Below are 57,671 nucleotides of genomic sequence, written 5' to 3'. Positions count from 1 at the left end.
ATAAGCCCGTAGGACGAATTAATTGTTCCACATACACACCATCACTTTTTTCAAGTTCATAATCGGCCGGAGTGGCACTCACATAAATGACCTGGTTTTGCAATGCTTCAAACTCTTCAAACTTAAGAGGTCTATTATCCATGGCTGCGGGCAATCGGAAACCATAATCCACCAAGTTTTCCTTGCGACTTCGATCGCCACCATACATGGCATGTACTTGAGAGATGGTGACGTGACTTTCATCAACCACCATTAAATAATCATCAGGAAAATAATCCAATAAACAGAACGGTCGTGTGCCCGGTAACCGGCCATCCAAATAGCGCGAATAATTTTCAATACCAGAGCAATAGCCCAATTCTCTAATCATTTCAAGATCAAACTCTGTACGTTCTTTTAATCGTTTTGCCTCTAAATGCTTACCGATATCCTGAAAATAATCATGTTGTTTGACTAAATCATCCTGAATTTCCTTTATGGCGCCTTGAAGGACTTCAGGAGAAGTCACAAACATATTTGCCGGAAAAATATTGATCCGATCATACGTTTCAATAACTTTATTGGTTTGGATATTGAAGGCTTCAATTTCTTCAATTTCATCGCCAAAAAAGTGAACGCGTACACCATAATCGGCGTAACCAGGAAAAATATCTACCGTATCACCTTTAATTCTGAAATTTCCATGATTGAATTCAGATTCCGTTCTCGAATAGAGGCTTTGCACTAATTTATGAAGCAGCTTAGTTCGAGAAATCACTTCATCTCTTTTAATGGTGATGACATTTTTTTGGAATTCAACAGGGTTTCCTATACCATACAAACAAGAAACAGAGGCAACAACGATAACATCCCGTCTGCCAGAAAGTAGGGAAGATGTTGTGCTTAAACGCATCTTCTCAATTTCTTCATTTATGGACAAATCCTTCTCTATATAAACCCCAGACACGGGGATGTAAGCTTCGGGTTGGTAATAATCATAATAAGAGACAAAATATTCGACCGCATTGTCTGGAAAGAATTGCTTGAATTCAGAATACAATTGTGCTGCCAAGGTTTTATTATGTGCTAACACTAAAGTTGGGCGTTGTACTTCTTCAATAACATTGGCCACCGTAAAGGTTTTACCAGACCCTGTTACCCCTAATAATGTTTGATATTTATCATTATTCTCAATGCCACGTGAAAGTTGTTTGATGGCTTGAGGTTGATCTCCAGTGGGCTTAAATTCTGATTTGATTTTGAACTTCATTTTGCAAATTTAACCAAAGTTTTTTGAAGATAAACCCCAATTTTAAAATACCTATAGTCAGTGTTTTAAGTTGGTGTAGAACGATCTTTTGGATTAATAAATAATGCATTAAGGTTAATTGAAAATTTGATTTCAGACTAAATTTATGCCACCTTACTTTTGGATTTTAACTAAACTATTAATAAAGACATACCGTAACAACTCTTAATTTAATAGAACATATGAAAACGTTAAAACAATTTACATTAGTCGCCTGTATGATATTTACGTGTGGCGTCTTCGCACAAAATGAAAAAGACCAAAAAATCATGTCTGATGCTGAAAATGCCAAGATGGAACTCATTGAAGCAGACGAAACCTTATCCGATTATTTTGATAGTGCAGCGGGATATGTCATATTTCCGAATGTGGGAGAAGGCGGTTTTATTATAAGCGGTGCTTCCGGAAACGGTGTTGTTTATGAAAATGGCATAGCTATAGGCATGGCAGATCTTAAAAAAGTGGACATCGGTTTTCAGGCGGGTGGACAAGCTATTATAGAAGTGATCTTTTTCGAATCAGAAGCTGATTTGGCAGAATTTAAAGAAGGTCATTTTGAGTTTTCTGCAGAAGCATCAGCTGTGGCTGTTAAATCTGGCGTTGCAGTAACTGCTGGATACAATGATGGTGTCGTAGCATTTGCATTACCAAAAGCAGGACTTATGGCTGATGCCTCTGTAGGAGGACAGAAATTTAGCTTTAAATCCTTTTAAATACTCTTCTGTGATCTCAAAGAGATTATTTCCCATAAGAGGAAACGTCCATAATGTGATGCATTATGGACGTTTTTTATGATTTTGATAACATGGTCGGAGATTTAGCGTTTTAAAGCAAAATGACCCTTAAGTTGAAAGGCTGTATTATCCTTCTTAATGTCAGCAACAAACCAATAATCAGTAGACGGCATTTTTTGACCGTTAAAGGTGCCATCCCAGCCTTGAGATGTCGATGTTAGTTGTGCTAATTGCTTTCCGTAACGGTCAAATATATAAACAATGGTACCTGGTAATGTTTCTACGCCTGTAATATGCCAAGTATCAAAATAGCCGTCATCATTTGGGGTCATAAACTTTGGAGTGTCCAACACCAATATTGGTTTACTAACTTCAGCGCAGCCATTCAAATCTATGACCGTTATAACATTAGCGCCAATTGGTACGTGTTCAAAAACATTGGAATCTTGTGGTTTAAGGTTGTTTAATTGGTACATGTAATTACCGATACCACTGATGGTAACGGTGATATTATTAGGGTCAGAAAAATCTACATGGTCAGTAAATTCGATGGTCGCAGGTTCTGATTCAATCACGTTAAAAGTATGGGTAGTTAAACAACCAGAGGCAGTTGTTACTATAACTGAGTAAATTCCTATCTTATCAATTTTAATTTCTCTCGATTTTTGATTGCTAGACCAAAGGTAACTATCGTTAGAATTTACCATATCTGGTCCAATCATAATTGGTCCTGTATTTAAACACAATGCTGTTGTATAGCTCTGGTATTGTGGTACATTCACTTTTAATTCAATAGGAAGGGTTAAATAACAATTTGTAATGGTATTTGAAATTTTAATATATACAGTTTTTGCACCTGAGGCATATGCTGTAGGCGTTTTAATAAGTCTTAATGCATTCGCATCTTCATAATAGTTAATCATAAGATTATCCTGTCTGACATTTAGAATGTCAACTTCCGCGTCTTTTAAATTGAACACAACAAGCCCATCATCGTCTGTATCACATTTAATCAGTGGTTTGGAAGGATTGGCTTCAGGAGCCTTAATAACCCCAATATTAAAACTGGTGATTGGTTTACAAAGATTACCATTATCAATACGGGCGTAGATGAGTTGTGGATTTTGGGTGTTCCTGAAATGTCCATCAATAGGATTAATTCCTTTTTCAGCATTATCTTGACTAAGGTAAAATGTGACGTTCAAATTCTCAGGAATCCCTTTTTTTATTTCATCCCTTCTTTCATCAAGGTTGAAAACCTCAGCGCCATCGTTTGCAAGGTCGTCACATACAAACCAATCTGAAGGTGCATTATACTTAGGATTAGAGCCGACTTCAATAGTAAAGGATCCCGTGGCATAGCAGTTTACGTCTGTATGGTTTTCTACTCTTAAGTATATCTTTTGTGGATTAACAGTATTTGAAAAAATTTTATTTTTATCAATGGCGTTTATTCTATTTTCTGCATCTGATGAATTTAGGTAATAAGATGTTCGCTTTCCAGATTGCCCCTTCAAAATTTCAGCATCTTTTGTTTTAAATAAGAAGTTTCCAATGCCATCGCTGTCTTCTTCACAATATTTATAAATACTGATGCTAGGAATAATAGGTAAGGTGTTAACAATGATATTTATGGGTTCTACAGCATGACACCCTGTAGCAGTATTTTCAACGCGAGTGTATACAATTTGAGTTTTCGCATTATAATTTTTGGTATTTGAAATAGCTTCTGTCTTGCTATGCGCATTTTCTGATGTTGTGTAGAATGAAACAGACCTGTTATATAAGTCCGGAACAATTTCGCTTATCTTATCGTCCAGATTGACTCTTGAAAAACCATCTTGATCATTATCACAAATTACAATATCTGATGCCTTATTGGTAACTGGAGCTGGTAATACGGTAACCTCAAAACTATTCACACCAGAACACCCAGTGATCGTTGAAGTGGCTCTTGCATAATATACTTGCGGATTGGAAATATTGGTATGTAAATTAGGTAGGACATTAGTGTTGCTTTTTGCATCTTTTTCTGTCAAGAAATAACGTACCGTATAGCCCTCTTGCCCGTTATAAATATCATAGTCAAAAGATGATAAGTCGATAGAGGTTAGTCCATCTTGGTCAGTATCACAATAGGTGACTGATCCTATAGAATCAAATTCTACAATAGGACTTAAAACTAAATCAATTGTAGCCTCTTCCTGACATACAGTATTGTCTAAGGTGATATATAAAGTATAGGGAAACATTGGTGGCGTATAGGACAGATTTTTATTAAGTGGATTGCCAGCAATTTGATCCTCTCTGGTCTCATAAAACTTTACAGTAATATCAGGAAGCTCATTGGCAATTACCTCCTCTATATTGTATAAATCAAAAATTGGCGTTTCACCTTTTATGGTACAAACAGAAAACTTTTTAATGTTTGTCCCCGTTAATAATACATTACTATGTAGTTCAATTGGTGTAATTGAAAAACATCCTGCAGCATTGGTAACCTTTATATAGATGTACTGCATGTTAGGTAATGTGTTGCTATAATTACCTGGGTTTTGGACGGGATTTGCACCCAATACCGCCTCTTCATATGATTCGTAAAAACTGGTGGTCATGCCAACGGCACCATCAAGAACAGCGTTGATACTACTATTTAAGTCAAAAGTAGCCATTCCGTCATGATCCATATCGCAAGCATCAATATAATGACGGCCAGTGTTAATAACAGGATTGGCTAATACTTTTAAAGTGACATCAGTGGTGATCACACAGCCAGTAACAACATTGGTTACACGAGCAAAAAAATGTTCCGTTGCTGAGGTGTTGCTATATGGAGATTCCATAGCCTTATCACCAGAATCCGCGTCGGATTTGAGTTGGTGATAACTAACTATTAAATCTGTATTACCATTTGTTATGGTCGCATCGTGCTGTTTCAAATCAATTTCCGTGAGTCCGTCAGGGGTTTCATCATCACAAATAAGAAATTCTGATGTAGGTGCGATATTAGGTAATGTGTTCACAACAAGATGAAATGACGAATACGCTAAACAGCCATTTACAGTATCTTCAATTCTAACAAATACCTTCTGAGGACTAGTTGTATTATAAATGGGAGATGTAATGGCGTTTGCATAGGAAAGGGCATCTTCATTAGAATAATGGTAAGAAATTTTATAAGTCGATTTAGGTACTGCTTTTATAATCTCATCATTCTTTAAACTCAAATCAAATAGTTCAATACCATCACCTGACGCATCATCACAAACTTCAAAATCAGTAATTGGTTGGGCAGTTTGAGTGGAGCTTAATTGAATGGTGATACTATCTTCTATAGTACAAAAGGAATCTGCTAACGGAATTTCTATTTTAACGGTATAGGTGCCTGACTGGTCAACCACTAGAGTCGGTTGGGTTTGAGCTGCAATGACAGCAGTATCGAAATACCAAGAATACTTAGCTTCCGGATTTTGAATATTTCCATTTAAGGTTAGACTACTGGCACATGTAGTGATGTCCTCACCTAAATCTACTGTGGCATTAAAACTATTGCCTTCGATAAATACTGCGGAGTCATAATTATGATCTGTTTGATCAGCAATGACCATTTTTATAAGGTATTTTACGTTTGGTAAAATTGCAGCCGTAGCAGTCATGACCTTGGTTCTACCATTATAATTGGTAGCTCCTAAACTATAACCTTCAAAATATTCAGGATTGGAAGCTCCACAATAACCAACTATAGCATTATGTATGGTGTTGGTGTTTACAGGGGTATTGGTTCCAGGAATTAATGCAATATTGGTAAAGGGATCTGTGGTGCCGGCGCGTTTAATTAGAAAGGCGAAACCATCAGAATAGTTACACGGGAATTCTTGTTGATATTCTTCAGATGCTAAAATATAGTTGAATTGAATCTGGTTTGATGTTGATGCGAATTCAAATTCTATAGCTGTTGCGTTTAGAGTGTTGGTAATTCCTAATGCGGTTTCAAGATCTGCATCTGCTCCCCATTTCTTATTGCCATCGTTTAAATCATCTGAGATCACTGTGTTTCCGCCTGCTTCAGCTTTACCTGTAGTTAGAACAATACCATTCTCAAAAGGAAAGTTGGAATCGCCCCGTTCGAAATATCCAAAACTAGAGAACCCGTTTTTTGTGCCATTTATGGGCGATACAATGTTAGAAGTCTCTACACAACCTTGAATTAAATGGTTTTCTATTAGCGTTTTAGGGGTGATGGTGCCGTCTACTAGTATTTGTTGGCTGAATGCGGTGTTACACAAAAAACAAGCAAGAGCAAGGAGGGAAATTTGGAACGATTTCATTCGATTAGGTCAAGTTTAGCCAGAAGAAACTCATGTGAGGGGCAATGAGTATTCTGTTATATTTTAATTTGGGTGGAAAAGTACTTAATTATTGGATGAAATGCAAAATAATACGACAAAATGCATAAAACTTTAGTATTTTAGCCGATAGGGCTTAAGAATTGTCAGAAAAATCGCTTTTAAGTCCTTATTGTTAAGGTAGGCATCGAAGTGCTGACGCCTAATAGCTAAGTGAAATCAAGGAGTTTAACGTTTAAGCGTAAAATGGCCTTTTAGTGTTCTGCCATCTTGTATAGTTATAGAAAACCAATAATCATCAGAAGATAATGCTTCCCCAATATAAGTACCGTCCCAACCCTTGCTTAGCGGATTTAATTGTTTGAGCAACTTGCCCATTCTATTGAAAATATAAATAGTCGTCTTGGGTTGAAACCGGTCATTAACGCCGTCTACTTGCCAGTAATCATTAATACCGTCGTTATTCGGCGTAAAATATTTAGGAAACCCGATAACTGAAATTTGTTGTTCAGAAATTCCACACCCGTTGGTATCTCTAACATATACCTTGTGGAAGCCTGATGCAACATTCTCAAAGGTGGCCTCGTCCTGATATGGTCCATTGATCGAATTAAGTGCATATTCATAAGTGCCTTCGCCTGTAACTAGAACTGTTACCATATTGTTTTGGGATGCATCACTGATGTTAATGTCAGTTATAGTGGCACTATTTGATGGTGATACGTTGATGGTTCTGTCTTTATAACACCCATTGTCATTTGTTATTCTAACCGAATAACTCCCGGGAGCATTTACCAGAATTTCGGAGGTGGTTTCTCCGGTTGACCAATCGTAAGTATATGTTGAAGACGTCGGATCAATAACGTCACTGTACAAAGTGATGGGTTCCGGAAACGTATTCAGACAGTAAATAGCCTCAGCTACTAATTGGACATTGGGCATCTCAAATACGGTAAGTACTACCTCGCTGATTCCATAACAGGCATTACTGTTTTCTACCCTAGCGTAAATAGTTTGAGAATAAGGGATAGCATTTTTAAAAGAATTTGGCAGTGGATCAACTTCTAAAAGCGCATCATTATACGTCTGATAATAAAACAATTCTAATCCTGTAGGTAAACCTCTTAAAACTTGAGCATCAGCATCAGAAAGGGTAAACGTATAATGACCGTCCTCTTCTCCGTCGTCGTCACAATGGTTGAGTACAGCATCATAGGCTGAGGTGGTACTGACCTCCAAACGCAATTGTGCAAGGCTGTAACAACCCGTTACATCGTTCGTTATTTTAGCGTAAAGCAACTGCGGATTTTCAGTGTTTTTAAAAGCGTTACCATCTATTGTACTGCCTAAGCCAGAATTGGCTTCAGTGTTAGTAAAATAATAAGATACACTGCGTTCTGGTGTATTCCCCGTAAGATCTTGTTCAACTTGGGATAAGTTAAAAATCGTGCGTCCATCTTTCACTCCGTCTTCGTCACACTGCAAAATACTCGTATTAAATGCTAATGGCAATGCATTGACTATAAGATCTAAGGTCGTGATGTTTCTGCAATTTTTATTTGCGGCATCTTCAATCCTGACATAAAGTTGCTGTTGGTAAGGAACGCTGTTATAATAAGAGTTTGGATTTACGCCGGTGTCTGAACTAGTATTGGCGGAAGCCAAAGATTCATGATAGGTTATAGAAAGCGAAGAAGGGTCTTGACCTTTTAATATTTCAGGATTTTTGGAATTTAGCTTAAAAGTGGTGCGCCCATTGGTACTGTTGCCATCTAAAGCTGTATCACATTCTTGAAGTGGGCTCGGGGCTTGAAAATTAGGTCCCAAATTGGCAGTTAAGGTAAAATCTGCCAATTCAAAACACCCAGTGATGGTATTTGTGATGCGCGCAATAATTTTTTGTGGATTTGAACTGTTGGTGTAAGGACTTGTCAGTGCATTTTGGTTGATGTTAGCATCGCTTTCTGACACATGGTAAGTCACGGATACATTGTTCTGCGCCCCTTTAATCTTAGGCGTGTTTGCTTCCAAATTAAAACTGGTAAACCCATCGCCGTAAGGCAAATCGGTGTCACATTTTTCTAAATTGAGAGGCGTTACTATTGGGTTGGATGCATTGACGGGTGGCGAAGAAAACTCTGCTGTACCGGTCCACTCCAAAGTAAATCCACTATTCCCAATAGGTCTGTCAATAACAATATAATAGGTATCTCCCGCTGATACGGTCAACCATTTTACAAAACTATCGCCATCTGGGCCAGGACCTTCTGCAGTGTCAAATGAAGTTGCTCGCATCCCAGTATGGTTATTGACAAGTCCCGCAGAGGATGGGTTTGTCGTAGAGCATCTAATGGCCTGACCAATATTGTTACACGCTACATTTGGTCCAAACACAAAAAAATCATAGTCTTCTTGTATCGAACTGCTATTTGGCTTTAGTGTAAACCCTAAAGTACCATCAGTAACAAGGCTTACTTGCAACCAAATACTGTTGTTTTCTCGACTGCTGCAAGTGTTTGAATTATTGAGCTCTTGCGTGCCTATGCCGCTAACATTTAAGTTAACGGTCGAATTCCCGCATACAATCACAGCATCGATACAATCCGTTGGGTATTGCGCTTGGACACTAAGGCTAATGGCTAAAGCACAGAAAATGAGAACGAGCTTAAAAAAATGTTTCAAAAGAAATGTTTAGGATGGTAGTATGCTCAAATATATTACAAATCCCTATTCTTTAATAGTCTATACGATAAAAAGATAAAGAGTGCCGTCCAACCAATTACGATGACGAATTCATACCAATAAACACCATAATCATAAGCCATATCAATATTATCAGGATACTTGGTCATCACGACACGTTGAAACGGTTGGTTGATGAGGTTGTACATAGATTCCAACGGTAAGAAGTTCTTAATTTTCCAAGCGGTCTCTAATGTGAATGCTTTTGTGGCGGCTCCAAAAATAATCCATTCAAATATGTAGAGTATAAACAAAAATGCCAAGGCAAAGGCTGAGCGTTTAACAAGCATCCCAAAGAATAAGCACAGACTAAAAAAACCAACTAGTTTTACAAAATAGGCTAACAGAAATTCTGTTTCCCTAAAAATAATAGAAGCTTCTGTGTAGCTAGAATAGTAGAGCCCAATAAAAAATGTAGCCAGCCCTATTAAAACGGTCGCAAATAATGAAAATAAGACGATGGTGTAAAACTTGGAGAGGATAAACTCCTTCTTACTCAAACCATCAATAAGATTTTGCTTAATGGTTTTGTTGGAATATTCATTACCGATCATACTGACGACCACAATTGCAAAAAAGAGTTTAAAATAGGAAGCAAAAAAGGTGGTGATATGCCAGATGATTGGGAAATTGAAAATACCTAGTTCCCCCAATTCTAAAGTAAAAAACCCGAAAAAGTTAATTTTTATGGAAGAGAGAATCAAAACTGTAAATGGCAAAATAAATGAGATAAAGATTAAAACTTTACTTGCCCTATTTAATAATAATTTTTGAAGCTCTAAATTAATGAGTCGATACATAGTGTTGAAGTTGATTGATTAATTGTTGTCAGTTAATTTCAGGAATTGTTCTTCTAAACTTTCCTTGCGTTTAACCAGATGCGATAGGGTTATGCCCTTTTCAAACATCAATGTGTTAAAAATAGAAGCATCCATGGGTTGATTAAGAAAGGCGGTAATGAGGTCGCCCTCTACTTTAACACTTAAAAAATCAGGGTTACTTTGTAGAAATGAAATTAAAGTGTCCTGCTGAGCTGATTTTAACTCAAAAAAGCCATGGCTGGAAATCATTTCATCAACACGTCCTGAATATAATTTTTCACCCTTGCGAAGCACTACCACATGCGTGCAGACTTTTTCAACTTCGTCCAAAAGATGCGAGGCTAACAAAATAGTTGTACCCTCACTAGCAATCTGTTTGATTAAAGATCTAATTTGATGAATCCCTTGTGGGTCAAGTCCGTTGGTAGGTTCATCCAAAATTAAGATTTCGGGATCATTCAGTAGGGCAGAAGCAATAGCAAGACGCTGTTTCATTCCCAAAGAATAGTTGCTGAATTTACTGTTTTTCCTATCTAACAGCCCAACTAGGCCCAGCTTTTCATCAATCTTAGCATAATCTACCCCTTTAATTTTACAAACCAACTTCAGGTTGTCGTAAGCCGTCATATACGGATAGAAATTAGGGTTTTCTATAATGGCTCCTACTTTTTTGAGGGCGTCATGCGTCGTTGTCTGTCCTTCAAACCAGCTAAAATCACCTGAAGTTTTGTTCACCACGTTAAGGACAATGCCTAGTGTGGTCGACTTGCCGCTGCCGTTTGGTCCTAAAATGCCATACACATTGCCCTTGTTAATGGTAAATGATAAGTCTTTGACGGCAGTGAGATAGCCAAATTTTTTGGTGAGGTTGTTGATGCTGAGGATGTTTTCCAAAATATTTTTTGATTGATTAGTTACTCGTATGACGAGTGATGGTTAAATTTGTTACATCTGTAAATATAAAAACTTACATTTGAGATAACTTAATTGCTATGGAAGATCTTAAAATTTCGTTACGTAAACCGTCGTATCCCATTACGGAGAAATTGCATAATTATCTTTCTGAATACAACAGGAATATAAGATTGCCAATTTTTTATGATGACTTGTTGCGTTTTCAAGGTGCTGTGGCTTTATATGATAAAGATGATAATGACACGCTTTGGGTAAGGGTGTATTTTAACGAGTTTGAGCGACAAGAAATTGATTTAAGTTTAAAGAAGGTGTACACCATATTGCACTCTGATGGAAATGAACGTACCATCCCATTTTTAAATGTTGATGCGATTGATTATTGCACCTTTGGGAATTCGAAACCTTTCCGGATCAAAGTCAGAAACATTCTGAATGACAATTACACCTATTTCTATGTTAAGAAAGCAGATGCTTCACGAATATATGGATTGGAATTGGAGCATATGCTTTCTCCATATAATCTAAACTTTTTGGTGTATCAAGATACATTGATTGAAGAGCATATTGCCGGTGTGCCAGGAGATGAATTTATAAAAAATATGTTGCCTAAGTGTACCCCTTCTGAAAGATCACAAATTGCTAAAGAGTTTGTAAAATTCAACGAGCGTTGTATGATTAGGCTGTTGGGAGATATGCGATCGTATAACTATGTGATTGTGCCGACCCACGACTTTGACCATGTGGTGTACAAAATCAGGGCGATTGATTTTGACCAACAAAGTTATGAAGGTAAGTTTAATGTTTACCGGCCACAATTTTTTAAAGAGAATTTGGAAATGGTTAAATTGGTTCAGGAGAAATTTCAGCAAGAGTCAATTGACCAATATAAATTGGAAGAACGATCTATTGTAGCCAAACGTTTAATTAGTTATCATGAACGTATTAGGGAGCTTCTAGATTGTATGATTGATGATACATTATCTACACCTGAACACATTACGCTTTTAAAAATGAAAATCTTCGATTATACGCAAGACTTAAAATTTAAACGCAGCAAAAATATGGGGGAAATTGTTAAAAATGCGCTCGACTTTGTACAGCGCAATTATGAAAATGTGAACACGAAAATATTGTGAGTGTTTTAATAAAAGAGAAAAAAGAAAAAAGAAAAGAGAGATGAGATGATAGAAAATCGGATACTATTTTAATTCCAGTTTTCATCAAAATCTAAGTCCTCATAATCATCCACATCCAAATCATCGTCAAACTCATTATAATCATCAAATTCATTGTCAGCTTCAAACGTTTTTTGAGGTGCTTCTGTAGGAATTTGTCCGTGCACGAACATTAAATTTGGATAATCAGTGCCTTCTGCTTCATCAACTATTTCAGCTAATTCCACGAAAAAAGTCCACATGCTGAAAAAATCATACACATAAATTAGTTTGGTCTGCATTTCATGCACAACATCATTAAGAGTGGTTTCTCCCATCAGTCTCACTTCATCGTAACCTTCACTCGTGTCGAACATTGAAATTTCTTCACCTTGATTCCATTCGTCGTCACTTAAATAAAATGAAGCCATTTCAATACCATCAAACCCAAAAGCTTGAGTGATACTGTTATGCAGGTCTTCTAGCGTATCTGTTTCGCGGATTTCGATATCTCTAAAAACATCATCTTCGGTGTCGTTGTCTAGAATAATTCTGAATCTGTAAACCATGTGTAAAATTTAATTGGCAAAGTTAAAGCTTTTTCTATTATCTACTAAAGCGATGTAAGGTAAATGTCATTGCTGAGAGCAAGAAAAACGCCCCTATTTGATGTGCTACGCCAAGCCATAGTGGCACGCCGTAAATGATGGTGAGTACACCAAGTAAGAATTGGACACCAACCAAAACTAGTAAACTATTTACACCTTGGGTCTGCAACTTGGTTAACTCCATTTGTTTGGCACGATACCAGATTATAGCGACAAAAACAACCACCACATAAGCAAAAGTCCGGTGTACAAATTGAATACCACTTGGGTTTTCTATCAGGTTGAGATAGAAAGGCTCAATGGCATAAGCTGATTCGTGGATGAATTTACCTTCATTCATAAATGGCCAATGGTTGTGTAGCAACCCAGCTTTTAGACCAGCGACAAATCCACCGTAAATGATTTGCAGGATGAGGACCACATAACCCACGCCAATTAAGTTTCTAAAACTCTTGTCGATTGGTTTTTTATTCGGGTAAATCAAGTCTAATGCCACCCACAAAGTTGCCGCGAAAGTTAAAAATGCCGTTGTTAAATGTGCGGCTAGCCGATAATGACTGACGTCTGGCATGTCTACCAAACCACTTTTAACCATATACCAACCAAGAAAACCTTGGAATCCACCAAGAAAAAGTAAGACTAATGACTTCTTTATTGTTTTTGCGGTGAGTTGTTTCGTGGCAATAAAATAAATGAACGGTAGAATAAATACCAATCCAATCAAACGCCCGATGACCCGATGCAACCATTCCCAAAAATAAATGGCCTTAAAATCAGACAAGGTAAAGTGCGAATGTAGTTTTTGAAATTCGGGATACTGTTGGTAAACGGCGAAAGCTTCCTGCCATTCGGCATCATTTAAAGGAGGAATGGTGCCTGTGATAAGTTTATATTCTGACATGGATAAGCCAGAATCTGTAAGTCTAGTTATGCCACCCACGACCACCATTACAAAAAGTAATGCACAACCTGTAAGAAGCCAATATATGACCTTCTTGTTGTCCTTTTGTTTTGCCATTATTACATGCATTTGAAATTGAAATTGAAGTTGAACTTGAACTTCAATTTATATTAATTTATTACTCCCACATCTAAAACCTCACACCTCACACCTCACACCTCAAGCCTCACACCTCAAGCCTCACACCTCATTCTTCTTCAATCCTAAACGTTTACCTTCCACAAGCATTAAGGCATAAGCCGCTTCATGCTCGTTTGGAATTTTGCCTTCTAAAATGGCCTCTTTGATGGCCTCTTTAATTATTCCAATTTCTCGAGAGGGTTTAAGTCCAAAAGCTTCCATAATTTCTTCTCCTGATACTGGGGGTTGGAAATTACGAATATGATCGCGCTCTTCAACTTCTACAATTTTATCTCTTACAAGTTTAAAATTGTTGTGGTATTTTTTAAACTTCTTAGGATTTTTTGTGGTGATATCGGCTTCACACAACACCATTAAATCATCTACATGATCTCCTGCATCAAACACTAAACGTCTCACGGCCGAATCCGTTACATCTTGTGCCAAGGCGATAGGCCTAGAGCTCATAAAGACCATTTTTTGGACAAACTTCATCTTGTCATTTAAAGGTAATTTCAACCGCTTAAATAAGCGATACGTCATTTTTGAACCGGCCAATTCGTGTCCGTGGAAGGTCCAACCTACTTTTTTGCTAAATTTTTTGGTAGGCGCCTTTCCAATATCATGTAAAAGTGCAGCCCAACGTAGCCAAAGATCATCAGTGTTTTTAGCAATATTATCTACCACTTCTAAGGTGTGATAAAAATTATCTTTATGGCGTTGTCCTTCTTTCTCGTCAATGCCCTTTAATGCAGTCAATTCAGGAAGAATATACTCCAGTAACCCCGTCTCTTCTAACAATAAAAACCCTATAGAAGGGACATCACTTTCAAGAATTTTATTAAGTTCAACAACAATGCGCTCTTTGGTAATGATCTTGATCCGATCTTTATTTTTAGAAATTGCTTCCAATGATGCACTTTCAATTGTAAATTTGAGTTGACTTGCAAAACGAATGGCACGCATCATTCGGAGTGGGTCATCACTATAGGTGATATCAGGATCTAGTGGCGTGCGGATAATTTTTGCCTCCAAATCTTTTAAACCGTCAAAAGGATCTAGTAAGGTTCCAAAATTAGCTTCACCTAAACCCAATGCCATAGCATTGATCGTAAAATCACGTCTGTTCTGATCATCCTCTAATGTTCCGTTTTCAACTATGGGGTTTCTGCTTTCTTCGGTGTAGGATTCTTTACGGGCACCTACAAATTCAATCTCTATGTCTTCATATTTTAACATAGCAGTGCCATAGGTTTTGAAGACTTGAACCTTAGGGCGGTTAGGAATGTTTTTGGCGACTTGTTTGGCTAGGGCAATTCCGCTGCCAACAGCTACAATGTCAATGTCTTTATGTTGCCCGCGTTCTAAAATATAATCGCGCACAAAGCCTCCAATAACATAGGCATCAATGCCTAGTTCAGCTGCCGATTGAGAGATGATTTTAAAAATAGGATGCGTTAATGCTAAGTGTAAGTTCATTATTATTTTGCCACGAATTCACTAATGATTTTATTTATAATCTGTGGATTAAACAAAGTGATAGCGTGAATATTTTATTTATGTGATGGTCTCATACAATTTACAAGACAATTCTATTTTATGATCTTATAAGTATTTATGACAATTTGCCAAAATGGCTCATTGACAATTCGTAACTTTTAATTATGCATAGCGTTGCGATGTGTGAGCATCGTTCAAATATGAAATAGATTTAAATTCTAAAACAGTCTTATCAAAAAAACGAAATCAGCGTAAAATCTTCGTTAGCGAATAATTTTCACTTTCCCATTAGCGCTTAACTTAATAATTGAAGAGGGTTTTGTACAAATTTTTTCGCGATGCAAATTTACGACATAGTCCACACCTTTTAAAATTTGGGGCGCTATATCTTTAAATGATTTTGGGGTTGGCTGACTGCTAATATTTGCAGAGGTTGAAACGATGGGTTTGCCAAAGCGTCTGATTAGCTGAAAGCAAAAATCATCGTTAGGTATTCTAATGGCTATGGAGTGGTCTTCAGCTATCAAATTAGGAGCTAAATTTTGAGCGTCGTCATAAATGATGGTGATAGGGTCGTCTGAAACGTCAAAAAGATCATAAGCTACTTTTGGAATTTCCTTGACATAACGTCCCAACATTCTGTCGTCAGCCACTAAACAAATGAGTGCTTTATTGTCTTGGCGTTCTTTTAAATGGAACACTTTTTTTACAGCCTCCGGATTGGTGGCATCGCAACCTATTCCCCATACGGTGTCCGTAGGATAGAGTAGGAGACCGCCATCTCTTAAAATCTGAACGGCATTTGATATTTCTTTATGCATAGCTTTAAAATTGAAATTGATATTGAAATTGAAGTTGAAAGTGAAAACGAAACTATTCAACTTAAACTTCTTATATATTTTATTAGTTTGAACTGCCCGGAACCTAATCCTAATATTCACATCGCAGAAGTCAATTTCTGTTTTTCCTCAATAACCATAGTTTTACATAGCGCATAAAGACAACGTAACTTTGCATGTAGCCAATGGTCAAGCCCACAACGCCATCTCTAAAACCGCTTTGGAGAAGGTAATGTTTTATAAACCCCCAAAATGGTTTTAGTACAAAATGATAAGGCGTTAGACTTCCAGTTTTTTTATCATAATCTCTAGCTTGCCAAGTTGCATACCTATTCATTTTGGCAATATAGTTATCCAGTGTGGTATAACTGTGATGAATGAGTTTATGTTGCAATACTCCGACGGCACCGTGTGCAATAATTTCAGCATGCACTTGTTTGTCTTCATAGCGACAAAAATCCTTCTTAAAAAGTCTGATGACCTTGTCATTACGCCAACCACTATAGTTAACTTGTTCACCCATAAACATGTTTGTTCTTCCTATCCAGTATGCCACAAAATGTGGATCTGGTTGTTGTAGAATCTTAAGGATCTCATTTTTTAATTCAGGGGTGACTCGTTCATCAGCATCTATCAATAATATCCACTCATATTGCGCTTGTGGAATGGCCCAATTTTTTTGTGAGGCCGAATATTGATAGTCTCTTCTAATCACCTTTGTGGCTAACTGCTGTGCCTTTTCATAAGTGCCATCAGTGCTATAGCTATCCACAACTAGTATCTCATCTGCAAAATCAACAGAGGCAATTACCGCTTCAATATTATGAATCTCATTACCTGCGGGAATAATAGCAGTGAGTTTAATCATGGCAAAATTCAAGTTTATATGGCATTATTGGAATACAAAAATAGCGTTTTTGTAAGGTACAGTCAACCTTAAACATCTGATAAGTATTTAGCAATATCACTTTGAATTTTAGTGCTATCAAAAGTGTTGGTTGCAAAGTTAAAACCCTTTAACCCCATTTCCTTTCTCAATTCAGGATTGTGGTATAGCACTTCAATTTTGTCAGCGAATAATTGAACATCGTTAAGGGGTGTGAGAAATCCCGTTTCATTGGCGACGACTACTTCAGGTATACTGGCAACATCAAAAGCCACAATTGGTTTTTTAGATAATGCTGCTTCGGCAAGCACATAACCAAAACCTTCCCACAGAGAAGGAAGTAAAAAAACATCGCAACTCAACATGAGATTTTGGGGTGAATTGATAAATCCGGGAAAGATGATGACATCTGAGACTTTAAGCGTTTGTGCTAGTTCTTCAAGTTCAGTCTTTAAACTGCCATCGCCTCCAATAATAAGCTTGAAATTAAGCCGTCTTAGCTTTAGTTCTTGAGCAACCTTTATCAAAAATTTTTGATTTTTTTCAAACTCCATGCGTCCTAGAGTTGCGAGGACCAGTTCGTCTTGTTGTTTCAAATAAAGCGGGTTGCCTTCAGTTTTGGTAAACGTCTTTATATCTATACCATTATAAATGACCTTAATCTTTTCTTCAGGAAATAGGTTCGGATTCTTCTCAAGCACAGTGTCTTTAGTAGCTATTGAATTTGCTAAAATATCGGTAACTACAGATTTAAAGTAGTAGCGATTCATAACTGAATTCTTGATGGGAATGGCGCTACCCCGTCTGTAAATAATGCGTCTGACGCCTGCTAATTTAGCCGCCATCCCTGCTACTTTTAAGTCTCTAGACAAATTCATGATAATGACGTCCACTTGGTGTTTCATCAGAATCCGTTTTACTTTTAAAATACTGAACGGATTCAAAAAACTCAAATTTGTAATCTTTATGAGTTCATACCTTATGCTTGTGTTTTGCAAGCGCTTATGAAGTTCACTGTCTTTATTACAAATAAATAGCACGTCATGACCCTGCTTTTGCATATACAAACTCGTTTCTAAGTGCCACTTTTCGCCACCACCCCATTGATCAGTGCTATTGAAATAGCAAATCGTTTTCATGAGCATACGCTTTTATAAGTTTCGAAAAGTTTCCGGGCAATTACGTCGTCATTAAATTGTTGTGCGTACGCAAATCCTTGTGTGGCCATATGCTCTTGTAATTCTTTATTTTCAGAAATGGTATGGATGGCGTCTTCAATAGATTTAAAATCTTCTGGATTGATGTACATAGAATCAGGTCCACCGGCCTCACTAAAACAACTTTCTTGAGAAGTGATGACAGGGGTTTTAGAAAATAATGCTTCAATTATAGGGATACCAAAACCCTCAAAAATACTTGGATAGACAAAAATTGTGGCCATTTGGTAGATTTGTGCTAATTCCACTGTGTTGACATTCTTTAAAAAATGAACCCGATGGTCCATACCGTTTGCATTAATGTATTTTTTAACCTCTTGGGCATAAGTACTCTTGTCATTTCCAACGACAACCAATTCCATAGTTGAGTTTTCAATGGCTTTAACTAAATTGAGCAAGTTTTTACGTTTTTCAATTGTACCTACGTTCAAGATAAATTGTTTTGGCAGCCTGAATTTCTTAGTAGTCTGTTTAAATTCTTCTTGAGTGTATCTAGCTTTATAAGCAGCATTACAACCTTGGTAAATCACCTTAATGCGTTTAGGATCTATATGTAAGAATTTTACAATGTCCTTTTTAGTTTGTTCTGAGATGGCAATGATGAGATCAGAATGGTCCGCAGCATACTGAAATTTATTAAAGTATATTTTTCTATCAATAGGTTTGTAAAGTTCAGGAAAATGGACAAAAATTAAATCGTGTATGGTAACGATGGCCTTAATGTTGGTGTATTGAATTCCTCTCGGGATTTCGCCAGTTAACCCATGGTAGAGCTGTATTTGATCTTTTTCTAACTGCTGTAAAATGCCTTTTTGTCTCCAGAATGAGGACAGAAATCGCCAAAAAACAGAGTTTGGCAATATTTCTCTAGAATTAGTATCTAGTCTAAATGGAATTTTTCCAGGTTTCGGATTGTAGAGGAGGTATTGATGGTCAGGATAATATTGAGATACCATGCGGATCAAATCCCGGCTGTAGTTACCTAGTCCGGAGTTGTTGTGAAATGCACGCTTAGCATCAAAACCTATCTTCATTTAGCTATTTATAAAGTTGATATATTTTTTTTGTTGATGGTTATATGACCATTTTACATCTTGATATAATGTATTCATGTCAAAACTTTTATTCGCAATGGAGGTTAAAGTAGTTTCAAAATTGTGCTCATTATAACAAATGCCATTTTTTCTTAAATCAGGAATTTCCTTATAAAATTCATGGAATAATAGTGGTTTCTTAAACCCGAATGCCAAATTAAAAGCCCCTGTAATTTTTGAATCTATATAATCTTTATCGTGTTTTTGAAGCAACGGCATGATAAAATCAGACTGTTGAATATAATTGTAAAACACATTATTTGGTACGAACTGATCAAAAATAATAAAAGCATCTGACAACTGATGATTTTCTAGTTGTTGTTTAAGTTGTAAACCATCGTGATTGTTGATGTTTCCAAGTATAATAAACTTGAGATGTGTAGGGAGTTTAAATTTTGAGAGTTGCCCTAACAGAAATTGGTAGTCCTTCCGATCATAAAATACACGTCCGGGTATACAAATCCAGATCTCGTTTTCTTTTTTGTTTAAGGGCAATCTTTCTACAGATGGAAAGAAAATTGGATAAAAACTTTCTAATCTTACACCCGTGTCCTTAACTTGAATGTTGTTCTTTAGGGAATCACTCAGCGCGAAATATTTTTTAATTTTGGCACTGATGATTTTTTGAGTGAAACTTTTATTCAATTTTCTAACATGATGAATAATACCAATACATTCCGTTTGATAAGCATTTAGGAGAAAAACGATATTTCTTAAGCTTTTGGATGATGACGCCGTGTTAAAAATGACCTTGTCAAAATTTTTCAGATATTTGGTCAATTTTATCTGTAGCGGAATTCGCTTTAGTTTTGAAAGCGCATCAAAATTGTAATAATACACATGTGTTACAAGTTCTCGATAACCTTCTATATTAATTTTGGGGTGGATGATTAAGAAAACATCATAACCGGCATCTACAAGAAATTTTACTTGAGAATACAGACACTCCTCATGAGACTCGGATAATTCCACTAAAGCAATCTTCATGTTGCAAATATCTTCTAAATATTCATTACAAAATAACTAAAAAAGAATTTATAAATTTTTTTCCATTCCTTTGTCGACCAGAATACGCCGTAATACCCAAACTCATATAATGAAAACCTTAAAATATTATTATCATCAGCTTTTTAAAACGGATACGGTCTTAGAGGACGCCCCGATTAAAACTAAGACAATTCAAGATTCCTTTGATTATTTGGAGCAGCGTATGCATCAAAAAGAAAGGTTGTTTTTTGTGAGATTTGGTGATGGTGAATTTATAACCTTATTAAAAAAAGACCATAGGAATTATATCTATAATGAAGCATTGGCCAAAGAAATTGAAGGTTCTTTTCGAATTAAGGATGACAATTACCTTATTTCCTGTCCTATAAATTATCCTTATGATGAGTTTCATGCCAAGGGTATATACAAGCAGTTTTCATGGCAAAGTGAAATGATAGAAGTCATGGATACTATGGATATTAAGACAAACGTGCTTTATGAAAATCCGTGTATCTTTCAATGTATGGCGGTCTTTAAACCCCAATCTCTACGTCGGTTTCTGAATGACCATGTGCGCTCTAAATCGAAAATGTTTATAGGTTCTACATCTAAAGAGGTAGCTGAAAAATTGTATGGCCCAATTGATTATTACGTTAAAATTCCAGTAAAAAATGCCTATGAAACTATAGAGGAATGGTGGCCAGAGATAGAAAAAAATGCAGATAAAGTGGAGTTGATTATTCCTTCGGCAGGTAGTACGTCCAATGCCATAGCATTGCGTTTATGGCACATGGATATTGATGCAAAACTGATTGATTTTGGATCTATAGTAGATGCAGTAGATAGAAAGGTTTCCAGAACTTGGATTCGTTTAAAAGGGCATACCGCTTTAAAAATATTAAATGACTCTCCAGCGTTTACACTAAAGGAAAAACTCAACAACTTTGGAAAAGATGTCAAGTTTTTCTTTAGAAATCAGTTTATATAGTATACCGTACTTAGTACATAGAATTATGAGGTTTATAAAGAAACTTAGAATCTGGGTTAATTATAAAAATTTGAATTTCTCAATTAAGCAAGTCCTCATCTTTATAAACATAGTAAAGTATTCTAGAAACTATTATAATTTAAACCGCCACGTTGTATTCGCGTAACGCATCATTTAATGAGGTCTTTTTATTAGTGCTCTCCTTACGTTTTCCAATGATTAAGGCACAGGGTACATTATAAGTGCCCGCAGGAAATTCTTTAGCATAACTTCCAGGGATTACTACAGAACGTGCTGGGACGACACCTTTCATTTCAACAGGTTCATCGCCCGTCACATCTATAATTTTTGTGGAGGCTGTCAAACAGACATTCGCGCCTAAAACAGCTTCTTTTTCAACTCTAACTCCTTCAACAACAATACACCTGCTGCCTATAAAAGCATTGTCTTCAATGATCACTGGTGCAGCCTGTAAAGGTTCTAAAACCCCTCCAATACCAACACCTCCAGACAAATGCACATTTTTACCAATCTGAGCACAACTTCCCACTGTTGCCCATGTATCAACCATGGTTCCTTCATCTACATAGGCGCCGATATTCACATAACTTGGCATTAAAATCGTCCCTTTACTGATATAAGCACCATGACGCGCCACAGCATGAGGCACCACACGAATTCCTTTTTCGGCGTAACCACGTTTTAAAGGAATTTTATCGTGATATTCAAAAATACCAACTTCAAAAGTTTCCATTTTCTGAATTGGGAAATAGAGCACTACAGCTTTCTTGACCCATTCGTTTACTTGCCAACCATCAATTGTGGGCTCAGCCACTCTTAAGGTGCCGTTATCTAATAATTCAATAACGCTTCTTATGCTGTCTACTGTAACTTTATCAGAAAGTAAGTCCCGATTTTCCCAGGCATTCTCAATATTTTGTTGGAGTTGTTTCATGTCTTAATTTAGTTTTCACAAAGATAAACCTATAAATCATTTTATGAAAGCGCTCTAAACATCTCTGAGATGTTGCTTATATATTTGGGATGATGATCTCAAATTTTCAGAAATGTATTAGTATAATTGAGTGAGGTCTTATTAAAACTATTAATTTAGAAGCAAACCTTTTATTCCGTAATTTAATAACAGTAACTTTGTGGAATAACATCTAAAACAGGGTAGGTTTCTCCTGCAACAACACAATTATGGCAAGGATTTTAGCAATAGATTACGGCACGAAGCGCACGGGCATTGCGGTTACTGATGAACTTCAAATTATAGCTTCAGGCTTGACTACGGTGGCCACAAAAGAGTTGTTACCGTTTTTAAAGGATTATATTGCAAAAGAAAATGTAGAACTGTTCTTAGTAGGAGAGCCGAAACAAATGAATAATGAAGTGTCTGAAAGCGAAGAATCCATTCAGTCATTTTTAGCTAAACTTGAAAAAGCTATTCCAGCAATGCCAGTTAAACGTGTTGATGAGCGGTTTACTTCAAAAATGGCATTCCAAACCATGATTGATAGCGGACTCAAAAAAGGACAGCGCAAAAACAAAGCCTTGGTAGACGAAATAAGCGCTACCATTATCCTTCAAAGTTATTTGTACAATCAATAGATACGGATTAACAAATTTTACAGAGGTTATTAAAATCTTAATAAGTATTGTATTTTTGCACTCTAAATTTAAAGATCGATGATTTTACCTATTATAGCCTATGGCGATCCTGTTCTCAGAAAGGAAGGCGAAACTATTTCAGCCGAATACCCAAATTTAAAGGTACTCATTGCCAATATGTATGAAACCATGTATGAGGCTTATGGTGTAGGTTTAGCTGCGCCACAGATAGGTTTGGCTATTCGATTATTTGTAGTTGATACCACGCCTTTTGCTGAGGATGAGGATTTAAATGCCGAAGAGAAATCTCAGTTAAAAGGCTTTAAGCGCACTTTTATAAACGCAGAAATTCTTGAAGAGACTGGTGATGAATGGGCTTTTAATGAAGGTTGTTTGAGTATTCCTGAAGTTAGGGAAGATGTGTTTAGAAAGCCTAAGATTAAAATTCAATATCAAGATGAAGATTTTAACACGCAGGTAGAGGAATTTGAAGGTCTAATAGCAAGAGTAATTCAACATGAGTACGATCATATTGATGGCATCTTATTTACTGATAAGTTATCAACCTTAAAGAAGCGTTTGATCAAAAGTAGATTGGCTAATATTTCAAAAGGAAACATCAGCGTCGATTATAAGATGCGCTTTCCTGCGATGAAAAAGAAACGTTAATTTTTTACAATCCTAAAGGCAAAGGTATATATTTGTCTCCGTCAAAATAAAAAGCATATAAAGAATATGAGTTTAGATAAGATTTTATCCATTTCTGGAAAACCTGGGTTATATAAAATTGTAACCCAAACACGTAGTGGTTTTGTCGCAGAATCGTTACTTGATAAGAAGCGTATTACTGTAAATATACATAGCAACGTTAGTGTTTTAAGTGAAATTGCTATGTACACACTCACTGAAGAGGTGCCTTTACGTGAAGTATTTAAAAAGGTTCGTGAAAAGGAAGATGGTAAGCCAACATCTATTAGCCATAAAGATTCTAAAGACAAACTTGAAGAATATTTCTTTGATGTTTTGCCTGATTATGATGAAGATCGTGTGTACCCAAGTGATATTAAGAAAGTTATCCAGTGGTATAATATTTTACAAACTAATGATTTGTTGTCTGCACTAGATCAGGAAGAAGAGAGTAAATCTGCTGCTAAAGTTGAAGAAGCGCAGTCTAAAACTACCGCGAAACCTAATGCATCGGCAAAAAACGCAGGATCAAAAGCCTCGGCTACTAAAAAAGGCGGATCTACTAAGAATACAAGCGCTAGAAAAACGTAATTAGAATAGAAAAACGTAATTAGAATAAAGATATCAGAATCAAGATTTAAAATTGATTCTCTTTTATTTAAAACCCACGATTTCATTTGAAAATTGTGGGTTTTTATATTTTGTAAAAAACTTTTAAGCAAATCTTGATTCTAGATTCTTAAAGCGAAGTGGTTTGACTCTTATTCTAATAATTAATTCGCAAGCAGTATCGATTTTCGTAATTTTGAAATCTTTAAAACTCCCTTTATGAAACGCAGACAAGAACAATTACAAGCTTTCGATCGACTTTTGACAATTATGGACGAATTGCGTGAACAATGTCCGTGGGATAAGAAGCAAACCATGGAATCGCTTAGACATCTAACCATAGAAGAGGTTTATGAACTAGGGGACGCCATTTTAGATAAGGATCTTGATGAGGTTAAAAAGGAATTGGGTGATGTATTACTGCATATTGTCTTTTACGCTCGCATAGGGAGCGAGTCGAACCATTTTGATATTGCTGATGTCTGCCATAGTATATGCGATAAACTGGTAGAACGACACCCACACATTTATGCAGATGTAAAAGTTGAGAATGAAGATGACGTGAAACGCAATTGGGAGCAAATTAAGTTAAAGGAGAAGGGCACTTCTAGTGTGCTGCAAGGTGTACCCAAAAGTTTGCCTGCCATGGTTAAAGCTAACCGCATTCAGGATAAGGTGGCTGGTGTGGGTTTTGATTGGGAACATCCAGAGCAGGTTTATGAAAAAGTAGAAGAGGAGTTGGCCGAATTAAAAGTGGAAGTGGACAAGGGCGATGTGGACAAAATGGAAAGCGAATTGGGCGATGTGCTATTTTCTATTATTAATTACGCGCGGTTTTTGAAAATAAATCCAGAAAATGCATTAGAACGTACCAATAAAAAATTCATTCAGAGATTTCAATATTTGGAGGCTAAGTCTCAGGAAATCAATGTTCCCTTATCTGAAATGACTTTGGATGAAATGGACGTATTTTGGGAAGAAGCAAAAAAAGTTTAAAATTTTATATATCTGCGTAATCCAATAATACATTAAGCACGTATATATGGTATATCGAAACTTAACTTAGTTTCATATATCATAAGTAGGTAGTCTTAGTTATATTTTAAGCGGTATTAATTAAGATTAAAAATTTAGTTTAGTTAGGGGTCAAAATCCTATCTGTTTTCACAGATAGGATTTGATTTTTATAACCTTTTTTAATTTTCGTTCACAACAACTTTTCTCCATAAAAAAAGTCCGAACTTTCAATTAAGAGGTTCGGACATTTTAATTGACTATAATTTTAAATTAATACAATTCTTTCAGTTTTTTAAATTTTTCTTCCCAAACTGCTAAATTTTCCTTGTGGTTTTCAATGTTATTCAATACATCTTTTACCAATGGATTGGTTTCATCGATATTTGAGAAAAACTGCAGGTTATTTTCCAATTGATTAATCTCACCACGCACTTCATCAATTTTTTTACGGATAAAATGGTGTTCGTTATCTAACAATCGGGTGTCTTCCGGTTGTGATAGGTGCTCCAATTTATTTTCAAACTTAATCATTTCCACTTCAGATTTATCCATCTTTAAATTATTGAATAAGCCATCAATTGTTTTACCAAATTTACCTTCAATAAAACGTTTGTTTTGAGGCACAGGGCCAATAGCATTCCACTCTTCCGTTTTCTGTTTAATAGTCTCTAGGTCTGCTTCTGGTGTGCCACTTAATTGCAACTCTTTCAATTCTTCAAGCAGTTTGGTTTTTTTCTCAAAGGCTTCTACCTGACCTTTATTGGCGGCATTGCGTTCAGCATTCAACTTGTCAAAATAATGGTTGCAGGCGGCTTTAAATCGCTTCCAGATCTTGTCGCTATCCTTTCTAGGTACATGTCCAATTTCTTTCCATTCACTCTGAATTTTCTTCATCAATGGCGTAACAGTTTCAAAATCTTCACTGTCCTTATGGTCTTCAGCAATTTTTATCAATTCCAATTTCTTCTGTAAATTGGTATACTGATCTTTTTTTAGACCTTTATAAAATGAATTCTTCTTTTTATTGAATGTTCTAACTGCCGATTTAAATTTAGCCCAAGTAGCTTCATTAACCTTTATGGGGACTTTACCTGCATTGAAAAATTCAGTACGTAGGCCTTCAATAACTTTTATTTTGTTCTGCCAAGCTTGATGAGAACTTAAATCATCCTTGGCAATAGCCTCAATTTTAGCTATTATAGCTTCTTTTTTCTGTAGATTGGCTTCATGGGCTTTATCAACATCAGCATAATAGGCCTGTCTCTTGTCATGAATTGTTTTTGTGGCGTTGCTGAAACGTTCCCAAATGGCCTCTCTATGTTCTTTATCTACAGGGCCTAAATCTTCCTTCCACATTTTGTGTAACACTTGTAACTCTCTAAATGCTCGGGTTACATTGTCGTCTTTTGCTAACTCTTCAGCACGATCAATGATTTTTAATTTTTGATCGAGATTATGCTTAAAATCCATATCGCGTAAATCGCGGTTAAGATGCAAAAAGTCATAGAATATCTCTACATGATGATGGTAGGTATTCCATGCGTTGTTATATTTATCTCTAGGTATAGGACCAGCGTTACGCCATTCTTCCTGTAAATCTTTAAAATGCTTATAGGTAGTGTTGATGTTTTCTTCTACATTGATAAGTCCTTTGATATCTTCTATAATACGCAACCTGTTTTCTAGGTTGGCTTTTAGATTGGTTTCTAAGGTTTTGTAATAGGCATTAAGACTGTTTTTATAATCTTTGTAAAGCGCATTGAAGCGTTTTTTTAAGGGACTGGAATAAAAGAAATCAATCTCATTTCCGCCTTCACTTAAGAACTCTTCTTTCTTTTCGTCAAGAATTTCTGAAAACTTAGAGTTAAATTCAGACTTGATCTCATCAACATGAGATTTTATAGTTTGTACTTTTTTAGTCTTTAATAATGTTTCAAACTCATCAGCCAATTGTTCCATAGACATGGCGTGGTAGTCTTTATCCTCTATAGAATGCCGCTCAACATTGCCTTCATCTTCAGCGTCTTCTGCATTAGATTCTTCAATTTCATCTACATGCGCATCATTCTTTATAGATGTGGCAGCTTCAGAGTTGTTGGTTGTATCAGATGTAGCATTTTCACCTCTTTCTGTTGTATCTGCCGTTTCGGTAGTGTCAATGGTTTCAGAATGCTCTTCAACAGGCTGTACTGTTTCAGTTTCTTCACTTGGAGTACTCTCTTGTGTGCTTGCATCTTGGTTGTCAGCAACTGTTTCTGCAGTAGTGATAGCCTTGCTATTTAAATCCTCGTTTCCATCTGCATTGTGCAGGTTATCTTTCTCTGACATTGTCGTAATGATTAAAGTTCTTGCTGTTGTAAAAAGTAAATATACTAACAACCCCTTAGATTACAAAAGAGAAACTTGATTTTAGGGCAATTAGACTACTTGTTCCAAATTTGCCATGCTTTTTCAGCTTGATACTCCAACATTTTAGCACCGTTACAGGTAGTTGCACCCTTAAGTTCTCCACAAATTAGAAATTTTGTTTGGATAGGATTGTAGATTAAATCATAGAGTAAATGGTCTGGTGTGATGCCGTCGTATGGAATGTCTGGACATTGGTTTACATTTGGGTGTGTGCCTAGCGGGGTACAGTTAATGATAAGTGGATGATTTGTAATAATATGTTCAGTCAAATCCGTATATAAATATGTTACTTTAGGATGTGGTGTTCTTGAGACATAATTAAAACTGATCCCTAGAGTCTTCAAGGCATAAGCAATGGCTTTGGATGCGCCACCAGTGCCTAAAATGAGTGCCTTTTGATGGTGCGATTTTAGAAAAGGTTGGATAGATTTTTTAAAGCCGTAATAATCCGTGTTATAGCCTTTTGTTTTGCCTGACTTTAAAAACTTGATGGTGTTGACTGCACCAATATCTGAAGCCGTCTTGTGAAGTGTATCTAAATAGGGAACGACCTGTTCCTTGTATGGAATTGTGACATTTAATCCTCTAACATCATTGAGCTTCAAAATTTCAGGGAACTCTGCTATACTATCAATATCAAAGTTTACGTATGAGTACGGCAATTTTTCTTGCTCAAATTTCGATGTAAAATGAGCTCTTGAAAATGAATAGGCAATATTTTTACCTACGAGGCCAAATTTAGGCATCGACTTTTCTAGTTTTGTGTCCATACCATTCTAATGCTAATACAATTGCAATTCCTGCAACAATATACACAATTGCTAAATAAGTTTCGCTATGCAATTCAGGAATAAAACGCTCATAATTTGAAACGACTTTTTTCCCTGTAGAGTCAAAAATAAAATTACCATCTGCTGCCATTCTGTAGATTGTTTTTTTCCAAGGCCATACCACTCCTAAAGAGCCTACTATAAAACCGATAATGGAAGCGGTAGTAATGCTTTTATAATGTTTAAGGATATAGCTCAACATATGGGAAAAGGTGACCAACCCTGTTACAGAGCCCAATGTAAAGATGACTAAGACCTTTAGCAATCTTATCCGTGGCGAATTGTATAAAACACTAAAATCGCCTACAATAACTTCATAAAAAGTGTCAGAAAGCGCATTGACAGAGTCTACCAACAAGAGTACATAATTGCCTAATAATATGAGAATAAATGAGCCCGAGAATCCAGGTAAGGTCATTCCTGAAACGCTGATAATTCCGCAGAAGAATACAAACAACAGATTGTCGTTTTCCCTAGCCGGATCCAAAAAACTAATCCCTACACCTAGCACGGTACCAATTACACACGCCGTTACGGTCTTGTAGTTCCAGTCGTTAAAATCTTTATTGATATAATAAATAGAACCTATAATTAAGCCGAAAAAAAGGCTCCAGACATAGAGTTCCGAATGTATTAAAAAATAGTCAAGTACCTTAGATATACTGAAATAACTGATGATCATGCCTAAGAAGAGTAAACCTAAAAACTTACCGTTTACATAGTAGAAAAAACTTTTAAAACGACCGTTCAATAAGAGTTTGAATGCAGTTTTATTTACTTTTTGTAGTGAGTAAATAAACTCTTCATAAAATCCAGCCACAAAGGCAACCACACCACCAGATACGCCAGGAACTTTATTGGCAGCCCCCATGCCTAAGCCTTTAATGATAAGGAAAAGTCGATCTGTAAAGGTTCTGGTACTTTGCATTTATGATGTTTTGGAGCCTACTTTTTCAAGAATGAAGATAGTTAAAAATCCAACAATCATTAATCCAATTGCAAATATTAGTTGTGCATCCATTCCATTATTTATTTCGGAATATCTAAAGGGCGAGATGCTTTTTTCTGATATCATTTTAAAGGTATCAAAATCATTAATTTGCCGTTGATATACTTCTAAGGTTCCAAAATCAGTAATCTTTTTAATGGGCATTCTAATACCCGTTGTTTTTTCTAAAACGGTCAGCGTTTCTTTCCACGGCCAAATCTTGTTTAAAGATCCAAAAATAAATCCTGTAAGCACTGCCAGTGTAGTGTTCTTATAATTATTGAACAGCCATTTTAAAATTCGGCTAAAACTTAGCAAGCCAATCACTGCACCAAGGGCGAAAATGGCTATTCTTTTAAAGTCGAAAGCGTGCAAGGCATCACTAAGCGTTTTATAGGCGCCTAAAATGACGAGTATGAACGACCCTGAAATACCTGGTAAAATCATGGCGCAAATGGCCAAAGCCCCAGCAAAAAACAAAAATATTGAGCTGTCATTGTTTGCCATGGAGGGAAGGGTAGTGATGTAGAAAGCCACTAGAGTACCAAAGACTAAAGCTACTATGGTGCCTAAATGCCATCTTTGTATTTGCTTGCCAACAAAGAAGATACTCGCTACAATCAGCCCAAAAAAGAACGACCAAATCAGGACTGGATGTTGTTCAATTAAAAACTTAGCAAGTCTCATAAACGACACAAAACTGATGATAATTCCAGTTAATAATGCGAGTAAAAAATTGCCGTTTAACTGGGTCCAAAAAACAGCAAAACCACTCTTTCTCAAGGTTTTTAACAAGTCTAAATTAACTCCACTAATGGTGGTAATCAGTTCTTCATAAATGCCAGAAATAAAGGCGATGGTGCCACCAGAAACTCCTGGCACGGCATCTGCCGCACCCATTGCAATTCCTTTAAGTGAAATGAATAGGTAATCTGAAAAGCGTCTTTGCATTTTTAAATTTTACAGATAAGAACCGTAAATATAAATAAATTTACTTGGAGGTTTTTTTGGAATTCGAAATAATATTGACCACCATTTGATGGCCTGCAATTAACGGGAACAATTCCTGAATGATAAAGCTGTAATCTTCACTAAGTAACAATCCGTTTTTGAGGTGGTATTGTCCTTTCTCATTTTCCAATAATGTAAAATAGATGCCCGCTAATCGATACTCGATTTCAGCCGTTTCGGGATAGAATTCGGCTGCTTGAATGAGGTTGAGGGCTGATGCTTCATATTCGCCTAAAGCAATAAGGGTGTCAGTTCTGGCCAGCCATGTGTCCAGCTCATAGTTGCCAAGATCCAAGGTTTTTTTATAGCCGCGTTCTGCTTCTTCAATGAAATTTAACCGCTGATTAATCTGTGCATACAGTTTCCAATACCGCACGTTGTCAGCATCAATATTGATAGCCTTATTGATATAATAAAGGGCTTTATGATAATCATTCTTTTTATTATAAAATCTGGTGATGGAAATCCAGCCTTTATCCAATAATGGATCTTCATGAACGGTTTTGAAATAATACTGCACAGCCAGGTCATCTGAACCTAATTTTTCATAACAATTACCTATTCGCAACAATGCAAATGAAGTTGGATCATCTAAGGCTAAGGTGACGTTGTAATTTTCAATCGCTTCTTCATATTTTTTCAATTTCTCTAAAACCTTACCCTTTTCTAGATAGGCGCCTACAAAGGTGTCATCTGAGATTATTGCAAATTCATAGGCAGATAATGATTTTGAATAATCTTTAAGTGCAAAATATTGCTTGCCAAGTTGATGCCAAGCCACCTCACAATATGGGTTTTTATCCAAATATTGATTCAGAAAATCGATAGCCTCATCATTTAGATCTAAAAATTCGAAACAATAGATAATATTATAGAGAGCGGAGTAATCTTCCATGTCCAATTCCAAACACTTAATAAAGTAGTTTTTGGCATTTTCAAATTGATCCATAAAGAGATATTCCATCCCGATTAAGGCATACAAGTCAGCATCTTCTTCATCAGCATCGGAAAGTTTTAAAGCAATTTTAAGCGTGTCAATTGCTTTTTCATGTTGATCACGCTTGGATAAAATACTTGCTTTTTGAATGTAAATTTCTTCATTGGATGGCTCAAGAATATACAATTCATCCAATAATTTTTCAGCTTGCGGTAATTTGTCCTCAAGAATATAAATCTCAACTTGAAAAAGCCTTAAAACAATGGAAGAGGGATGCTGCTCCAGTCCTAGTTTGATGGCTTTTTTTGCAAGTGCAATGCGGCCATTTTCAAAATAGAATTGAATAATGTTTTCAAACTCACTGGAATCGAAAAATAAGACATTGTTGGTCTTAAGCATCGATTCAAATTTTGTTAGCGAATAATTATTGTCGTCGTCATGTTGACTGAACTCCATAAGCACATTGTATTGTTCGTTGAAATAAATGTAACGTTATCATTAGAGAAATGTGATTAATAAGCCGAATGTTTTCAACAAATTAATTAACAGCACTCCTGGTTTATAGGTTGTAATTGCAATAAAAGTCTTAGCCTATCAAGGGTTTAAACGATATTCAGACTTAAAATTTTGCAGAAATATCATCTAAAATGTCGAGAATTATTCCGCAACCTTCAATAATTTCCTCCTCAGTAATGGTTAAAGGCGGCGTTAATCGGATGGCTTTTTGTTCAAAAAGGAGCCAAAAAAGGATTAATCCCTTGCCTTGTGCCTTTAAAATAAGCTCTGTGGCAATTTCTGCTGATGGGGTTATAGCCGCAAGCATTAATCCACGTCCTCTAATCTCTGTAATCAAAGGGTGTACCAAAAGAGATCTGAAAAGCACTTCTTTTTCTAGGGCATCAGCCATCAAATTGCTTTCGGTAATTTCCTTAACCGTTGCAAGTGCAGCTGCGGCTATTACAGGGTGGCCGCCAAAAGTAGTAATATGACCTAATTTGGGAAACTCCTGTAAGGTCTGCATCATTGATCTGGAGGCTGTAAAAGCACCTATTGGCATCCCGCCGCCAAGGCCTTTTCCGGTTACCAAAATATCTGGAATACAATTATAATGTTCAAAGCCAAAAAGCTTGCCTGTACGTCCGATGCCTGGTTGGACTTCATCTAAAATGAGTAAAGCGCCAACTTCATCACAACGTGTTCTTACCTTAGTTAAATAATTAGCATGTGGCTCGATAAATCCTGCACCACCTTGAATTGTTTCTAAAATGACCGCTGCCGTTTTATAGGTAATTTGCTTTAAATCTTCAGTATTGTTAAACGTGATAAAATTTACATCTGGAATCAATGGGCGGAACGCTTGTTTGCGTTCTTCATAACCCATCACACTCATTGAGCCCATAGTATTGCCGTGGTAGGCATGATGTGCAGCAATAATTTGGCTTCTGCCGGTGGCACGACGCGCTAGCTTTAAAGCGCCTTCAATAGCTTCAGTGCCTGAGTTGACTAAATACGTGCATTCTAAAGATTTTGGTAAATTGTCCGCTAAAATTTTAGCCAATTCCACAGCTGGTTCTTGAATATATTCGCCATACACCATCACGTGCATGTATTTGTCTAATTGATCTTTGATAGCCTTGACCACTTTAGGATGTCTATGGCCTAAACTGCAGGCCGAAACGCCCGCGACAAAATCGAGATAAGCTTTATTATTGGTGTCGTAAACATAACAGCCCTCAGCGTGGGATACTTCCATTGCTAAAGGATGAGGAGTGGTTTGTGCTTGATAAAGTAAAAAATCGCTCGTCATATCAATTGTCCTTTTTCTTTGGTGATTGCACCGGTTTTACTTTAGATGAATCGGCTTTGTTAAGCGCTTCCTTTGGAATGTTACGCGACGCTTTTTGAGACGTATTCTTTTTTGCATCCTTTGGCGTGGCATCTTCTACACGTTGCAATAGGGCGTCGTCAAAAAAATCTTCTTGGGGTACATAGTCACCCAAACCTTTTATTATCGGTAATATCAAGGGCGGATCTTCACTAAATAAATCTTCCACGCTCTTTGGCCGTTCTTTTTCACGCCAATCAAAACCTCGCATCTTTCTTGCGTTTTCAGGGAATTTCGACTCCGGATAAATGTCGCCATCCACTTGGTCTATCAAGGTAATTATTTTGTAACCTTCTATAATCTTCAGATTTATCTTCCCTGATTTTGATTTATTTATACCAATTAATTCCTGATTGTCATCTCGTGAATAATTGATGACTTCAGCATTTTTAATGATGTCCACATTATAAAGATCGTTGTCCTTAAACAAACCGATAAGTCTTAGACCTTTAATTTGATTATAACCGTCGCCAAGTGTGTCTTTGCTAATTAAAAAAGCATCGTTAAAAACGACTAAGGAATCGAGCTGCTCCGTTTCAGGATTTGAAATCAGATGAATCGTATCTCCGGTCATTTGATTGTCCAAGTTCCAGAGGATGGGCCTTCGCTTGGTGGTAAACGCATCAGTATTTGAAAATTGCTTTAAATTGATGAGTTGTGTTAGTCCTGTTTTATGGTCGGCGTGAATGGAATCTGCTTTCCCACTCAAATCACTTTTAAATATTTTGGCATTGTAATAGGCTCTCGTGATCCGATGTTCCGGTTTACCGGTAACCATTAAGGTGTCACTATGCATGTAAATGGAATCCTTCTCCTGAACGGTAATCGCCAAAGCCCGCTTCGTGATAAATACAGAATCTTTTGCGCGCCAAATCTCCGCATAGTGGCCACGTGCAACGCTATTGTTAATCGTGTCTGTTACTTTAATATTGTTGGTGGCAGAGGCAAAACTGATTTTTCTATCAAAATACATACTGTCACCTTCAAAAATCCGATTCTGATAATTGATTTTCGAGTTCTTTACAAAATAACCAGTGTCATTATTAGTGTCATAAAACCCACGCTCTGCATAAATAGTGTTGTTTTCGCCAACAATTGTTGACGGACCATATAAATAAGCATGGCCAGTTTCTGTATAAAAATCGAGCTGATTGGTGTTTAATGTGTACTGTGGATTTATCAATACGACATCTTGAACAAATTGGTACTTTTTGGCATTCATATAATAACGACCAATTTGGCTGGTAATGGTGCCTGAGGTGTCTCTGACTACTTTACCTTTGTTTTGGTAATATGCCTGTTGTTTGACGCGGTCAAAATGAAGTGTATCCGTCGTTAAAACCGATTGTGGTTCAGTAAGAATAACATCTCCACTTGCAAATGCCAGTTGGGTCTTGCCACTATATTCCGCATACTTTGCGGTCATTGTAATGGTGTCTCCTTGTTGCATGACTACATTACTGTAGGCTTCAATAAAGTCTTCTTTTTCGTAATAAACGGCTTGATCGCAATACAGGTTGATCCCTTCATGTGTAAAGTGGACTTGTTGTGTGTTGTCTCGGGTAAAAACAGAAACCCCAGGGCCTCTTAAACTGTCGGAGTCGACAAAACCAGCATATTCTACTCGAATTTTCCTTAGCTTCTCTGTTTGTGCTGTAGCAGACAAAGTGAAGCAAAAAAATAGGACTATAAAAAGGTATAATGCTCTCAATGTGTGACAAATGATTTTCAAAAGTAACTCTTTAATTTAAGCATTATTTTGCATTAACATAAGTTTATGTGCCGCTAAATGAAGAAAATAAACGAACCTGATCAAGGTAAATGAACAGGTTCGTTAAGAATAATTATCTAATAATGGTCTGTTTTCTATCCGGGCCAACAGAGACAATAGTAATTGGTGTTTCGAGCTCTTTTTCCAAAAACTCAATATAGTCTACTAAAGGTTGTGGCATATCCGCAGCGTCAGTCATCCCAGTCAAATCCTCATTCCATCCTTTAAAATCGGTGTAAATAGGCGTGAGATGTTCTGGATCAATACTGTATGGAAAATGCTGAATTTCTTCCCCTTTATATTTGTAAGCCGTACATACTTTTAAGGTTTTAAAGCCTGAAAGCACATCGCCTTTCATCATAATTAATTTGGTAACGCCATTTACTTGGCAAGCATAACGTAAGGCTACTAAATCTAACCATCCACATCTGCGTGAACGTCCGGTAGTAGCGCCAAATTCATTACCTACGCGGCCCATTGTTTCTCCATCTTCATCAAATAATTCGGTAGGGAAGGGTCCTGAACCAACACGCGTGGTGTACGCTTTAAAGATTCCGTAAACATCGCCTATTTTATTCGGTGCAATGCCTAATCCTGTACAAGCGCCAGCAGCTGTGGTGTTGGATGAGGTTACAAATGGATAGGTTCCAAAATCAATATCCAATAAAGAACCTTGAGCGCCTTCTGCCAAAATAGACTTGCCGTCTTTTTGAGCCTGGTGCAAATACTCTTCAGAATCAATAAAGGTCAACGATCTTAGGACTTCAATCGATTTGAAAAATTCATTTTCAAGCTCTTGCAAATCATATTGTATATCTACATTGTAAAACGCAATCATCGCTTCGTGCTTATCAGCTAATGCGCGGTATTTATCTTTCCAATCAGCCATTTCTACATCGCCAACTCTAATACCGTTTCTGCCAGTTTTGTCCATATATGTTGGACCAATTCCTTTAAGTGTTGAGCCAATTTTAGCTTTTCCCTTCGAAGCTTCACTCGCCGCATCAAGCAAACGGTGTGTTGGCAAAATGATATGTGCTTTACGCGATATCAATAAAGATTTTTTATAATCGACACCTTGCTCTGCGAGTTTGTCCAACTCTTTATTGAAAATGACAGGATCAATTACGACACCATTACCAACTAAGTTAATAGTACCTTCATGGAAGATTCCTGAAGGGATGGTGTGTAGCACGTGCTTTTTGCCGTTAAACACCAAGGTGTGTCCTGCATTGGGACCGCCTTGAAAACGTGCTATAATGTTGTAATTTGAGGTCAGGACATCGACAATTTTTCCTTTGCCTTCGTCACCCCATTGTAATCCTAGTAGTAAATCTACTGCCATTTTTAAGATTCTTTAGGTTGTTCGTTTTTTGTTCCGTAAAAGTAAAGTGAGTGGTTGGAGATGGAAATATCAAAAACTTCTTCAATCGTTTTTTTGATGGATTGGATCCTAGGATCACAGAATTCGATAACTTCTCCGGTATCTGTTAGGATAACGTGGTCGTGTTGCTTGTCAAAATAAGACTTTTCATAATGCGCCTGATTCTGACCAAATTGATGCTTGCGTACTAATGCACATTCCAACAATAATTCAATAGTATTGTAAAGCGTTGCACGGCTCACGCGATAGTTTTTATTTTTCATTTTGATGTAGAGAGACTCGATATCAAAATGTTCTTCACTATCATAAATTTCTTGTAGAATAGCATAGCGCTCAGGAGTTTTACGGTGCCCTTTACTTTCCAAAAATGTGGTAAACACGTTTTTAACTATTTCCTGATTGTTATGTTTTGTTTTTGCACTCATAATTTACGTTGGCAAATTTACACTATTTAAACTCTTGTCACCTTATCAATCCCGTTAATTTTTTTTAGATTTTCCATGAGTTTTTTAAGCATGGTGCTATTCTTGACAATGACGTTGATTTTACCAGAAAATATACCGTCATCACTTTGAAAGCTAATACTTTTCATGTTAACATGCATGTTATTGGATATTACTTTAGTGATATTATTTACCAAGCCCATATTGTCAATACCAGACAAGGTTATTTGAGCTGCAAACTCTTGCTGTGAGGAATCGATCCACTTGGCCTGCATAATTCTATAAGCATAATTGGATTGTAGACTTAAGGCATTTGGACAATTTTTTTTGTGAATTTTGATGCCCTCATTAATGGTTAGAAAACCAAACACTTCATCGCCTGGTATTGGGTTGCAGCAGGCTGAAAGTTTATAATCTAATTTTTCTTCTTCCTTCCCAAATACCAAGCTGTCATATTTGGCGGTTATTTCATCTTTATCAATATTTTGGACTACTGTTGGCTTACGGATTTTACTTTTAATATAACTCATAAACGCATTGCTGCGTGAGGATGCAAAATCCTTGAGCATGGAGTTGTCAATAGACCCAATACCCACACGATAAAACAGATCTAAACTTGTTTTAAGCTTAAAAAAGACCACCATTTCATTGATGGATTTTTCGTCTAAAACGATTTTAAGTTGCTTTAATTTACGTCTTAAAATTTCCTTGCCTTCTTCAGCAACTACTTTCTTTTCGTCCTTTAGAGAAGATTTAATTTTACTTCGTGCCCTTGCGGTTGTAGCGTAATCTAACCAGTTACTGTTTGGTCTAATGTTTTCAGAGGTTAAGATTTCAACTTGGTCGCCACTTTGCAATTCATGACTTAATGGAACTAATTTGCCATTAACTTTTGCTCCTCTGGTTTTCATGCCAATTTCTGTGTGGATGCTAAACGCAAAATCGAGTGGCGTAGCACCTTTAGGCAGAGATTTTAGATCTCCTTTTGGCGAGAAAACATAAATTTCTTTTGAATATAAGTTAAGTTTGAATTGCTCTACAAAGTCTACAGCGTTGGTCTCATTACTTTCCAATGCTTCCTGAAGTTTATCAATCCATGTATCTAAGGCGTCTTCAGCATTGCCTTGCTTGTATTTGTAATGAGCAGCATAACCCTTTTCAGCAATCTCATTCATGCGCTCACTTCTAATCTGAACTTCTACCCAGCGGCCTTTAGGGCCCATAACGGTAATGTGTAAGGCTTCATAACCTGTTGATTTAGGTGATGAGATCCAATCGCGCAACCGAATGGGGTTTGGGATAAAATGATCTGTTACAATGGAATATATCTTCCAAGCGAGAAACTTCTCATTGGCATAATCAGATTTATAGATAATCCTCACTGCAAATTTATCATAGACTTCATCAAAAGATACACCTTGTTTAAGCATTTTTCTTCTAATGGAGTAAATTGATTTTGGCCGCCCTTTAATGGAATAGCTGAGACCTTCCTTGTCTAAAGAGTCCACAATAACTTGAGAAAAGGCTTTAATGTAAGCATCTTGTTCTTCCTTACTGTCCTTTATTTTGTTGTGTATTTCATTATAGACTTCAGGCTCTGTGTATTTTAACCCTAAATCTTCTAATTCACTTTTAATATTGTAAAGACCAATTCTATGCGCCAAAGGTGCATAAATATATAAGGTTTCTGAAGCTATCTTTTCTTGCTTATCCGGACGCATGGAATCCATGGTCTGCATATTGTGGAGACGGTCCGCAATCTTAATGATTATAACCCGAACGTCATCATTGAGCGTCAATAGCATTTTCCTAAAATTCTCGGCTTGCGTAGAGACATCGGTCTCTTTGCTTAACGAGGATATTTTGGTCAGACCATCCACAATTCGCGCTACAGTTTTGCCAAAGTTTTGCTCAATGTAGTCTAATGAATAATCTGGGTTGTCTTCAACAACATCATGCAATAAAGCCGCAGCAATACAGGTAGCATCCAATCCAATTTCCTGGGCCACAATTTTTGCTACTGCAATAGGATGAAAAATATACGCTTCTCCTGATTTACGGCGCTGATCCTTATGCGCTTCCACAGCCACATCAAAAGCTCTCCTTATCAGTTTCTTATCGTCAACACTGAGCGTTTGGTAACTTACCTTGAGCAACTGTTTGTACGCTTTCGCAATAGCAGCATTTTCCTTTTCTATATCAACTTCAGTCATAAAATAAAAGTAAGACAAAGAAAGTAAAATGACAATGTTTTTAGGAAATTTTGAATGGTCTGGTTAAAGATTATGGGATTTACCAGTATATGAAGTTTTTAGGATAACCTTTACATCTAATTTGTTAAACGAAATGCCTTATTCAGTGTATTTTTATGCAAAATTTAGAACTATCAAATTCCATTTCCCTCTATGTCTTTTGAACGTACCCAAGAAAAATTAAAAATCCTTGCTGATGCCGCTAAATACGATGTGTCCTGTGCGTCTAGTGGCAGTAAGCGTAGCAATACTAGCAAAGGCTTGGGAGATGCCACAGGTATGGGCATTTGTCATTCGTACACTGAGGACGGTCGCTGTGTGTCCTTATTAAAAATTTTACTTACCAATTATTGTATTTTTGATTGTGCCTACTGCGTGACCAGAAAGAGTAACGACATAAAAAGAGCAGCATTTCAGGTGCAGGAAGTGGTAGATTTAACCATTAATTTCTACCGTAGAAATTATATAGAAGGCCTATTTTTAAGTTCTGGAATTTTTAAAAGTGCCGACTATACCATGGAACGTTTGGTGGCTGTAGCTAAAAAACTCCGTTTGGAAGAAAATTTTAATGGCTATATCCATTTAAAATCCATTCCTGGAGCTTCTGATGAATTGATGAAAGAAGCAGGTTTATATGCTGACCGATTGAGTGTAAATATTGAAATTCCAACGAAGGAAGGTTTGAAACTATTGGCACCGGAGAAGAATCGAGAGGATTTTATAAAGCCAATGGTCAAGGTTAAAAATGAGATTATTCAGCACAAATCTGAACGGAAGATCATTAAAAGTACTCCCAAATTTGCACCCGCAGGTCAGAGTACCCAAATGATTATCGGGGCCAGTGGAGAGAGTGATCAACAGATCATGTGGACTTCCAATTATTTTTATAAAAAATTCAATTTAAAGCGGGTGTATTATTCGGGATACATTCCTATTAGCTATGATTCCCGTTTACCGCAAATAGGAACTGATGTGCCCATGTTGCGAGAAAATAGATTGTACCAAACAGATTGGCTGATGCGTTTTTACGGTTTTGAAGTCCATGAGATATTAAATAGTGAGCATCAAAATCTCGATTTAGACGTGGATCCAAAGTTGGGATGGGCACTTCGAAATATGGAACATTTCCCGATTGATGTCAACAAAGCCGATAAATTCATGTTGGCACGTATTCCTGGTTTGGGCATGAAATCAGTCTACAAAATTTTGCAGGCGCGACAGTTTAGAAAGTTAAACTGGGAGCATCTGAAACGTATGGGGGTTGCTTTAAATAGAGCAAAATATTTTTTAGTGTGCGACTCTAGAGACTTTGAACGTCGTGATTTGACTTCCCCTCAATTAAAATCTATTATTTTACAGAATTCGACCAGTAAATATCATAAGGTACTGAGTCCGCAATTGAATTTATTTGGATAGATGTTGATTTCAGAAGAACATATTCTTAGTTATGACGGCACTTTTGATGGGTTCCTGACCGCCGTCTTTCAGGTATTTGAATTTAAATTAAAGACCGTTAGCTTTCAAAGACCAGAGAGCGTTCAAGAATCGCTGTTCGGAAATACTATTGAAATTGTTACCGATTTAGAAAAGGCCGATCGGGTGTGGAAAGGCATCAAAAGTAAAACAAGTGCAAGGGGAAGCTACAGATTGTATAGTTCATTTTTAAGTGAGCAGTCTGGGATTGAAATAGTATTGCTTGATTATATGCAACAGGCTTTTAAAAGTACCGTACCAATCGATTCAGACTTTTCCAATGCTACAGTTTTAAAACTCTCTCAGATCGCTAAAAGTGTCGGGCGTGAAAAGCATAGAATGGAGGCTTTTGTGCGATTCCGATTGACTAACGACGGGATCTATTTTGCCACAGTAGAACCTGATTTTGATGTGTTGCCCCTTATTTCCAAGCATTTTAAAAGCCGCTATGCGGATCAGAAATGGATTATTTACGATCTAAAGCGCGGTTACGGATTGTATTATGATTTGGAAAAAGTTGAAATCATGCAACTTGCATTACCAGATGGTTTTGATGCCACTAAAACCAATCGTGATTATTTTACCGCTTCAGAACTTGAATTTCAGACCTTGTGGCAAGATTACTTTGTAAGCACCAATATTAAGTCTCGAAAAAACCTAAAACTGCACGTCCAACATGTGCCGAAACGATATTGGAAATATTTGAGTGAAAAACTTCGATAATAGTTAAAGTTCATTCTTTTTTAACAACAATTCTAAGGTTGCCCTGAATTCTTAATGAATTTATCATCAATGGATGTAATCTATGCAGGGGATTATGGCTAACTTTGCGGGAATTATCAACTAATTTCCTTGGCAAGTTATGTCTCAAACACTTTATAATCCTTTTAATGACCTTATTTTTGATCCACATTTTTGCTTTCTTTCGGGCGCTTTAACGACTGAGAAAATGACGGTTTTTCCGCAATGGCTGATGGACCATTTTAAATTTGGTGATGAACGTATTGAAATGATGGATAAAGCAAAATCTTATACTTATGAAAATTTAGAATTGCCCTGCTCGCCTGAAGTTAAAGATGCATTTGAAGCGTTAGATATTAAAATCAAAGCGGCTTATGAACAAGGTTATGATGGAATGGCTAGACTTGATGAAGTCTTGATTTTTCAATGGACAGGCAGAATGGTGTATGGCTTATTATATTATGAAATGGTATATGAACGCGACCGTCTTCTTAAAAAGGGTGAGGAATTTAAGCTATCACCTGCTTTAAAAGAACGGTTTAGCAATTTCCATTTAATGCTTCAATCTGTCATAGAGCCAATATCATTCAAAGGAAAAAAACCGTGGAGTATTGTAGTGTTTCCTTTAAAATATTCGGCAGATATTTTTAGTTACCGTGATGATGCTATCAACTTGATGTTTTCTTTTGGAGTTAATAGCTTTGGATTTGTGGCTTGTCTGCAAGACAACGGTGTGCTTAAAGCGCGGCATAAGGAAGTTTTGGGGAAAATTGAAGGTCAGGTGTTGCATCCTGTACAGTTTGAAGAACTATACGCTAGATTTCACTACTCAGATTATATTTTGCAATACAGTCCTAAATATGATGTGGATTTCAACTCTGACGATGTCACTATAAGAGTTAAGGAAGAGAAGGAGCCAATTTTCGGACTTTGGAATGAGGATATTTATGCACAACTCCTGTCTAATTATTGGGGTGTTTATGGGATTACGAAAGATGATATCCTGCAATCGCAACGCCCAACTTTAAGCTTCTTGGAGAATCCGTACACTAAAGAATTTGTGAACCCAGAGGCCATAGCGCTTCCTTTTTAGAAATATCTTTTATTATAATATATTCCGTTGTATTATTTAGAAAATATGTGTTCAACTAGAGTCTGATCACTTCAATGTTCCCTTTGTCGGCTAATGTAACATATAGTGTCTTAAAATCAGGACTAAAGGTCAAATTAGAAGGTTTTTTCCCCATTAATTGGTATTCTTTTAATACTCGTCCTGTTGGAGAAAGGACAAGAATAGTGCCTTTATCATAACGCGTTACATAGAGATTTCCTTCACGGTCGCAGCGCATTCCGTCTAAGCCAAAGTCTGTAAAAGATATGAATTCTTCCTTGTTTTTGATCAGTCCATCATCACCTATATCATATACCCAAATTTTGCGTTGTACGGACTCATTAACATACAGGTTTTTGCCATCCGGACTCACCTCGATTCCATTTGTGGTGCCCATGTGGTCTTCTAATAATTCAAAACCATTTTCCTTTGTCACCTTCCACAGTTTTCCAGTACTATCTGCCCAATTTGGATCACTTGCATAAATGGTATTATTAGGGCCAATTGCAATATCATTAGGTTGATTGGCATTTGGCTCATGCGCAAAAACTTCAATATACTTTAAATCTATATCAATTTTCAAAATATTATGATTGACGTAGTCTGCCACAAACATGTCTTGATTTTCGCCAAACCGGATGCCATTTCCAATACTGCCATTGGGTAAGGTAACAAAAACAGCGCCTTCGCCCTCTGGGGTGACTTTGCCAATAGTACCTTGCATTTTATAATTGACAGCATAAAGATTACCTTGGTCATCTGTAGCAGGGCCCTCAATGCCTGAGGTAAAACTTCCTTCTGGAGTGAATTCTGTGCTGTGGTAACCGGTGGCGCAACCTAATAATATTATAAATAAGCAAAAGATTGAGATGTATTTCATTAAATATGTTCTAATTATTGTTGGCCGGGCTAATCATGATATGAGAGCGGTGGGTGTCAGCATCCATTAACCAGGGCATACCTGGTGCGCTAGGTTTGGTGGGCAAACCAGTTTCTGCGCCAGACATATAGGGTTTGTATAATACATATCTCATTTTGCTATTTTTTAGTTCGCCACTTTCAAAATCATAGTCTTCTTTGGTTGCCGTAACTATATACACCGCAGCAGGCTCCTGAGGCATCTTTAAGGTGCCAGCGTCAATATCTTTTTTTCGAAACTCGCGTTTTTCGACTTCATTTTTACCGCTATCGGCCAACTCACGACCTCTCGCCATAAAGGCTTCCAATTTGTCACTATAGCAGGATACGCTGACGCCCTTTCTTTTTGGGCTATTAGAAATACAAATTAAACCATTGTTGCCTTCCCGAAGGATAATGAGTTCGCCTTTATTATTATAGCCCAACACTTTTGCGCCATCTTTATACATTTCAGGACTGGCATATAACGCGGTTTTAATTTGACTTTCTGCTGATGGAATGTTAGTTTGGCCTATTGCAACTCCAAAACACGATATAAACGATAGCAACATTAGATTTTTCATAAGTTTCAAATTTAAAATGACTGCTTAAGTTACAAAACTTTTAAAAATAAAGGCCGCTTATTTGAGTAAAGCGTCACTATTAATAGTTTAGAACGGATTTGTTAAATTAATTACTTTCTCAAATTTCTGACACGTTCCAATAGTGTAGGGTGAGAATAATGCACCCAAACGTACGCCGGATGTGGCGTAAGGTTGCTCAAACTGTTTTTTGATAGCTTTTTTAATGAGCTCACCAATGGCTCGCTTTTGTAAGTATTTTTGGCATAATCGTCTGCTTGGTATTCAAACTTGCGTGAGAAATGATTCATTACAAACCCCGTTAGTTCTGAGATTGGCGAGTACAGTAATCCAAAAGCAATCAAACCGACATGAAAACTTGGTACTTCAACACCAAGCGCATAGGACAATAATGGATTAGAAATAAATATCGACAGAATATATAACGTGAGTCCCGTCAGTAATAAAGACGCAATCATGTTGAAGATAATGTGTTTTTTTTTGTAATGTCCAACTTCGTGCGCCAACACCGCTACTATTTCTTCATCTTGCAAATCGTTGATCAAGGTATCGTAAAGTGTTACGCGTTTTTCTCTACCAAAACCAGAAAAATAGGCATTGGCTTTGGTACTGCGTTTGGATCCATCAATGACAAAAATTTTGTCTAAATTAAAACCTACCGAGTTTGCATACGCCGAAATTTTTTCTCTTAAGTCTCCCGCTTCCAAAGGCGTTTGCTTATTAAATAATGGGACAATGAGTCGCGCGTAAAATAAATTGGCAAAAAGGCTAAACACCGCTACCAACGTCCATGCATAGAGCCAAAAATATGTTCCGGTTGCCTGGTAAAACATAATAATGATTGCCAGCAGGCCGCCACCTATTATTCCTAACATCAATAGTCCCTTTAGTTTATCTAGGAGGAATGTTTTTTTCGTGGTTTTGTTGAACCCAAATTTTTCCTCAATTACAAAGGTTTGATAAAATGAAAATGGCGTGGTGAGAAGGTCACTGCCCAACATGATAATTCCGAAGAAAATCAATGCAATAATAATGCTGTTGTCACTATAACTTCTCGCTATGGTGTCTACAAATTCAAAGCCATCAAACAGTAAAAACGACAAGGTCAATACCAATGAAAATGTTGAGGTAATTACTCCGAATTTATAATTAGTGGCTTTGTAGCGCTGTGATTTTTGGTAGGCTTCCTGATCATATACATCGGCCAACTCAGCTGGGATGGGATCATTAAAATGTTTGGCGTTTAAAGCATCCAATATTTTATGAACAATAAAATCAATGATAATAATAGTAATGATAATATAGAAAAGGACAGTAGCAGTCATGGTTATAGTTTTCAGTTGGTCGTTCTCGGAGCTCAGTGCTCAGTTATCAGTTATCAGTGTTTAGTTGACAGTTTTATCATTTAAAATCGCGTTGTCTTTTAGCCTCATAAATGAGGATTCCAGCTGCAACCGAAACATTCATGCTATCTATTTCGCCCAGCATAGGAATAATAATGTTTTGGGTAGATTCTTGTAGCCATGCATCGCTTAAACCAGTGGCTTCAGTACCCATTACAATAGCGCTGGCTGTATTGAAATCTTGAGCAGTATAGATTTTAGACGCTTGCAATGCGGCACAATAAATGGCAATTTGTTTTTCTTTTAAATATGAAATTATATCAGCGGTAGAGCCTGTGGCAATTTGGGTAGTAAATATACAGCCCACGCTACTGCGGATAATGTTTGGATTGTACAAATCTGTTTTAGGATTGGCAATAATGACGGCATCCACATTGGCAGCGTCAGCGGTTCTTAATATTGCACCGATATTTCCAGGTTTTTCTGGGGCTTCAGCCACCAAAATTAAAGGCTGTTCTGATTTAAATTGAATATCCCGTAATTCGTGAGTTTTTGTTTTGGCCACGGCAATAATTCCTTCAGTAGTATCTCTATGGGCTAATTTTTGGTATACTTCTTTTGATATTTCTATGAGTGATCTTGATTGTCTCGCTAAACTATTAACCTGTGCTTCAGAAATTAGTTCAGGTATGTATAACACGGTATCAATTTGATAATTTCCTTTTATAGCCAAACTAATTTCGCGCGCGCCCTCAATTAAAAACAATCCTGATTTTTTACGATCTCTAGATTTTTCCTTAAGCTGGACTAGGGTTTTAATGTAAGTGTTTTGGACACTTGTTATTTCTTTATTCACAGATAAGTAGTATTTTGCTGGCACAAATTTACTGAATAAGAGCTAAGAATTATGGCATTCTGTATAAATTGAATGGAGTGCCGATAATTTTCAACCTTGTTTATTACGTAATTTTATCTTTGTATTAGTAAATAACCATTTAGTTTAAATCTCATAAATTTATGAAAAGAATCCTCTATTTATCCCTGATGCTTGCCGTTATGGCGTCATGTAAAGATAAGACCACCGAGACAAAACCTGAAACTGAACCGTACACGGAAGAAGAATTGGATGTGACTACTAGCGCCTATCCTGAAACAATAACTAAAATATTTGATGCCCACGGTGGACTGGACACTTGGAATGAGATGACAACATTGGAATTTTCTGTTGAAAAGCCAGGCGGTTATGAAATTACAACTACTGATTTAAAGGACCGTTACTCCCTTATAGAAATGCCCAAGCATACCATTGGATATGATGGAGAGGTGATATGGCTTAAAAATTCGGAGAAAACAAAATATGAAGGTGATCCTAAATTTTACTATAATTTGATGTTTTATTTTTATGCAATGCCATTTGTGTTGGCTGATGATGGTATTATTTATGAAGATGCGAAACCTTTAGTGTTTGAAGGCGAAACTTATCCTGGGATAAAGATCTCTTATGAAAGTGGAGTAGGAGCATCTCCTGATGATGAGTATATTTTATACTATGATGCGGACACGAATAAAATGGCGTGGTTAGCCTATACGGTTACCTATGGTAAAAATGAGAAATCAAAAGATTACCATTTTATAAACTATAGCAATTGGCAAGAGGTTGAAGGTTTGTTATTGCCGGAAACTATGGCATGGTATAATTATGAAAATAATCAACCTACAACAATTAAAAATGAAGTAAAGTTTGTAAGTCCGATGTTGACTACGGTAAAAATGGATATTAGAGTGTATAACAGACCTGAAGGTGCTGAGTTGGTGCAGTAGTTTTGTTGGTAGTAAGACCGCTGCGCTGTGAGAACTAAGAATCAAGAATCAAGAATTAAGAATCAAGACTTGATTCGTAGAAGCCTTTGGCCTTGTCATCTTAGTTTATTATTTGATTAACTATACGCGTATAGTAATAAAAAAAATCTGTCATTCCCGGATTATGGGGCGTGACAGATTTTTATTTGTAATTAATTTTGAAATTTTAAATATAAAATTCGAAACAAAAAACTTCTTACTTCCAGCTTCCAGCTTCATTTAACTATTTTCCTGAATTAATTTTCTCGTCATAACGTTTGTACAATTCAGTTTGGTGTGATTCTAAACTCACGGATCGCCCATCTATAAAGGCGTGGGTTAATATATTGGTCCGCATGTCTAGTGCGTCGCCTTCACTAATAAAAAGGGTAGCGCTTTTACCAGCTTGCAAAGTACCATAATCGCTGTCGATACCTAGAATTTTAGCAGTATTGGAAGTGATTAATTTTAGGGCTTCTTCTTTATCTAATCCATGAGCTACTATAGTACCAGCGTAAAACGGAAGATTCCTAGAGTTCATGCGTTCCATTTGTCCATTAGCATTTAATGCCACCAAAACACCTTTTTCTACAAGTAGATTGGCGAGTTTGTAGGACATATCATAATCATCATCATCTCTACTAGGTAAAGAGTGTACACGTTGTAAAATGACAGGTATGTCATTTTGTATTAATAAATCGGCAACTTTATAAGCTTCACTTCCGCCTACAATAACCATGTGCTTTACATTATTGTTCTTTGCAAAATGAATGGCATCAGTTATGCCTTTTTCATCATCAACATGAATGTATAGTTTTTTTGATCCATCGAACAAGCCTTGGGTCGCGGCGTATGGTAAATTAATTACAGGTTGATTCCCTGCAGCATAAGCTTTTGTTTCGTTAAAGAATGAGACCACCTGATCAACTTGCTCAGCATATTTATCATTAATTTTTAATCCTGGGTCTTCACCTAGCCACCATCTGCCACGCGTAAAACTACTTGGCCAGTTCATGTAAATTCCATCGTTGACTTTTACGGTGGCATCTTCCCAATTCCATGCATCAAATTGCACTACAGATGAGGTTCCAGAAACACGACCTCCTTGAGGAGCAATCTGTCCTAACAATACCCCGTTTGGACGCATGGATTCTATAACCTTAGATTCTGCATTATAAGCAATAATACTCCTGATGTGTGGGTTCATCTCACCCATCTCACGATTGTCAGAAGTAGCTTTAACAGCATCTATCTCTACTAATCCTAAGGTTGAAGAAGGCACAATAAATCCAGGGTAAACATGTTTGCCATCTGCTTTAATGACCTCCATTCCTGATAAATCAGTTTGTGAGGCTTTGGATACTGTGGTTAATTTTCCATCCTTAAAGATAATTAGACTGTTTTCTATTACCTCACCGTTACCTAAATGCGCTGTAGCGCCAGTAATAGCAATCGTTTTAGTCTGCTTGGAGGCAGGTGTTTGTTGTGCAAAACCAAAGCTGGTGCACATTGCGAGGAGTAATATGTATATGTTTTTTTTCATTTGAAATCTGTTTAAATCCTCAAAAGAGGAAATCTTATGAATATTTAACTATGTTTTTTTGAGCCACGATTCACGAATACTTTTTTTTCTCACTGCAGACTGCCAACTGAAGACTGGAGCCTGCCAACTGATAACTAACAAACTATTCCGAATCGCAATGCAATAATTCTTTTTCTTTCTTCTTGATGGGCTGTGTTTTCAGGCCTTTGTTCTTAGCTTGCAACATGTCATTGATCAGTTGGCTTCTTTCTTTTTTGATCTGTGTTCTGATTTGTTCATCACGCTTCAAATCAAAATAAGTAACCCCTTCAATAATCGTTTTTTCAGCCTTGGCGTACACTGATAGAGGATGGTCTGTCCATAATACAACATCCGCATCTTTACCAACTTTAATACTTCCTACACGATCGTCAATATGCAACAGTTTCGCAGGATTTAAAGTGACAAATTTCCAAGCTTCTTCTTCACTTACACCACCATATTTTACGGTTTTCGCAGCTTCCTGATTTAAACGACGGCTCATTTCAGCATCATCACTATTAATTGCTACCGTTACGCCAGCATCGTGCATAATAGCAGCATTGTATGGAATGGCGTCATTAACTTCATATTTATAAGACCACCAATCGCTAAAAGTAGAACCACCAACACCGTGCTCCGCCATTTTGTCTGCCAATTTGTAGCCTTCCAAAATATGGGTAAAGGTGTTAACCTTAAAGTTGAATTGTTCTGCAACTTTCATAAACATATTAATTTCACTTTGAACGTACGAGTGACAAGAAATATAACGTTCGCCATTCAGTATTTCAACCAATGTTTCCATTTCAGCATCTTTGCGGTACGGTTTGCCAGTTTTCTTGAGTGCTTCATAAGCTTTCGCCCTTGTAAAATAATCTACATAGACTTGCTCAACGCCCATTCTCGTTTGCGGGAAGCGTGAACCATCCCAATTGGATTGTTTAACGTTCTCTCCTAAAGCGAATTTTATAAATTTCGGACTGTCAGTAAAGATTAAATCTTTAGCCGCATGTCCCCATTTAGGTTTGATAATGGCCGAACGTCCTCCAATAGGATTTGCAGATCCATGTAATATTTGAATGGAAGTGACACCGCCAGCGAGGTTTCTGTAAAGATTGACATCCGTTTCATCAATAACGTCTTCAATAGTCACTTCTGCGGAAGAATTCTGGCCGCCCTCATTAATGGAGGCTGCCGCAATATGGGAGTGTTCATCAATAATCCCTGAGGTTAAATGTTTGCCCGTTGCATCTATCACTTTAGCGCCTCCATCTGATAAGTTTTTGCCAATTTTGGCGATTTTACCATTTTTGATTAGGACATCTGTACTTTCTAAGATACCGTCTTTTTCATTGGTCCAAACGGTCGCATTTTTAAATAATAGGGTCTCTGCTTTAGGTAAGGTTTCAAAACCGTACCCATTATTAGGAAAAGTGATGGGAGATACTGACGCAGTAACTTCTTTTTTATCATCATCTTCATCGTCCTTTTTAGTATCTTCTTTCTTTGCTTCTGTTTGTTTGGCGAAAAAACTCAGTTCATTACCTGTAGGTAGAATGGCTTTTCCGTTAAGGTTTTTGTTAGTGTCAACAGTAGCGACCACTCTTATAAATTCTTGTTTTGTGCTGTCTTGAGTGGTAAATGCAATATTTACCCAATCATTGGCATAGGTTATTTTTGAGCCGCGTTTTTTATTGTTAGCGGTAATTTCTGATTTTAATTTGTTCGGTTCTCCAGAAAGCGTCATCTCGTAATTCTCGCCAGCTAGAGAAAAGGCATATGTGCCGGTTATATCAATAGTATTACGGTCTTCAATTGTATTTTTGTAACCTTGAACCCAATTTTCATATAACGTAGTTTTCTTATCAAAAATATCACCAGAAGTAATGAGGAAATTAGCATATGCACCATTTTTCAAGGATCCAATTTTATCAGATTTACCTAACAGTTGCGCCGGAACCGTTGTTAAGGCTTCCAATGCTTTTTCTTTAGATAATCCAGCGTCAATAGCCTTTAATAGATTAGCTTTAAAGTCTTTAGAAGATTTTAAATCGTGCATTGTCAACGCAAAAGCGATATTTTTTTCAGCCAACAATTTTGGATTGGTCGGTTTTTGATTCCAAGCTCTCATATCTTGAATGGACAACGTAGAGGCCAAAAATGCATTTTCAACGTCATAGGCGTCTGGAAAATTGATAGGAATAATCATTGGCGCATTCATTGCTTTAATCTCGTCAAGACGCTCGTACTCGTCACCACCACCTAATATAATGTATTGGATGTTAAAAAGATCACCTACCTTATCAGCACGTAAATTATTGGCTCTGCTGCCTGCCTCAAAAATCTGAACCATAGATTTATTATTATTCAAGGCTTCAATTGATAAATCTTTAGTTTTAGAATGGCCTTTAGCATACCAATCGGCATCATTATATAATTGTCTCAATAAGGCCATACTTCCCATAATTGAAGAAGGGTAGGATTGATTGGATTTTACACTTTTACTAAATGAAAGGTATTGTGCCGATTTTGCATCAATGATGCGCATCGAATTATCGGCATCAGAATTAAGAGCGACCAATGTTCCAGTACCGCGTACAATGCCATCTTGTATGTGCGTGTTAACAACACCAAAACCAGCTTTAATTAAATCTTCAGCTTTTTTAGAATCATATTTAAATTCATCAATAGCATTGTTTTCGGGCATTATATGATCATTCCAATAAAATCCAGTACGCGATGGGTCATATTGTGCACTTCTACCGCCGCCTTGACGTTTTGGTTTTTCAATTCCGAAATCAGAATACATATCAATAAAAGAAGGGTAGATGCTTTTACCTGTAGCATCAATCTGTGTGGCATTTTTTGGGATGGTTACCGAGGTTCCGGAAGCCACTACCTTTCCATCTTTAATAAGTAAGGTCCCTTTTTCAATAATTTGAGAAGGAGTTACGTAAATCTTTGCATTGGTAATTGCAGTGTAATTAGTGTTTTTTGAAGATACACCATCATTTTTTGGGAAATAGTCTTGTGCAAGCAGCATAGAAAAACTGCACATGAAGGTCATGAGTGTAAAAAGTGTTTTAATCATACGGTTGATAAATTAGTTAGCTTAATGAATTCTAAAGATATATATTATGAAGAGTTTAGAATAGTATTAAGAATTTTTTAACGTTTATAGCGGGTGATTATCGAAGTAATTGACCAAAAGAGCCACAATATAACTGTAACTCTCAATACCTCCTTTTTGATTGTTTGCCAATAAAAAACCACTATATGTGTTTTTAAAAAATGTCTCGGACAGATTTTCATAAGATTGCCAGAAAAGACGTGTCTCTTCATAATTTCTTAAGACTCCTACATTTACGGTCATCAACAATTCTTGATACATTAGGGGGTCTCTCATATAGATGTCATTCAGACAATGGCGTAACGCAAAGGAGTAACCTGAATAATTAAAGTAGATGTTTTCGTGCTTCATAGCCGCCATGGCACCTATAAAATTCGCCTCATTTTCAGCAGCATAGCCTAATTGATGTGCAATTTCATGACTGGTGGTCGTAGGATATTTATAAGCAGGAATAAGTCCGTCAATTTGTGCTTCATTGGTAAACGGATTCAGATATCCGCTAAACCCCATATAGGTTAGGGGCAGACTGTAAATGCTGCGTTTTAAACTACTTGTTCTATAGGCAAGATTTGGATATTCTTTAGCGAGTTGTGCATAACCTTTGGGCGCCAAGGCAATGAGTTCGCGTTTAGAATAGGGCATAATCACCATACTGGTATCATGTTCTTTTATGATGCTGTGTATCAGATTTGTTTTTGTAATTAAATTTTTAGTGGTGTTTACCAACTGGGCTGTAGAATATTCGTTTTCAATTTGAAGAGATTGGTGCAGGGGTAAGCGGTAATAATTGAACGCCCACATCATGTGAAAGGCAAAATAACCTAAGGAAATGGTCGATAGAATATCCAACACATAATTTCTGGTGTCAGTTCTCAGTCGTTTTCTATTCTTAAAAAGCCATCTTATGATATAGATAATAGCCATCGTATAAAAAATATCTCCAACTGAAAATGGGACCCATCCAAACACCAAATGCATTGCTTTAGAAATCCATTTGTAGACTCCTTTGCTGTAATATGCTTCAACAAATTCAGGGTAATTTGACAATACTTTTATAAGTACGATTTGAAGAGGCAATGAAAGAGCAATAAAAAGTTTGGTGTGTTTGCGCATCCTTCAAAAATAGAAAATAGTTTTATATAACATACACGAATCCGTACCTTTGTGACACAACATAAAATAGACACATGAACACAGAAATAAGACAATTGGAGCCTCAGGAGCTTTGGAATAAATTTGCCGATTTAAATGCTGTACCCCGCCCCTCAAAAAAAGAGGAACGCGTTATTGCATTTATGAAAGATTTTGGTGAGAAATTAGGTCTTGAAACTTTTGAAGATAAAGTAGGTAATGTCATCATCAAAAAACCGGCGACTGCTGGGATGGAAGACCGTAAAACGGTTGTCATGCAATCGCATTTAGACATGGTGCACCAAAAAAATAACGACACCACTTTTGATTTTGATTCCCAAGGGATTGAGATGTATGTTGATGGCGATTGGGTACGCGCTAAGGGCACGACGTTAGGTGCCGACAACGGTTTGGGGGTTGCTACCATTATGGCCATTTTAGAAAGCAAGACGATTCCGCATCCTGCTATTGAAGCATTGTTTACGATTGATGAAGAAACAGGCATGACGGGCGCCAAAGGTTTGGAAGGCGGTTTATTGCAAGGCGAGATACTCTTAAATTTGGATACTGAAGAAGATGATGAAATTGGCGTAGGTTGTGCCGGTGGAATTGATGTGACCGCGACAAGAGCTTACACCGAAGAAGAAACTCCAGAGTTTAAAACAGGTTATAAGATTACGGTGAAGGGTCTGCAAGGTGGCCATTCAGGAATGGACATTCACAAAGGTTTTGGGAATGCCAATAAATTGATGAACCGTTTGCTTTTTGACGGCTTTGAAAATTTCGGATTGCGTATTTCTGAAATTGATGGAGGAAGTCTCCGCAACGCGATTCCTAGGGAAAGTAATGCTATTGTGGCAATTGATACAATAAATGAACAAGCATTTGCAACCGAAATGGAGGAGATGATTTCTGATATCACCACCGAATATAAGACTATTGAGCCTAATTTAACCGTTGAAATCACTAAGGTCGAAACGCCTAAATTGATGATGGATTTAGGCGTGCAAGAAGGCTTGACTAGAGCGCTTTATGCTGCTTGTAACGGTGTGTACCGTATGAGTCCAGATATTCCAGATTTGGTGGAAACTTCAAATAATATTGCCCGCGTTATCGTAAAAGATGGTGCTATTAAAATTGGTTGTTTAACCCGATCTTCAGTTGAATCTTCTAAATGGGATTTAGCCAACATGCTACGTGCTACCTTTGAATTGACAGGCTGCGAAGTAGAATTTTCTGGAGACTACCCAGGTTGGAAACCAAATATGGAATCGGCTATCTTAAAAGTACTCTCTGAATTATATACAGAAATGAATGGCAAAGATGCACATGTAGCGGCCTGCCATGCAGGGTTAGAATGCGGAATTTTAGGTCAGAATTACCCTGACATGGACATGATCAGTTTTGGACCTAATATTAAAGGTGCCCACTCACCAGATGAGCGTGCACAAATTTCTTCTGCACAAAAATATTGGAAGTATGTGTTGGAGATTTTAAAGCATATTCCGAAAAAATAAATACAATATTACTTAATATTATTGAAAACAAGTGGCTGTCAAAATGATGGCCACTTTTTTTTTCATGACCAATTAATTATACATTATAAGGTATGAATTTCACATTTTATCGATTATAAGTAAGAATTTTGGGGTTAAAAACTACCGTTCGTAGGATTATTATGCATTTTATCGATGATTTATTTTGTCAATACGAAAACTTATATTAATTTCGTGCTTCCCTCATTTACAGTCAATTCGCTTTTAATTATGTAAAGGCATCATGGTTTTGAATTATATATACCATATTTGCCAATTTTTTGACTACCAACCAAACAGTGTATATGATGAACTACTACTCTAAATTCTTAAAACTTGCCTTATTTCTTTTGATAGGTCAAGTGATGTTAGGGAGCTCTATTCTTAATAATCATTTTTTTACAGTTAATAAAGTTCCAAACACCTACAACCAAAATTTCAATTATAACCCAAAATTTGAAGCGCTTAAGTTGGGTAAATTGACCGGGAGAAATCAGGTGTCAAATAAACCATTGATTATCGAATTTAGTTATTTATATTCCATTAGTGATTCAGCTTTAAAAGGAGTTTTATACTGTACTCCAAGTATTACTAGAGATGTTATTATGCCTAGTGCCTGTGAGCGTATTGTATCATATACTCCACCTACAAGTAATAATCCTATAAGACATATGAAACTTATAACAGGATTACCTTCTGGATCTTCGTTTCCAGTAGGGGTAACAACTGTTACTTACCAAGAATATGATAATTTAACAAATAATCCCCAATCCGCTATATGCACATTCTCCGTAACTGTTAAAGAATATATACCTCCAACTATATCATGTATTGCTGACCAAACGAAAAGCTCAGATGCTGATTTTTGTTTTTACACGGTAATAGGTACCGAATTTGATCCGGTAGCAAATGATGATTGTGGTATAGCTTCTCTCACAAATAGTTTAAATGGCGGGTCTACACTCGCCGGAGAACAAATACCTAAAGGCTTAGAGACAATTACTTGGACAGTGACGGATAAGTCTGGTAATAGCACAACATGCACATTTACCGTTACGGTCACCGATGACGAGTCCCCTACGGTGACGGCCGCTTCCGATATCGAAGAGGGTATGGATGCAGGTGTATGTACGGCGAGCATTGCAATACCGGACGCAACATTTAACGACAACTGTTCCAGCACACTATCCTGGGCAATGATCGGTGCAACGGTTGCCTCAGGCACTGGCCAAGTTGGGACGCAGACCTTCAGCTCTGGGATCACCACAATAACCTATACCAATACCGACGGGATCACTACCGCAGCCACGGACAGCATGACCGTTACGGTCACCGATGACGAGGAACCAGCCCTAACTCCTGCAGCAAATCAATATATAAACTTAGACGTAGGCTGCCAAATTACAATCCCTGACGTCATGGGCAGTGCCACTGACAACTGTACGGTGACCATCACCCAGAGCCCTGCCGTTGGCTCCAAGGTCTCCCTTGTCCATGACGGGACAACGACCGTTACGGTAACGGCAACGGATGCCGCAGGGAATACTGATGTGAAGAATGTAGTACTTACCGCTAAGGATGTTACTGCTCCGGTCCTTACGGCCGATTCAAACCAGGCTGTAAATTTAGATGCAGATTGTGAGATTACGGTCCCAGATGTCATGGGCAGTGCCACTGACAACTGTACGGTGACCATCACCCAAAGCCCTGCCGTTGGCTCCAAGGTCTCCCTTGTCCACGACGGGACAACGACCGTTACGGTAACGGCAACGGATGCGGCAGGGAATACTGATGTGAAGAATGTAGTACTTACCGCTAAGGATGTTACCAACCCAGTCCTTACGGTAGCATCGGACGATGATGTTAATTTAGATGCAGATTGTGAGATTACGGTCCCAGATGTCATGGGAAGTGCCACTGACAACTGTACGGTGACCATCACCCAAAGCCCTGCCGTTGGCTCCAAGGTCTCCCTTGTCCACGACGGGACAACGACCGTTACGGTAACGGCAACGGATGCCGCAGGGAATACAGATATAAAGAATGTAGTACTTACCGCTAAAGATGTTACCAACCCAGTCCTTACGGTAGCATCGGACGATGATGTTAATTTAGATGCAGATTGTGAGATTACGGTCCCAGATGTCATGGGAAGTGCCACTGACAACTGTACGGTGACCATCACCCAAAGCCCTGCCGTTGGCTCCAAGGTCTCCCTTGTCCACGACGGGACAACGACCGTTACGGTAACGGCAACGGATGCGGCAGGAAATACTGATGTGAAGAATGTAGTACTTACCGCTAAGGATGTTACCAACCCAGTCCTTACGGTAGCATCGGACGATGATGTTAACTTGGATGCAGGTTGTGAGATTACGGTCCCAGATGTCATGGGCAGTGCCACTGATAACTGTACGGTGACCATCACCCAGAGCCCTGCCGTTGGCTCCAAGGTCTCCCTTGTCCACGACTGGACAACGACCGTTACGGTAACGGCAACGGATGCGGCAGGAAATACTGATGTGAAGAATGTAGTACTTACCGCTAAGGATGTTACCAACCCAGTCCTTACGGTAGCATCGGACGATGATGTTAACTTGGATGCAGGTTGTGAGATTACGGTCCCAGATGTCATGGGCAGTGCCACTGATAACTGTACGGTGACCATCACCCAGAGCCCTGCCGTTGGCTCCAAGGTCTCCCTTGTCCATGACGGGACAACGACCGTTACGGTAACGGCAACGGATGCCGCAGGGAATACTGATGTGAAGAATGTAGTACTTACCGCTAAGGATGTTACTGCTCCGGTCCTTACGGCCGATTCAAACCAGGCTGTAAATTTAGATGCAGATTGTGAGATTACGGTCCCAGATGTCATGGGCAGTGCCACTGACAACTGTACGGTGACCATCACCCAAAGCCCTGCCGTTGGCTCCAAGGTCTCCCTAACCCACGACGGGACAACGACCGTTACGGTAACGGCAACGGATGCGGCAGGGAATACTGATGTGAAGAATGTAGTACTTACCGCTAAGGATGTTACCAACCCAGTCCTTACGGTAGCATCGGACGATGATGTTAATTTAGATGCAGATTGTGAGATTACGGTCCCAGATGTCATGGGAAGTGCCACTGACAACTGTACGGTGACCATCACCCAAAGCCCTGCCGTTGGCTCCAAGGTCTCCCTTGTCCACGACGGGACAACGACCGTTACGGTAACGGCAACGGATGCGGCAGGGAATACGGATATAAAGAATGTAGTACTTAC

At 37.4% G+C, this 57,671-nt stretch carries 43 protein-coding genes and 1 pseudogene (1 of these 44 running past the window's edge); 13 read left to right on the top strand and 31 right to left on the bottom strand.

The features are described 5' to 3' along the window. Positions 1-1,249, bottom strand: partial view of an excinuclease ABC subunit UvrB gene (gene uvrB, locus BXY82_RS00275; RefSeq protein WP_133756187.1) — the 5' portion only. The gene continues 755 nt to the left of window position 1, outside the view; only the first 1,249 of its 2,004 coding nucleotides appear in the window; the start codon lies at positions 1,247-1,249; its stop codon lies off the left edge, out of view. A gap of 221 nt (positions 1,250-1,470) precedes the next feature. Here uvrB and BXY82_RS00270 point away from each other — a divergent pair, with 221 nt between their 5' ends. Then, positions 1,471-2,001 carry a lipid-binding SYLF domain-containing protein gene (locus tag BXY82_RS00270; RefSeq protein WP_133756186.1) on the top strand — a complete coding sequence of 177 codons (531 nt, stop codon included), beginning with the start codon at positions 1,471-1,473 and terminating at the stop codon, positions 1,999-2,001. Between the two features lie 104 nt (positions 2,002-2,105). On the opposite strand, the gene BXY82_RS00265 is transcribed toward BXY82_RS00270, so the two are convergent. From BXY82_RS00265 to BXY82_RS00250, 4 genes are all read right to left on the bottom strand, one after another. Continuing rightward, positions 2,106-6,350: a T9SS type B sorting domain-containing protein gene (locus BXY82_RS00265; protein WP_133756185.1), complete on the bottom strand. Its 4,245-nt coding sequence runs from the start codon at positions 6,348-6,350 to the stop codon at positions 2,106-2,108. 246 nt (positions 6,351-6,596) lie between these two features. Continuing rightward, a complete protein-coding gene (locus BXY82_RS00260) occupies positions 6,597-9,050 on the bottom strand; it encodes a T9SS type B sorting domain-containing protein (RefSeq protein ID WP_133756184.1) in 2,454 nt (817 codons plus the stop codon). 35 nt (positions 9,051-9,085) lie between these two features. Continuing rightward, on the bottom strand, positions 9,086-9,910 hold the full coding sequence (locus BXY82_RS00255; RefSeq protein WP_133756183.1) for an ABC transporter permease: 825 nt from the start codon (positions 9,908-9,910) through the stop codon (positions 9,086-9,088). A gap of 18 nt (positions 9,911-9,928) precedes the next feature. Beyond that, positions 9,929-10,825 carry an ABC transporter ATP-binding protein gene (locus BXY82_RS00250; protein WP_133756182.1) on the bottom strand — a complete coding sequence of 299 codons (897 nt, stop codon included), beginning with the start codon at positions 10,823-10,825 and terminating at the stop codon, positions 9,929-9,931. A 98-nt stretch (positions 10,826-10,923) separates the two neighbouring features. On the opposite strand from BXY82_RS00250, the gene BXY82_RS00245 reads away from it, so the two are divergent. Beyond that, positions 10,924-11,982, top strand: coding sequence for a hypothetical protein (locus BXY82_RS00245; RefSeq protein ID WP_133756181.1), 1,059 nt, complete (start codon positions 10,924-10,926; stop codon positions 11,980-11,982). A gap of 68 nt (positions 11,983-12,050) precedes the next feature. Here the strand turns inward: BXY82_RS00245 and BXY82_RS00240 are convergent, their stop codons facing one another. The 8 genes from BXY82_RS00240 to BXY82_RS00205 all read right to left on the bottom strand — a co-directional run bounded on the left by BXY82_RS00240 (position 12,051) and on the right by BXY82_RS00205 (position 20,212). Then, positions 12,051-12,569: an IS1096 element passenger TnpR family protein gene (locus BXY82_RS00240; protein ID WP_133756180.1), complete on the bottom strand. Its 519-nt coding sequence runs from the start codon at positions 12,567-12,569 to the stop codon at positions 12,051-12,053. Between the two features lie 37 nt (positions 12,570-12,606). Further along, the gene (locus BXY82_RS00235; RefSeq protein WP_133756179.1) at positions 12,607-13,626 is read right to left on the bottom strand and encodes a COX15/CtaA family protein; all 1,020 of its coding nucleotides are present in this window, start codon (positions 13,624-13,626) and stop codon (positions 12,607-12,609) included. Between the two features lie 123 nt (positions 13,627-13,749). Further along, the gene (locus BXY82_RS00230; RefSeq protein ID WP_133756178.1) at positions 13,750-15,168 is read right to left on the bottom strand and encodes a CCA tRNA nucleotidyltransferase; all 1,419 of its coding nucleotides are present in this window, start codon (positions 15,166-15,168) and stop codon (positions 13,750-13,752) included. Between the two features lie 284 nt (positions 15,169-15,452). Continuing rightward, the gene (locus tag BXY82_RS00225; RefSeq protein ID WP_133756177.1) at positions 15,453-16,010 is read right to left on the bottom strand and encodes an L-threonylcarbamoyladenylate synthase; all 558 of its coding nucleotides are present in this window, start codon (positions 16,008-16,010) and stop codon (positions 15,453-15,455) included. A 130-nt stretch (positions 16,011-16,140) separates the two neighbouring features. Beyond that, positions 16,141-16,896 carry a glycosyltransferase family 2 protein gene (locus BXY82_RS00220; protein ID WP_133756176.1) on the bottom strand — a complete coding sequence of 252 codons (756 nt, stop codon included), beginning with the start codon at positions 16,894-16,896 and terminating at the stop codon, positions 16,141-16,143. 68 nt (positions 16,897-16,964) lie between these two features. Then, on the bottom strand, positions 16,965-18,053 hold the full coding sequence (locus BXY82_RS00215; RefSeq protein WP_166643236.1) for a glycosyltransferase: 1,089 nt from the start codon (positions 18,051-18,053) through the stop codon (positions 16,965-16,967). Further along, positions 18,050-19,165 (bottom strand): glycosyltransferase family 4 protein, encoded by a 1,116-nt coding sequence (locus BXY82_RS00210; protein WP_133756174.1) that lies wholly within the window; start codon positions 19,163-19,165, stop codon positions 18,050-18,052. Before BXY82_RS00210 ends, BXY82_RS00215 begins: the two co-directional genes overlap by 4 nt. After that, positions 19,166-20,212: a glycosyltransferase gene (locus BXY82_RS00205; protein WP_133756173.1), complete on the bottom strand. Its 1,047-nt coding sequence runs from the start codon at positions 20,210-20,212 to the stop codon at positions 19,166-19,168. A 109-nt stretch (positions 20,213-20,321) separates the two neighbouring features. Here BXY82_RS00205 and BXY82_RS00200 point away from each other — a divergent pair, with 109 nt between their 5' ends. Beyond that, positions 20,322-21,200: a GT-D fold domain-containing glycosyltransferase gene (locus tag BXY82_RS00200; protein ID WP_133756172.1), complete on the top strand. Its 879-nt coding sequence runs from the start codon at positions 20,322-20,324 to the stop codon at positions 21,198-21,200. Between the two features lie 139 nt (positions 21,201-21,339). Here the strand turns inward: BXY82_RS00200 and BXY82_RS00195 are convergent, their stop codons facing one another. Beyond that, on the bottom strand, positions 21,340-22,155 hold the full coding sequence (locus tag BXY82_RS00195; protein WP_133756171.1) for a 2,3,4,5-tetrahydropyridine-2,6-dicarboxylate N-succinyltransferase: 816 nt from the start codon (positions 22,153-22,155) through the stop codon (positions 21,340-21,342). Positions 22,156-22,403: 248 nt separating this feature from the next. Between BXY82_RS00195 and ruvX the strand changes: the two genes are divergently transcribed. The 4 genes and pseudogenes from ruvX to mazG all read left to right on the top strand — a co-directional run bounded on the left by ruvX (position 22,404) and on the right by mazG (position 25,106). After that, positions 22,404-22,814 (top strand): Holliday junction resolvase RuvX, encoded by a 411-nt coding sequence (gene ruvX, locus BXY82_RS00190; RefSeq protein ID WP_133756170.1) that lies wholly within the window; start codon positions 22,404-22,406, stop codon positions 22,812-22,814. Positions 22,815-22,892: 78 nt separating this feature from the next. Continuing rightward, positions 22,893-23,483, top strand: a complete 591-nt coding sequence (def, locus tag BXY82_RS00185) for a peptide deformylase (protein WP_133756169.1) — start codon at positions 22,893-22,895, stop codon at positions 23,481-23,483. A gap of 66 nt (positions 23,484-23,549) precedes the next feature. Beyond that, positions 23,550-23,969 (top strand): annotated as a pseudogene (locus tag BXY82_RS00180) (DUF5606 family protein); the annotation flags it as partial. A 360-nt stretch (positions 23,970-24,329) separates the two neighbouring features. After that, positions 24,330-25,106: a nucleoside triphosphate pyrophosphohydrolase gene (mazG, locus tag BXY82_RS00175; protein WP_133756167.1), complete on the top strand. Its 777-nt coding sequence runs from the start codon at positions 24,330-24,332 to the stop codon at positions 25,104-25,106. Positions 25,107-25,397: 291 nt separating this feature from the next. Here mazG and BXY82_RS00170 read toward each other — a convergent pair whose 3' ends face one another. From BXY82_RS00170 to BXY82_RS00125, 10 genes are all read right to left on the bottom strand, one after another. Further along, positions 25,398-27,455: a DUF349 domain-containing protein gene (locus BXY82_RS00170; protein WP_133756166.1), complete on the bottom strand. Its 2,058-nt coding sequence runs from the start codon at positions 27,453-27,455 to the stop codon at positions 25,398-25,400. A gap of 95 nt (positions 27,456-27,550) precedes the next feature. After that, positions 27,551-28,282 (bottom strand): shikimate dehydrogenase family protein, encoded by a 732-nt coding sequence (locus BXY82_RS00165; RefSeq protein WP_133756165.1) that lies wholly within the window; start codon positions 28,280-28,282, stop codon positions 27,551-27,553. Next, the gene (locus BXY82_RS00160) at positions 28,275-29,294 is read right to left on the bottom strand and encodes a DUF368 domain-containing protein (protein WP_133756164.1); all 1,020 of its coding nucleotides are present in this window, start codon (positions 29,292-29,294) and stop codon (positions 28,275-28,277) included. The genes BXY82_RS00165 and BXY82_RS00160 overlap by 8 nt, the downstream gene beginning before the upstream one ends. Beyond that, positions 29,295-30,305, bottom strand: a complete 1,011-nt coding sequence (locus BXY82_RS00155; protein ID WP_133756163.1) for a DUF368 domain-containing protein — start codon at positions 30,303-30,305, stop codon at positions 29,295-29,297. It abuts the gene before it with no gap. Between the two features lie 40 nt (positions 30,306-30,345). After that, on the bottom strand, positions 30,346-31,758 hold the full coding sequence (locus BXY82_RS00150) for a tetratricopeptide repeat protein (protein ID WP_133756162.1): 1,413 nt from the start codon (positions 31,756-31,758) through the stop codon (positions 30,346-30,348). Positions 31,759-31,921: 163 nt separating this feature from the next. Further along, positions 31,922-33,109, bottom strand: a complete 1,188-nt coding sequence (locus BXY82_RS00145; RefSeq protein ID WP_133756161.1) for an aspartate aminotransferase family protein — start codon at positions 33,107-33,109, stop codon at positions 31,922-31,924. A gap of 1 nt (position 33,110) precedes the next feature. Beyond that, entirely contained in the window at positions 33,111-34,853 is a 1,743-nt protein-coding gene (locus tag BXY82_RS00140) for an OstA-like protein (RefSeq protein WP_243835641.1), read from the bottom strand. Between the two features lie 178 nt (positions 34,854-35,031). Further along, entirely contained in the window at positions 35,032-36,303 is a 1,272-nt protein-coding gene (locus BXY82_RS00135; RefSeq protein ID WP_133756159.1) for an adenylosuccinate synthase, read from the bottom strand. Between the two features lie 2 nt (positions 36,304-36,305). Next, a complete protein-coding gene (locus BXY82_RS00130) occupies positions 36,306-36,767 on the bottom strand; it encodes a Fur family transcriptional regulator (RefSeq protein ID WP_133756158.1) in 462 nt (153 codons plus the stop codon). Positions 36,768-36,793: 26 nt separating this feature from the next. Beyond that, positions 36,794-38,998, bottom strand: a complete 2,205-nt coding sequence (locus BXY82_RS00125) for a RelA/SpoT family protein (protein WP_133756157.1) — start codon at positions 38,996-38,998, stop codon at positions 36,794-36,796. Positions 38,999-39,190: 192 nt separating this feature from the next. Between BXY82_RS00125 and BXY82_RS00120 the strand changes: the two genes are divergently transcribed. The 3 genes from BXY82_RS00120 (at position 39,191) to BXY82_RS00110 (ending at position 42,344) form a co-directional block, all read left to right on the top strand. Then, positions 39,191-40,453, top strand: a complete 1,263-nt coding sequence (locus BXY82_RS00120) for a putative DNA modification/repair radical SAM protein (protein ID WP_133756156.1) — start codon at positions 39,191-39,193, stop codon at positions 40,451-40,453. After that, positions 40,454-41,233, top strand: coding sequence for a TIGR03915 family putative DNA repair protein (locus BXY82_RS00115; protein ID WP_133756155.1), 780 nt, complete (start codon positions 40,454-40,456; stop codon positions 41,231-41,233). A 139-nt stretch (positions 41,234-41,372) separates the two neighbouring features. Next, entirely contained in the window at positions 41,373-42,344 is a 972-nt protein-coding gene (locus BXY82_RS00110) for a hypothetical protein (RefSeq protein WP_133756154.1), read from the top strand. A 55-nt stretch (positions 42,345-42,399) separates the two neighbouring features. Here BXY82_RS00110 and BXY82_RS00105 read toward each other — a convergent pair whose 3' ends face one another. From BXY82_RS00105 to BXY82_RS00090, 4 genes are all read right to left on the bottom strand, one after another. After that, complete coding sequence (locus BXY82_RS00105; RefSeq protein ID WP_133756153.1) at positions 42,400-43,242, bottom strand: SMP-30/gluconolactonase/LRE family protein; 843 nt, start codon at positions 43,240-43,242, stop codon at positions 42,400-42,402. Positions 43,243-43,252: 10 nt separating this feature from the next. Next, positions 43,253-43,843, bottom strand: a complete 591-nt coding sequence (locus BXY82_RS00100; protein ID WP_133756152.1) for a hypothetical protein — start codon at positions 43,841-43,843, stop codon at positions 43,253-43,255. 110 nt (positions 43,844-43,953) lie between these two features. Continuing rightward, positions 43,954-45,186, bottom strand: a complete 1,233-nt coding sequence (locus tag BXY82_RS00095) for a M48 family metallopeptidase (RefSeq protein ID WP_133756151.1) — start codon at positions 45,184-45,186, stop codon at positions 43,954-43,956. A 76-nt stretch (positions 45,187-45,262) separates the two neighbouring features. Then, positions 45,263-46,060, bottom strand: coding sequence for a TrmH family RNA methyltransferase (locus BXY82_RS00090; RefSeq protein WP_133756150.1), 798 nt, complete (start codon positions 46,058-46,060; stop codon positions 45,263-45,265). A 161-nt stretch (positions 46,061-46,221) separates the two neighbouring features. On the opposite strand from BXY82_RS00090, the gene BXY82_RS00085 reads away from it, so the two are divergent. After that, positions 46,222-47,025: a DUF6503 family protein gene (locus BXY82_RS00085; protein ID WP_133756149.1), complete on the top strand. Its 804-nt coding sequence runs from the start codon at positions 46,222-46,224 to the stop codon at positions 47,023-47,025. A 262-nt stretch (positions 47,026-47,287) separates the two neighbouring features. Here BXY82_RS00085 and BXY82_RS00080 read toward each other — a convergent pair whose 3' ends face one another. From BXY82_RS00080 to BXY82_RS00070, 3 genes are all read right to left on the bottom strand, one after another. Further along, positions 47,288-48,586 carry an amidohydrolase family protein gene (locus BXY82_RS00080; protein ID WP_133756148.1) on the bottom strand — a complete coding sequence of 433 codons (1,299 nt, stop codon included), beginning with the start codon at positions 48,584-48,586 and terminating at the stop codon, positions 47,288-47,290. A 142-nt stretch (positions 48,587-48,728) separates the two neighbouring features. Further along, complete coding sequence (locus tag BXY82_RS00075) at positions 48,729-51,695, bottom strand: amidohydrolase family protein (protein WP_166643235.1); 2,967 nt, start codon at positions 51,693-51,695, stop codon at positions 48,729-48,731. Between the two features lie 84 nt (positions 51,696-51,779). Continuing rightward, the gene (locus BXY82_RS00070; RefSeq protein ID WP_133756147.1) at positions 51,780-52,847 is read right to left on the bottom strand and encodes a DUF3810 domain-containing protein; all 1,068 of its coding nucleotides are present in this window, start codon (positions 52,845-52,847) and stop codon (positions 51,780-51,782) included. A gap of 74 nt (positions 52,848-52,921) precedes the next feature. Here BXY82_RS00070 and BXY82_RS00065 point away from each other — a divergent pair, with 74 nt between their 5' ends. Both BXY82_RS00065 and BXY82_RS00060 read left to right on the top strand, forming a co-directional pair. After that, entirely contained in the window at positions 52,922-54,382 is a 1,461-nt protein-coding gene (locus BXY82_RS00065; RefSeq protein WP_133756146.1) for an aminoacyl-histidine dipeptidase, read from the top strand. Between the two features lie 323 nt (positions 54,383-54,705). Next, the coding region (locus tag BXY82_RS00060; RefSeq protein ID WP_133756145.1) for an HYR domain-containing protein at positions 54,706-57,671 on the top strand (2,966 nt) is incomplete at its 3' end.

Source organism: Gelidibacter sediminis, from assembly GCF_004364975.1.
Lineage (GTDB): Bacteria > Bacteroidota > Bacteroidia > Flavobacteriales > Flavobacteriaceae > Gelidibacter > Gelidibacter sediminis.
The sequence above is the reverse complement of the archived record's forward strand: the minus strand, read 5'-3'. Positions and strand labels throughout refer to the sequence as shown.

What these genes read in the sequence shown, in the direction of transcription:
- BXY82_RS00255 (WP_133756183.1), bottom strand. Translation starts at nt 9,910, where the DNA reads ATGTATCGACTCATTAATTTAGAGCTTCAAAAATTATTATTAAATAGG.
- BXY82_RS00220 (WP_133756176.1), bottom strand. Translation starts at nt 16,896, where the DNA reads ATGATTAAACTCACTGCTATTATTCCCGCAGGTAATGAGATTCATAAT.
- BXY82_RS00100 (WP_133756152.1), bottom strand. Translation starts at nt 43,843, where the DNA reads ATGAAAAATCTAATGTTGCTATCGTTTATATCGTGTTTTGGAGTTGCA.
- BXY82_RS00130 (WP_133756158.1), bottom strand. Translation starts at nt 36,767, where the DNA reads ATGAGTGCAAAAACAAAACATAACAATCAGGAAATAGTTAAAAACGTG.
- BXY82_RS00125 (WP_133756157.1), bottom strand. Translation starts at nt 38,998, where the DNA reads ATGACTGAAGTTGATATAGAAAAGGAAAATGCTGCTATTGCGAAAGCG.
- BXY82_RS00150 (WP_133756162.1), bottom strand. Translation starts at nt 31,758, where the DNA reads ATGGAGTTCAGTCAACATGACGACGACAATAATTATTCGCTAACAAAA.
- BXY82_RS00065 (WP_133756146.1), top strand. Translation starts at nt 52,922, where the DNA reads ATGAACACAGAAATAAGACAATTGGAGCCTCAGGAGCTTTGGAATAAA.
- BXY82_RS00080 (WP_133756148.1), bottom strand. Translation starts at nt 48,586, where the DNA reads ATGAAAAAAAACATATACATATTACTCCTCGCAATGTGCACCAGCTTT.
- BXY82_RS00170 (WP_133756166.1), bottom strand. Translation starts at nt 27,455, where the DNA reads ATGTCAGAGAAAGATAACCTGCACAATGCAGATGGAAACGAGGATTTA.
- BXY82_RS00210 (WP_133756174.1), bottom strand. Translation starts at nt 19,165, where the DNA reads ATGAAGATAGGTTTTGATGCTAAGCGTGCATTTCACAACAACTCCGGA.
- BXY82_RS00075 (WP_166643235.1), bottom strand. Translation starts at nt 51,695, where the DNA reads ATGATTAAAACACTTTTTACACTCATGACCTTCATGTGCAGTTTTTCT.
- BXY82_RS00240 (WP_133756180.1), bottom strand. Translation starts at nt 12,569, where the DNA reads ATGGTTTACAGATTCAGAATTATTCTAGACAACGACACCGAAGATGAT.
- BXY82_RS00120 (WP_133756156.1), top strand. Translation starts at nt 39,191, where the DNA reads ATGTCTTTTGAACGTACCCAAGAAAAATTAAAAATCCTTGCTGATGCC.
- mazG (WP_133756167.1), top strand. Translation starts at nt 24,330, where the DNA reads ATGAAACGCAGACAAGAACAATTACAAGCTTTCGATCGACTTTTGACA.
- BXY82_RS00085 (WP_133756149.1), top strand. Translation starts at nt 46,222, where the DNA reads ATGAAAAGAATCCTCTATTTATCCCTGATGCTTGCCGTTATGGCGTCA.
- BXY82_RS00270 (WP_133756186.1), top strand. Translation starts at nt 1,471, where the DNA reads ATGAAAACGTTAAAACAATTTACATTAGTCGCCTGTATGATATTTACG.
- BXY82_RS00145 (WP_133756161.1), bottom strand. Translation starts at nt 33,109, where the DNA reads ATGACGAGCGATTTTTTACTTTATCAAGCACAAACCACTCCTCATCCT.
- BXY82_RS00160 (WP_133756164.1), bottom strand. Translation starts at nt 29,294, where the DNA reads ATGCAAAGTACCAGAACCTTTACAGATCGACTTTTCCTTATCATTAAA.
- BXY82_RS00070 (WP_133756147.1), bottom strand. Translation starts at nt 52,847, where the DNA reads ATGCGCAAACACACCAAACTTTTTATTGCTCTTTCATTGCCTCTTCAA.
- BXY82_RS00195 (WP_133756171.1), bottom strand. Translation starts at nt 22,155, where the DNA reads ATGAAACAACTCCAACAAAATATTGAGAATGCCTGGGAAAATCGGGAC.
- BXY82_RS00110 (WP_133756154.1), top strand. Translation starts at nt 41,373, where the DNA reads ATGTCTCAAACACTTTATAATCCTTTTAATGACCTTATTTTTGATCCA.
- BXY82_RS00245 (WP_133756181.1), top strand. Translation starts at nt 10,924, where the DNA reads ATGGAAGATCTTAAAATTTCGTTACGTAAACCGTCGTATCCCATTACG.
- BXY82_RS00200 (WP_133756172.1), top strand. Translation starts at nt 20,322, where the DNA reads ATGAAAACCTTAAAATATTATTATCATCAGCTTTTTAAAACGGATACG.
- BXY82_RS00165 (WP_133756165.1), bottom strand. Translation starts at nt 28,282, where the DNA reads ATGCCTAAATTTGGCCTCGTAGGTAAAAATATTGCCTATTCATTTTCA.
- BXY82_RS00205 (WP_133756173.1), bottom strand. Translation starts at nt 20,212, where the DNA reads ATGAAGATTGCTTTAGTGGAATTATCCGAGTCTCATGAGGAGTGTCTG.
- BXY82_RS00135 (WP_133756159.1), bottom strand. Translation starts at nt 36,303, where the DNA reads ATGGCAGTAGATTTACTACTAGGATTACAATGGGGTGACGAAGGCAAA.
- BXY82_RS00155 (WP_133756163.1), bottom strand. Translation starts at nt 30,305, where the DNA reads ATGCAAAGACGCTTTTCAGATTACCTATTCATTTCACTTAAAGGAATT.
- BXY82_RS00225 (WP_133756177.1), bottom strand. Translation starts at nt 16,010, where the DNA reads ATGCATAAAGAAATATCAAATGCCGTTCAGATTTTAAGAGATGGCGGT.
- BXY82_RS00265 (WP_133756185.1), bottom strand. Translation starts at nt 6,350, where the DNA reads ATGAAATCGTTCCAAATTTCCCTCCTTGCTCTTGCTTGTTTTTTGTGT.
- BXY82_RS00095 (WP_133756151.1), bottom strand. Translation starts at nt 45,186, where the DNA reads ATGACTGCTACTGTCCTTTTCTATATTATCATTACTATTATTATCATT.
- BXY82_RS00235 (WP_133756179.1), bottom strand. Translation starts at nt 13,626, where the DNA reads ATGGCAAAACAAAAGGACAACAAGAAGGTCATATATTGGCTTCTTACA.
- BXY82_RS00230 (WP_133756178.1), bottom strand. Translation starts at nt 15,168, where the DNA reads ATGAACTTACACTTAGCATTAACGCATCCTATTTTTAAAATCATCTCT.
- BXY82_RS00105 (WP_133756153.1), bottom strand. Translation starts at nt 43,242, where the DNA reads ATGAAATACATCTCAATCTTTTGCTTATTTATAATATTATTAGGTTGC.
- def (WP_133756169.1), top strand. Translation starts at nt 22,893, where the DNA reads ATGATTTTACCTATTATAGCCTATGGCGATCCTGTTCTCAGAAAGGAA.
- BXY82_RS00115 (WP_133756155.1), top strand. Translation starts at nt 40,454, where the DNA reads ATGTTGATTTCAGAAGAACATATTCTTAGTTATGACGGCACTTTTGAT.
- ruvX (WP_133756170.1), top strand. Translation starts at nt 22,404, where the DNA reads ATGGCAAGGATTTTAGCAATAGATTACGGCACGAAGCGCACGGGCATT.
- BXY82_RS00215 (WP_166643236.1), bottom strand. Translation starts at nt 18,053, where the DNA reads ATGAAAACGATTTGCTATTTCAATAGCACTGATCAATGGGGTGGTGGC.